This is a genomic window from Devosia ureilytica (assembly GCF_024273195.1).
In the GTDB taxonomy this organism is placed as follows: domain Bacteria; phylum Pseudomonadota; class Alphaproteobacteria; order Rhizobiales; family Devosiaceae; genus Devosia; species Devosia ureilytica.
Genome location: NZ_JAMZCU010000003.1, coordinates 167,049 through 223,343 on the forward strand (window position 1 = coordinate 167,049; position 56,295 = coordinate 223,343).

Below are 56,295 nucleotides of genomic sequence, written 5' to 3' on the forward strand. Positions count from 1 at the left end.
TCGATCAGGTTGAAATGGACATTGAGGCCATGGGCGAAGGCCAGTGCGGCGCCGTCGCGGATATTGGGCTCAATGTGGTCCCTGTAGATGTCGGCCTGAAGCTCATCGGGGGTGAGCAGCATGATGACGTCGGCCCAGGCGGAAGCCTCGGCAACGCTCATGACCTTGAGGCCTTCACCCTCGGCCTTCTTGGCCGACGGCGAACCCGGGCGCAGGCCAACGGCGACATCGGTAATGCCGCTATCGCGCAAGTTCAGCACATGGGCATGGCCCTGCGAGCCATAGCCGATGATGGCCACTTTCCGCGACTTGATGATGTTCAGATCGGCATCACGATCATAATAAACGCGCATTGGGGTTCTCCCTGAAGATTTTGCGATTTTTGTTTCAGCTACTTGCCTTGGCCCCGTAGAGGGCCAGGAACTGGTCCGCCGCAGCCTTCACATCGGCTTCGATGTTGGCCTCGACATTGGATTGGGTCAGGGCCTTGTCACCGAGCAGCAGACGAATCTGCACGTCGCGCACGACAAGGCCAAAAAAGGTGCGATAGGCCTCTTCGCTGGAGGGGAAGCGCAGCAAGCGTGCATCCCGTGCCGCTTCCAGAATCGGCTTCAGGCGCCGGCGAATGGCCATCGGCCCGTTTTCCAGCACGATATTGCCCAGATCATCCTTTTCCTGCGCGGCATGGGTAATGGCCGTGCGATTCAGCGTGATCGAGACTTCCCCGATAATGGTGGTCAGCAGGTCGCGCGCGAACTGTTCGAGGCTGGCGCGCAGCGCCTTGACGCTGAGATGGCTGCGGTCGACGAAGGGCATGCGCACCTTGGCCGCCTGCCATTGCACAGTGGCGGTCAGCAGGCCGTCCCGATCACCAAACCACTTGTAAAGCGTTTCCTTGGAGCACGAGGCGCGCCGCGCCACTGCCGTCATGGTGAGCCCGTCGCCATTCTCGACGAGCAAATCCAGCGCCGCCGTCAGCACTGCCTGCTGCCGGGGGGTGAAAGTCTCTTCGTTGACCTTGATGGCCAGGGCCACGGGAACCTCATCGCTTCAAAGGACGGCAAATGTCGCGCTGCCTTCCCTAACAAGGGCGTACCGTACGGTACGGTTCGTGGCAAGCGGAATTTTGCGGCTTAACCAAGGGGCAACAGCCTTGTAGGAGTCCGCCATAATCTGGATTCCAGAACGCCTACTTGAAAGAAAAGTCCGCCATAATATGGATTCCGGGCTTTTGCCCTGTATATAGGGACAAGACGGGCCTCGTCTGCCCCTTGGCGCTCGTCGTCGCCCGCCGCACCCTTCTTAGGGGTGAGGTGAACTTGGAAGAGACGGGTGTCTGCACCCCCCTGACTTCCATTTAAGGTCAGCTGGTACTGCATGATCTGCAAGGATTGCGGGACGACAGCGGAGCGAACCGCGCCGGGTTTGCCGGAGGTGTAATGTAACGGCCCATATAAGTTGGTCCCACACACCCGCATCCTGCCTCAATGGACCCAACAGTCCGCCTCAGGGTGAAGCAATCACTCAAAGGCCCCGAAATCGGGGCCTTTTTCTTTTCTGCAGATTTCATAGGAGTACGCATACCCCCTGCTCCAACTGCTAAAGCTGCGGGACCACCACTGGCTTCCTCGCCAGACTGAAACGCGATTTTTCGCTGCCCTGTAGCTCGTCCACTCCAGTGTTGCTCAGGTCCGGTGGTCGCCACATAGGTTTAAAGGATACCCAATCAGCGCACCAATACCGGCACGAGGTGCCGCACCGATTCAATCGGCCGATATCACAGCCGATATCACACAGGTCGCAGGTGATTGATTTGAATGTCGCCTGCGGTGTGGGAAATGGTCTTCCCGCTTTCAGAGGGTCTTCGTGGACAGAGGATGTGTCGTCTAGGAAAGTTGGGGCCGCTTCCAGTCTGTCCGGTGTTGACCGGCGATTAGCGACAAGCAGCCATTCATCGTAGGCAACCCATCGAGACGATTGGCGGTCGAACCGAGTCCTAAATTTCCCGTGCTAAGCCACAAACTCAACCGCGGTCACGTGTCGGGCGATGTACAGAAAAATCCATAAGAGCACATAGTAAAAACAGCTGAAATTCGCGATCAAAATATTTTCTTAAAATATCGATTCATGTCTTTAACAAATCTCGAGCGCGGGGAAGATTCAAATGGGATCATTGCTCGATTTACGGCATCTTCATGTAAGGCGCTATCACGCTCGGATGTATAAAACTGTTGCATATCGAGAAGTCTTGCAACGTCGCCTCGCGAAATGGTATTGCCGAACAACTTAAAACGCGTCTTGTTGGCAAGTAATGATATACCGGTTTTGCCACGAACCGCCTCAAGGTAACGCAACAATTGTTTGGCGTGCCGGAGGCCCACGACATTGGTCTCAAATACGATGAGGAGGTCGTCGCTATGGCGTACAACATCGTCGAACCATGGGGTGCGCAAATTGGGCAAATCGATGATCACCTGACCATGACGGGCCGTAAGTTGGTCCAGTAGCCGCAGGGTAAAGCGTTTGGCGGATGCGGCAAAAAAGAGGTCTGGTCTCTCGAAGGAATAGATATCAAAGTCTTGTTTATACGTGACCTTGATCAAGTCGAGCAATTCGGCGTCCAACCGATCTGGATTGGCGATGACATCATCCAGGGCAAAAGCGTTTTCCGCGTTTATATAGGCTGCGCAGCTTCCGGTCTGAAAATCGAGGTCAACCAGGGCCACAGGGCCTGAATGAGACAGATAACGCCCCGCCATGAGCGCTACCGTAGTGGCCCCCACCCCGCCCGATGCGCCGATGACTGTCGTTACACGTGCCAGCGCACCACCGCCCGCGATCTGCAACAGAGCCGCACTGATATCCTGATCCTGCAAGGGTCTTTGCAGCCAGTCGACAGCGCGCAGTTTGATGACCTGCCGCACCTTGTCGGCTTCGAGCGCCTCGGAAACCACAACAAGCGCTGCCCCAGCCAGCTTTTCGCCAAGCACCTTGAAGCGAGGATCCGTTAGTAAAGCGCCATTGCCAATGTCGAGGATGATCACCGCGTGACAGGACGGGTCGGTCGCACCGGAGAGCAGTTTTTCGGGCGTGGACTGGATCGCCGTTCGACTATCGGAAGCGGACAGACGCTTGGAAAAACTGGCCGCCAGGTTGGCATCTTCCGTATAGATGCCAAGGGTGGATCTGGTCGGGCGAGGCCTGTTGGGGGGCATGGGCACCACTCTTTTGTACAACTGCATGGTTGAGACTTGGCCACCACGATCTGCTCAGGAATCCTGGCATTCCGGAGGGCTACGAGATCGGTCGTTTCCACACGTCCAGAGGTCTTCGCCCGTCCGTGTGCTTTGCATATTGGGCATGGTTATCTGGTTCTGCATGCCATCAAAACCGGGGAGGTCCGGCAGGAAGAAGAAGTCAAAAGGCTGGCCCTCGATGCTGACTGAAATGCTCGGAACCGCGCCGCCGGGGCGGGTCCAATACCCCAGCCCGGTGGCCTCGTAGATGACCTGCACATTGTCGTCTTCCAATTGCGGAAACCGATCCTGCATCTTCGTCACCAGCTCAGCATAGGTGGCTGCATCAAACCCGGCATTTGGCCCGCAGCCCGCGCTGTTGCAGACAAAGCGGAAGCTGCCACTTGGCATGGTCTCGCCGATCAGGGCGGGGTCGTTTGTGGCGGCGTTGGTCAGAATGCTGGCCTGCGCAATGGGCGCCGACACTGCGGCATAACGCGTGCCCAATTGCACGGCCGCGTTGGCGGCATTCCATTGATAGAAGGCATTGGCGAAATCCACAAAGCCCAGGACCAGTACAAGCAATAGCGAAATCACCAAGGTCATTTCGACCATGGTGGCGCCGGCCTGATCCTTGATGAATCGCCAGATCACCACCCGATCACGCGCTCCTCGTGCTCCATGGACAGAGTGAAATCATCCAGGCCGATATAGGCGGCAAGTCCAGAGCCGATGTAGGGATAGTCGGTGCTGACCCGCACGACGTGTACCGAACCAGAATTGGAGCGGTAATTCTGAAGGCCGTCTTCGTCGATGGTGATGGGCGTCGTCTCATAGGCGACCTGGACGAGGTCAGTCGTCCAGTCGCTCACCCGGGGCGTGAGGGCAAGGCCATTGACGGCAATGCTCCTACCCGCACTTTCGCAGGCGGTTGCGGGATCTGAACGGTAGCAGCGGGCGATGTATCGTGCGCCATCGCGCAAGCCCGCTTCGATCATGAGCTTTGTATGCATAATTCCGGAAAACTCGAAAACGCCCGCCGCAATCAGCAACATGAAGGGCGTGATGAGCGTCATTTCGACCAGAGCTGCGCCCTGCTCCTCCCTCCAAAACCGCCCTGTCGCCCTCACCCGCTGCACGATGGAACTCATCGGTACAACTGCACTTGATCACGTGAGAAATTTTCCATCGTACCACGCCCGGCGATACCGTCGATGTCGACTATCTCGGCGCGAATATCGCCGCCGGTACGGGCCTGACTCACCGGTTCAGTCAAGAAAAAGCTGGCATAGCCGACCGCCGGCACAGACTCGCCACTCGCACCATTGAGCTGATCGGCCTGTTCCAGGCAATTGACCAGCGCGCCATAGATCAGGCGCCGATCCGAATCGACGGCCGGAGCGGCGCTGCAAGCCGGCGCTCCGGTTTCGCCGCCCAGCGAGGCGCGCGACACCAGATTGTTTTCAATTTCGTAGATGTAGAGATCGTATCGCGAAGGCGGATTGGCATTCGAATAGGCCGCCCCATCCGCATCGACAAAGGCGGCCATGTCGGCGGCAGAAAAATTGTTCGCCGCGAGGTACCCCTCATAGTCCCAGAGACCGTTGCCGAGCTTGCCTCCGAGATCGGGGTAAGCGGTGTCCGGCGTGAAATGCCTATAGAGGCTTAGGTCCGTTGCCTCCTCAGTGTTGCATGCGGCGTTAGCCCCGCCGCCATTGCCCGCTTGATAGCCTTTTCGAACGTTCGGGGCCGGTGGAATGGTCACATCATCAGACTTAAAAGACCCTCCATAAATATCAAAGCGCACATTAATTGCGTCGCGCACGGCAGGCTGAGGACCGCCCGTCCGGAAATACAGCCCTCTGGACGACACGCACTCGCGCAGGTGCGATCGTGCGATATCGGAAGCCAGATCCTGGGCGCCGTAGCCATGTTCTTCCTGGGGGCGCAGAAAACCAAAATTGCCGGGCCCCCACGCCCCCCCCGAACCGCCATCATTGGAGACCAGCCGCAGGCCACGCCCGAAAAAATTCTCGTCATTGACGATCTCGTGGAAAGACACGTCCATGCCTTCGAACGGATTGCAGATGAAGAGGGGCGTCATCTCGCAGACAACGGTGCCGGTAAAGCCGGCAACGGCTTCCGGCGACAGGGTCAACGTATTACTGCTGCCCAGGAAACTGGCGGGAAAGATCGAGGTGAAATCTGTGTCGTTGACCACGACACGTACATAAGTGGCCGTATCTGGCCCAGCTTGCCCCCAGCCATCCATGGAATCACTGTCATCGACGGGGATGCTGGCATGGAATGTCGCCGCAACGTCATCTTCAGTGAGAGTGACAGTTCCCGAATCGGAAAACCGGCTCTGGTTTTCAAGCAGATTGGCTATCGCGTCATTGGCGCGGGCGATGGAATCTTCTCGCCCATCCAGTTCTGCGGCAGCAGCCAAGGCGAAAGCGTCGGCGGCCTTTTGCAAGTCATTATGCAGATTGTAGGCCCGCGCCATATCGACGGCGAGCAGCGCAAAGCCGACGATGACGGGCAGAAGGATGGTGACGAAAACCAGCGCTACGCCGTCTTCGTCCTGGCTAAACCGGTCGAGTGTGCTCCTCAATGGGTTCATTACACACTCCTGCCACTTTCACGCGAGCGCCAGCGGCGCGCTAACCCGGGCCTTCGGATCTAGGGTGCGGCCGGACCTCATGGCGTGCCCTCGCCCGTCTCATCGGGAATGACCACGCCGTCCTTGCCCAACCCGCCTATGGCAAACATGGAGGGCTTGGACGGATTGGCGGTCTCGCGCTCGATATTGGCCCGCACGGCATTGCCGCCGGCGAAGGTGATGCGGTCGGAGCGATTGAGCTGGTCATAGGTACAGGCGGCAAGGGTGACCGTCAGGCTTGCCAAGACAATCACCTTGCCGAGCACTCTCCAGTTGAAGGCTTGCGCGTGTCTCATCGGCTCACTCCGTATCCACGATGTGGCCGAATGGGCCGATAATGCCGTCGCCATTCTCGAATTTCTGAACCAGTTCGCGTGTCACCTCGACCTGACCGAGAAGGAAAAACTCGGCATCATTGCTGGACTGTGCACTGTCGAGCGGCGAGACCGCGACCTGCCCTGGCACGCTTGGGCGGACCAGTCGGGGTGTGACGATTACCACCAATTCGGTTTCGCGCTTCTGATAGCTCGACGACCGGAAAAGCGTGCCCAGGATGGGGATATCCCCAATCCAGGGAACCTGGTCTTGCTCGCGCACATTGTTGCTCTGCAGAAGGCCGGCAACGGCAAAGCTCTGGCCGTCCCGCAATTCGATGGTGGAATCCAGATTGCGAGTGCTGAAAATGGGGTCGCCATTGGCGGTCAGGCCCGCCAGCTCACTGACTTCGGGAGCCAGACGGATCTGGATACGGTCCCCACTCAGCACAACCGGAAGGAACTTCAGCTGAACACCGAAATCCTTATACTCAATCGTGCCAAGACCGTCGGCGTCTAGCAGTCGGACCGGCACTTCACCGCCGGCGAGGAAGCTTGCCTCTTGCCCAGAGAGGGTTGTGAGATTGGGCTCGGCAAGCGTGCGCACCGCGCCCTTGCTTTCCAGTGCATTGATGATCAGGTCGAGATTGACCGTGCCAGAAATAATATTGGTGATGAACGTCGCAAAGGTATTCCCGGTCCCCGCGGCCGTAGAGCCGGGGGCACCATTGCGAATGACACCTATATTGTCGCCAGCAAACACATTTTGGCCAGTCATTGCGGCCGTATTGCCGGGACCTCCATTGACACCGATAACCTCGTTAGGATTGTCGGGATTGAGCGCAATTGGCCCCATGCGCCAGTTGATGCCCAGTTCCTTACCTGCAGTCCGGGTCGCTTCGAGGATGCGCACTTCCAGATTGACCTGCTGACCGCCCTTGATGGCCACGGCATTGATGATGCTATCCGAGCCATATTGCGAGGCTACGGCGATGACCTGGGCCAGGGTCTCGGCGTCGGGCACTTCACCCGTCAGGCGCACACGGCCATTGACGGTCCCAACCTGAACATTGGACGTCGGCACGACGCTACGGATGGATCTGGCGATATCGTCCGTATCGACGCCGACCTCGACCTCGATCAAGCCCACGGGTCGACGATCGGCATTGAACAGGCTGACTGTCGTCCGCCCCAGATTTTTGCCCACTAGGTAGAGCGATTGGTCGGTAATCGGTTGCGCATCGGCAATTTCGGGATTGGCGACTACCAGTTCGCCCACTGCGTCGCTTACCGTGACCGTAACCGACTGCGATTGCGGAAGATTTATCCGCAGAACTGAAGTAGTTGTCAGGTCATAGACCACAACCTGGGCCTGCGCTGTCGCTACTGAGCTGATCAGCGCAAACACGGTTACAGCAAATCCGAGAATGGACTTTGCAAAGCCTGGTACCGAAATTCTGCAGTCTCGCATACGTCGTCCCCCAGTCGGGACAAAGTTGCCCCGAATTGCCCCTAGCGACTGAAAATCGGGACATCGTAAGTATCCCGCACAACACCCCTTGTCACGCCAACCGACACAACTGACGGAAGCGCAGACGCCATGCTGGGCACAACTTCCTTAACATTCGCTTCGACTTCGGTAAGCTCTTCTTCAACTAACAGAGTCTCGACGGGCTCACCAGCGGGTTCGCCATTGAGATCTGTTAGCGAGATGCGTCGTGTGGTTTCCTGGTCACCATTGGCGGCTTCACGCAGCGCCAGCGACAATTGACCAATGCCAGCGGCCAGCACCAGTTTCTGCGCTTCGACCGTCGCGACTTCGAGCGTCACGGTCTTGACCACGGTCGGATTCTCCTCGCGATCATTAGCGCTTTGATCGATGGCGAGAACTTTGACACCCTGCAACAACACATCGACAAAGGATTCGTCGTTCTGCTCGCGCGTCAACATGATGTCGACGCGGTCTCCGGGCAACACGAAACCGGCAACGCCGAGCACGTCGTTGACGCGAATGGAGATGGCGCGCATGCCGTCCGCCAAAACAGCGGACAGGGTGGCGCGTTGACCAGCGCCAGTGATCTTCCAATTGAGAATGGGTTCATTGGCCTCAATGGCGGTGAGCACCTGGCGCTCGCCTTCCTCGGCCTCTGTCAATTCCGTGCGGCTACGGAAACTGCCGGCGGGCAGCACCGAGGCCGTCCAGGGAATTTCCCGGACATTTTCTTCGGTCAGGCGATCGCCAAAGCGCAAAGGCACGGCTGCCACAACAATTGTGTCCTCAGCCTCCACATCGGTCGCGACCGCTGCAGCGATGGGCTGGCGGTTCTGCAGTATAATGCTGGAGAGAAAGACTGCGCCCACACCGAACGCCACGGCAAGCGTGAGCATCAAGATTGTTCCGATACGCATGAATCGATCTCCAATCAGATACTGAACAGGAGGCGGCGAGCTTTCACTCGCCGCCAGCGTTTGTTAGCCGGGAAGATTGGTATCCAGGGTAGTCCACTGAGTGGTGACCCAGCCACCAACTGCGATGATCATCGTGATTGCGGCAACCGTGACGATGCCGATCAGCACCGAGTATTCGATCATTGCGGCGCCTTCATCTTCCGACCGGAAGCGACGAGCCATTTCTGCGATTTTAGTCATGTTCCAAACTCCCTAATTGAGCGATTCCGGGGGAAGGGCACCGCGCCCTTTCCTGCCCCCTGAGGTAAATTAACGCTCTGTTAAGGATTGCCGTCAATCGGCCTGAAGCACCAGGAAAGCACTCATGGTCCCAACGACTTCCCGCCTGTCGGTGACAACTTGTTGGAATCATGAATGATTCAGCCCTTTAACTATGCGCGCAATTGTCAATCACAAATGCAGGTAAACACACAAGACAATGGAGAGTCTTCGTCGAGCATGCATACCAGGATACGCACTTGCAGGATTTGACACCTGTGTTCAGCGACAATTTCTGTGCAATAGAGGCGGCCGTGATCCCAAGACCCGGCCATCGTTTTCCTGGCGGACATTAGCGATGTTGACACGTTTGGCATGCAAACTTGCTCACGAACTACGTTGGTGCAATGATCTTGCGCGGCTAGGTGTGGAGGGACGGATTGGCAATGTGGGGGCGCTTCTCAGGCGAAAGCCGTCCTGCCGATGATCCGCAGGTGCAGGCCGATGCTCCGACGAACGTTGATGTCATCGCGCCCGCGACGATGTCCACGGCCGAGCAAATGCGCCATAGCGACAATTATCTGTCACTCAAGCTCGACCTGCACGCGTTCCTCATTGAAAAATACAATCTTGCCGCGCTCGATTCGATCGACGTGGAAGGACTGCTGGGCGAAATTCGTCCGATTGTTCGCGACTATGTGCGTGACCAGGGCATTGCGATGAATGCCGCCGAAATTGACGCTCTGGCGGCCGATACTGCCGACGAAATGCTGGGCCTCGGCCCAATCGAGCCGCTGCTCAAGGACGACAGTATTGCCGACATCCTTATCAATACGCATCGCCAAGTCTATATTGAACGGGGCGGGCAGTTGGAAAGCACGCCCGTACGCTTCAGCGACGAGGCCCATCTGCTGCGCATCGTCAACAAGATTGTTGCCGGGGTTGGTCGGCGCGTCGATGAATCCTCGCCGCTCGTGGATGCGCGCCTAGCCGATGGCTCCCGCGTCAACGTAGCTGTGCGACCCATATCCATAGACGGGCCGCTGGTGTCCATCCGCAAATTCTCGCGCCGGCCCTATACGCTGGAGCGCCTGGCGGCGTTCAACTCCATCTGCCAACCCATGATCGATTTCCTGCGCATTGCGGTCAAGACGCGAAAGTCGATCCTGGTTTCAGGCGGAACGGGCAGCGGCAAGACAACCCTGCTCAATGCATTGTCCAACTACATTTCGGATCGCGAGCGCCTGATTACGATTGAGGACGCCGCCGAACTGCAATTGCAGCAACCCCATGTTGGCCGCCTGGAAACCCGTCCGCCCAATATCGAAGGACGGGGCGAGATCCGTCAGCGCGAACTGGTCAAAAATGCGCTGCGCATGCGCCCCGACCGCATCATCGTGGGCGAAGTGCGCGGCGAAGAGGCCTTTGACATGCTGCAGGCCATGAATACCGGCCACGAAGGATCAATGACCACGATCCATGCCAACACACCTCGCGATGCGCTCTCGCGCTTGGAACAGATGATCGGCATGGCCGGCATGCCCATGTCTCAAGAAAGTATCCGCGGTCAGATCGCTTCCGCCATAGACATCATCGTGCAGACCCAGCGCCTGTCCGACGGTGGACGCCGCGTCACCAGCATTGCCGAGATCACCGGCATGGAAGGTACGGTGGTGCAGATGCAGGAAATCTATCTGTATTCGCGAACCGGTACCGGCGAAGGGGGGGCGGTTCTGGGACATTTCCAGGCCACAGGCGTGCGACCCAGATTTGCGCCTGAAGCCGAAGCCATGAACCTTACGTTCGAGGCCGACGCGTTCAATCCCAGGACGACATACTGACATGGCCACCGAACAGCTCGTACTTTATGTCATCTACGCTTTGGCCGCGGCCGCCGCGGCCATGATGGTCATAGCGCTGGGGCGTCTGTTTGAGGATCGGGGTGCGCATAGGGCTATCAACCGGCGTCTGAAGCGCCTGGCGGCAGATGAACACCCGCAAGAGACACTGGCCGCCCTTCTGACGGAGCGCGGCCTGTCGGTGTCAGGCGACTATCTTATGAATATAGTCTGGCTCAATCGACTGTATGTGCAGTCGGGTCGAACAGGCCGGCCGCTCACCTATTTCGTGACCTATGCATTGGTGGGCACCGGGTTGGCCCTCGCCCTAACCTTTTTACGGTTGCCGCTGCCGGTCGCATTGTTAGTCGGGCTTGTGGTCGCCATCATACTGCCTCTTGTCATGCTGCGCCGCGCCCGTAGCGCCCGAATCCGCAAGTTCGAAAAGCAACTACCCGACGCACTTGATATGATCGTGCGCAGCCTGCGAGCCGGCCATCCCACTTCCGTTGCCGTGGGCCTGGTTGCGCGCGAGATGCCTGATCCGATCGGGACAGAGTTTGGCATTGTCTTTGACGAGGTGAGCTTCGGTTCGCAATTGGAGACTGCCATCCGAAAGCTGGCTGAGCGCGTCGGATTTGAAGGGTTGCAACTTCTCAGTGTAGGGGTGGGCATTCAGGCAAAAACCGGAGGGAACCTAGCCGAAATTCTCGGCAATCTGAGCGCAACACTGCGGGAGCGTCACACACTAAGACTTAAAGTCCGGTCCCTGGCCTCAGAAGGGAAGATGTCGGCAATCATGATGTCGCTTTTCCCCCTGGTCATGTTTGGCATCCTGCTTTTGATCGCACCGAGCTATTATGGCGCCGTCTGGGATGATCCGCTAGTTATGCCTGTCTTTACTGTCTTCGGGGTGTGGGCCCTATTTGGCGATTTCATAATGTATCGCATGGTCAATTTCGATTTTTGACATGGCGGTAATTGATTTCATCAACGCAATCGTAGCGGGTGGCAATGCCGAAATCTATGTGATGGCGCTGGTCTTTCTGGCCGCTGTCACTATTTTTCTTGCCATGGCACTCTTGCTCCGGCCCGTTTTCCAAACCCAATCACATCTCAAGCGAGCGCTGGAAGAGGAAGGCCTTGGCGATCGGAGATCACTAGGAGCCCAGGCGCATCTGCGCCGCCTACAGGTGCAGAAGCCCATCGAAGCGTACTTCCGGGCCATTGAGCGGAGCAATGGACGGACTGACGCTCTTGAGCAGCAATTGTTCCGCGCGGGCTTCTACGGTCGCGCCGCACCCTTTCTGTTCCAGCTTTCACGTATTCTTCTGGTGGCCGGCGCTTTCTTCGTTACCTTCTCCACCGCCATGGCCTTGCTACCCGCAGCAATTCCAACGCCACTCATTTTCGGCGTCTGCCTCGTGTTCTCGTTGGGCTTCATGGTGATCCCGGCCATTGCGCTCGATGTCTACGCCAATGGCATCAAGGAAGAACATCGGCGCGGTTTCCCCGACTTCATGGATATGATGATCACCTGCGCGGACGCTGGAATGAGCCTGGAGGCGGCGGTTGGCCGCGTCAGCACTGAGTTCGCGTCAACACATAAGCACCTCGGCGTGCAACTCAATATTCTCATGCTGCAACTGCGCGCGGGTAAACCTCTGCGCGATGCGTTGCACGACCTTGCCGATCGTGTCGGGCTGGATGAAGCCAAGGCGCTTGCCGTTCTGTTCCGCCAATCCGAGGAACTTGGAACAAGCCTGGTCGACGCCCTGCGGGTTTACAGCACCGAGATGCGCCGCCAGCGCATCCTCAATGCGGAAGAGAAGGCGAACTCCCTGCCGGTCCGCATGGTTTTGCCACTTGGTCTTTGTGTATTTCCGGTAGTATTGATGATCATCATGTTACCGGTCATTATCCGCATGCGCGGCGTATTCTTCTAGCGAGTGAGACTCGACAGGAATGGCTCAGGAGCACCACCATATGCCGATCAACATTCGCACTACCGACCTTCAGCGCGTGCTGGCTTTTGTGCTCGTCGCGGCGATCTTGGCCGGCTGCAGCACCATGGGTGCTTCATTCGGGGGACGCGCGGGCGATCTTGTGGATGTCCCGGGCGTCGAATTCTACGCTTCTGATCAAGCGATCTCGGAAGCCAAGGCACATTTTCGACGCGGAAACTACGGTCACTCCGCGACGCTTTACAAGCGCGCGTTCGAACTCAATGCCAAGGACGCCGAAGCGCTCAACGGGCTGGCAGCATCATATGATCGGCTGCGCCGCTTCGATCTAGCAGACCGGGCATACGAGCAGCTTTACAAGCTCAGCGGTGGGACCGCGGCCTATTACAACAATGTGGGGTATTCCTACTTGCTTCGGGGCAATCTGATCGCGGCACGCACTAACTTTCTCAAGGCATACGAACTCGACCCTGACAATGCGACTGTCGCCAACAATCTCCAGTTGCTGGGGTCGAGCCATAGCGTAGCGCAGCGGTAGCTAGCCAGGGGGCGGATGTGCTGGTTGGCGTGACTTGGATCATTCTAATGGCGGCCAGCGTTTTTGTGCTCGGTCGTATTGTCATTACGGACTTTCAAATCCAAAAAATCCGCAATGAACAGGTGCTTCAACTGCTTGCCCTTGGCGTATCGCTCCGCGCTCTGGAGTATATGCAAGGCCTTCAAGCCGCTTCTCTGTGGCAGCCTGGACTCATCACGGCCGTCTTATTCCTGCTGCTAATTGGGTTCTGGATGACAGGAAAGCTGGGCGCGGGCGATGTAAAACTCTTATCGGTTATCCCGATCCTGGTTGGCGTAAAGGGATTGCTGCCCTTTGCTGTCATTTTCCTGGTGCTTGCCAACGCCATCAGTTTCTTCATGAGACGGCCCGACCTGGTGCCGCATTTGCCGTCGCGGGCGCATTTGCAGACGCTGGCCCTAAATAATCGGGTGCCACTTGGCGTGCCGATTGGTCTGGCTGGCATTGCTGCGCTGGCATATTCTCAAGTCTAGCTTAGCGCCGACCGCGCCTTGAATTGGGTGAAGAGTGTTAGCTTCGACAGCTACCGGCGCGTCTTGTTAAGCTTGACCCGGATGCATAGTGCTCGACCTAACCGCGGCAAGCGGCAGTGGTTCAAACAGCGTATAGCGATCACAGCGTCCATGAACGCCATTGTCACGTCGACCCGCCCCCCATTGTTCTGGCAATTGTCAGAGCGAAGGGGACGTCTGACGCTACCCGATGAGATGGCAAATGCCATGACAATTGCCGATCTGGAAGAGAAGCGGGAATTGCCAAGTATTCTCCGCCCTGGCCTTCGCAGTTATTATCGCGAGGCAACGTGGGCGGCGCCTGTATCTGACGGGCGATAGAAGCATGTGGCAGGCCAAATGGGGTCAGCTGACGGAAGTTCACCAGTTTTGCCTCGATTTAGTAGGCAGGCCGGCAACTTTCGGGAAATTGCAATTGCAACCTGGATGACCGTTTCGGGGCGCGCTCCGGTCCGGCAGATGCCGACCCCGTTTCGGTCATTCGCGAGCCGGCTCATGGTTCTCGAAAGCTGCCATTCGCAATGGCAGCGCGGCCTCGTCCAAGCTATCCGCCTGCGTGTTCACCCCCACCGTGCGCGGCCATGAACATTGCGATTGCCGACCGGCAATAGGATTGGATTTCGTTGTCGTCATCTGCTCTCGCCTCATCGAAGCGCGCGATAATCAGGAGGTCGCATCCTTTGAACAACGCGGCGAACAGGCGGGCGGACCGGAGAGGATCGGGCACGTTCAGACCCCCCTTCGCGTGCAACTGACGCAACAGAGCTTCGATTTGGGCGATGATGTGTGCCGGGCCGGCTTCGTAATGGAGCTTGCTCAACGACTTTTGATTCGCCGTGTCGGCCATGACCATAGCTTCGACACTGCGGACTTCCGGGCTCAACAGCGTGCGAAGCAGGGATGATCCCACCGCCCTGAGCTGATCTTCGGCCGAACCATCGACGCCTTCAAAAAGGACCTGTGGTAGAGACTGGTGGCAGCGGGCCGCAAAGGCCGCGCCGAACAGCGCCTCCTTGTTCTCGAAGTGCCTATAGATGCTGAGCTTGGATATCTTCGCTCGCTGCGCGACCTTGTCCAATGTCGTCGCTTGAAAACCCAGTTCCGCAAAGAGTTCGCCCGCGGTGTCGACGATCGTTTGGCGAAGCGCCTCGTTGGCGGGCCGGCCGCGCCGGCCTTGGCTGTTTTCGGTCACGATAATTCAAGTCCTTGACAGTATCGTAATTCATGCATTACGATACCATGTAGTTTCCCAAACGCAATGGGCAGGTTCAACCGGGCCCAACTCCTCATCCACAATACGGAGCCCGTCACCATGGATGACGTCATCATTATCGGCGGCAGCTTTGCCGGTCTCGCCGCCGCCCTCCAGCTCGGCCGCGCCCGCCGCAAGGTCACCGTTCTCGATACCGGCCTGCCGCGCAACCGCTTCGCAGGCCACTCGCATGGCCTGCTCGGCCACGATCACAAGCCACCGCTGGACATCCTGGCCGAGGCGCGGCAGCAGCTGGCGCGCTATCCCACGATCAAGCTGGTCAATGCCCGGGCCGACAGCATCTGTGGCGCCATCGACGACTTCTCCGTCCTCACCGGCGATGGCGAAAGCCTTGCGGCGCGCCGGCTGATCCTGAGCTATGGCGTCGCCGACCAGATGCCTGCTGTTCCGGGCTTTGCCGAAAGCTGGGGCACGTCCATTGTGCCCTGTCCCTATTGCGACGGCTTTGAAGTTGCCGGCCAGCATTGGGGCCTCGTCTGGTCCGGCCCGCAATCGCACAATCAGGTCAGGCTGTTCCACGACTGGACCGACGCGCTGACAGTCTTCGCCGATGGTCACGACATCGCATCCGATATCCGGGCCGATCTGGCGCGCCGCAACATACCTATCGTTGATGGCCGGATCACCGAGATCGCCCGTCAAGGAGGCCACAACGCCATCGTCAAGCTCGATACCGGCCCCAATGTCGCAGTCGATATCCTGTTCGCGCACCCGCGCAACAGGCCGTCCGCAACCCTGCATGAATCACTGGGCCTCGTCACGGTCACCACGCCCCTTGGCATCGCCCTCAAGGTCGACGAGCGCCGCGAAACCAGCATGCCCGGCATTTACGCCGCCGGCGACCTCGCCAACCCAACCATGGCCTCGGTCACCACGGCCATTTCGCAGGGCGCGACGGCGGGTATCTCCGCCCAGCAGTCGATGCTGGCTTGAGAGCAAGGATTCCCCTCTCCGGCACGGGCTCCCATACGGCGTCGCCACCGTCGGCCGCCCAATAATACCGACCGGGTCTGTTGCCAGCCCCGATAGAGCCGTCGGCACGCCCGCCAGAAGCTGACGCACTGCTATCCCGCGCCAAGTTTGCCAATCGTCGGGCGTCTGCTTTTCTTGTCCACTGAGCCATAAACAGACAGTCCGTTTTCCACCCCTGAGACGCCAACCTTCGCAAAGCGGACCAGCAGCTTTCGGGACCTCGCTAAGGCGCGCTGAATGTCTCAAATGGGGCGCATTGCAGCCGACATTTGACTACCTTGAATTCCTCGTCTCAGGCCGCCTCCCACACCCGGTTGAGGATTTTGGCAGCGATAGCAGCCTTATCCTGGGGTAGAAAGCGCCCGTAGTGTTTGGCCACCATGTCGGGCGTATCTTGGATTGCGTAGCTGGCCTGCTCATATGAGCCTGTCTGCTTGAGGATATGAGTTGCCAGTACATCTCGGACGTTGTGCGGGCCGTGCGGCAGCAAGCCACGGATCACGCCCCGGCCGGTGTATGGATTGTAGATCCCGTAGCGCTGAATGGTCAGGCGCCAAGCTTCGTAAAAGGTGTTCTGGTTGTACGATGCGTCGGCACTGGTCCGCTTGACCGACTTCACGAAAAAGGTGCCAGGGTCCGTTGCGTCGCCGATCAGCCGAGCGCGGTGCCGGTCGAGGTAAGCATCGATCATGTTGTAGAGCCCGGCCAGGTCCGGCAGCACCAGCCGGAAAGGCTTCGACCCAAAGAACGATGAAGTCGAGTTCTTGAAGGCGACTGCCGGGATCAGGACTTCCCAGCCCTGTTCGCGATCGCTCCAGCGTAGTTCCCCCCTTTTCCTGTCCTCGAGGTGCCGCTCCGATGTCGGCATCCGCCCCCGCGGGCATACCAGGAGCTCGCGCAGGTTTCGCTGCCGCAGCCCGAGGTGCATACCTAGGCGCAGTAGCAGGAACGATCTGACTGCCTCGGCGGCGGCGCGCGGATACCGGCGCTCATCCGGCATCAGGCGAACGATCTCCTCGGTGATCTTGCGGTATTCGCCAACGGGGCTATCGGACTCTAGTACCGGCAGGATGGGCTTAAACGGATCGCGGTGTACGCGGGCGACGCGCTGGATCTCCTTGATCCGATGCCGGGCATGCCTGTGGAAGGTCTCGCAGGCAGCGTCCCAGTCCTTCTTGGCCACCTCGACGTCGTGGTCGGAGATGAGGCCGGAAATTGGTCGAAGTCGATCGGCCAACTCTGGCGTCTGCCGTATCCAACCGGTGTCGGCACGGGTCATGCCTAGGACAACGCTCAGCATGTCGACTTCCCATTTCGTGTAGAACCCGCGCCGACGCTCCCGCCATTGCAGGTACCAGTCCCATACGGCAGGAAAGACCAGCATGGCGAAGCAAAGACTATCGAGCTGTACGCCGCAGCCCTTGACCGTGCTCCGGGGATCTGACGCCAAGGAGCCGAACATGAGGCTGAGATGCTCGACCTTCTGCGATGCGGTCTCCTCGTTCCAGACGCCGTTGCGCTGGAAACCAAACGCGGTCAGCGTCGCCGTCTTGAAGCGGAGGAGTTCGTTCATCTCCCGATCCAACGCCGCCGGCGCATCGACCACGGCCGACTGCAGTTCTGCATTTAGGTCATCGAGGTCGACATCCGGATTGTCATTGGCGGTGACCGGCTTCCGTTTGCGTCCCAGGAAGGCGGTGAAGCGCACGGCATATTTCTGCTTCATGGCCTCGGCCTGATAGCGGCGGTAGTCGGTCGATCCGGTTATGATGACGCGGCGCACCCAAGTCAGGATCTCGTCCTGCTCAGCTTTCGACCGGCTGAGGAAGTCGTCGGGCAGATGCCAGGCCAGGCGCCGACGCTCATGGGCTGAGATACCCTCGAGGCCGTGTCCGTAAGTTGCCCGCCCGCGGTTCGGTATCTTCAACTTGAAGTAGCCCTCGGGCAGGCGATACCGGCGCTCTACCTTCGCCAGGACGGCCAGGCTCTGCACCGTACGCGGAAATAGCTGGCCGGTGCACCACTTCATCAGGGTACGCTGGTCATTGGCATTGCCGTTGCTATTCAGTGCCAGATACAGATGCCGGACCGTGTCGCCATGGCGCCGCATGTGCAAGTTCAGGGCCTCGGAGAGGGTCTCGGGTTCCGCCCATTCGGTCCACAGCGGTTCAGGAAACTCGACGATGGCCTTAGGCTTCGGGCCTCGCTTTCGCGGGGCCGGCTTATCTGCGGCCGCTGACGCTCCGGAGCGGGACCGCGATCGGGTCTTTGGGAGCTTGGCGGTCAGAATATCTTCCGATGGCGTCCGAAGGGAAGGCGCCACATCCTGCATGGCGACGGCACGCGATACGGCATCGAAGACAGGCTGGAGCTGATGCCGGGCGGACTGCAGTCGTTCTTTCTCGATGCCGGCGGCGACGCCCACCATTGCCCAGTCGATCCAACGACCTCGATATGGCGGGAAGGCTAGTAGCTCAAGGAGATCCGTCAGGTATTTGCACACCGCGGACCGCTCGCTTTCCTCTAGGACTTTCGCCAGGCGCAGCCGGCAGAAATCGGAGATCATTCGCGAGGTCAGGGCGGCCTTAGGCATCGGCGTAACGCGTCCAGGGTTTCGGGCGCGCACGCAAATGACCGAGTCGATTTAACGAAAGCTTTGCGGATGGAGATCAGGTTCCTGACACTCTCCAACTGAGAGCCGCAACGACTTGGCCCCAACAACGTGTCTGTCCTCACGTTCGCTCTTGGGAGCTGCAATCTGATCGCTAGCGACCACATAGGTGGGGGCTGAGTCGCCTCGAGCTCTAGCGGTCGACTGTCGGCGTCGAGGACTTAGCAGTCATGCCCTGCACCAAAGAGGTGGGGACCACAGCTTGGTTCTCAATGCGTAGGGGTCCACATTCATGGCAGATGTCCAGGCTCACCCGGTTGGATGGCCTAGGCGCCACTGACGGACGCCTTATGGCTGTCCAGTAACACTCAGCGACTCTGCAGGTGCCAGCTCTGGCTCCTTGTGCTACGGTAGTTGCACTTGCGTTTCCGGTGCCAGTTCGGCTTGTGGAGTTTCGGGCGTCACATCTGGCGCCGCGTGTATAACGACGGGGGCAGCCTCGGGCATCGCATTTTTATCAGGGGATGATGCCAACGGAACAAGCGCGACCCAAGCTGCTACCGCAAAGGTCGCAGCAACGGTGATACCGCCGATCCAAGACACCTTCGTCAGTATCTTTTCCGCATCCAAGCTCGGCTGTATAACCAGTTTCTGGTACTCGTCCTGCGACAAGAAGCGATAGATCTGACTGCGCCACATGTCCCGCAGACCCCGCTGCAGCGCCGCAAACTTGTGGCCTGAATAGATGACTACAAAGATGTAGGCTGCGACGACTACCATCACCGCGAGAACCAAAGGGCCCGGAGCATTGGCGGCCACACGGGCTGCAATAAGGCCAATCCCAATCGCCAAGGCTGAGGCAATTGCCCCAACGACCTGTCGAACTGCGTCGGCGATCTTGCCTGTCTCGTCCGTGACAGCCTTCCGAAGGTCGGCCAGGGCCTTCAGGTTGTCGGCACTGACCTTGGCAACGGACATGGCGTGAGCGATTTTGGCCCCCTCGAGGGCATGACCGATGTTCTCCCGAAGGCATTCGAGCGTATTGGCGCCTGCACTCCCCGTTCGCGCGAACTCAGTGGCAAACAGCGCTCGACGCCCACCTGCCGACCGAGATCCGCATGCACCCGCGCCGCCGGTGTCCCCAGCGTGTGGTCGATGACAAGGTCTACGCCGCATTCAAATCCAGGTATGTCAGCCTGCGGGACCTGTCGCGAGATGCGGGTGTGAACCCCAAACGGCACCTGGTCGAACTGCGCGCGCGAGGACTTTGGCCGGAACCGGGTTTCCCGAAAGGCGCATTCCTCTACCTGCGAGAAAGCATCGGATAGACATCGACCTTTCATCGAGTGAAGCCCAGCCCGGCCTTGGTGCCGGGCTTTTTTCATGCCCGTCATCTCGGCATGGACTCCAACTTATGGCGGACTTTTCTCACAACTTATGGCGGACATTTTTTACAGACTATGGCGGCTAAAGAATCCAACTGTACCGCGCGTTCTTGAGAAAACCCCGGAAATCCAGGCTTTCTTACGTCACCAGAATCCAGATTATGACGGACTCTTACAAGCCTTGCCCGCCCGGGAACGAGCGGCTGCGCCGGACCGCCAAACGGCCTCCGGTTGTGATGTGGACGTGTCCGGAGGCGCGTGGGTCTCAGTTAATTTGACTACATAGAGACGTCGCCGCCTCTGGGACACCGGTCTGCACCAGACGCCCCGCCCTACCGTCCTACCGTCGCCCTAACACCCGATCCGCGATCTGGCTGGGCATAGCTGCGGTCTGCGGACGTTGGCTCTGCTTGCGTCCTGTGTGAGTTGGAGGCATGAGGGACGTTGTTCAAATCTTACGCCCAGATGCCTCCTGTTCCCAGGTGACACAATCTGAGCTCGCCCGCGCCCTAGACCGCAATATTCAGAACAACAGAGCCTTTACATGCCAACAGACCCCTCAAGCCTCATCGTGCTCGGCGTCGGCGCCGTCATCCTGGCCTGGTTGATCTTTTCGGTGATCAAGAAGCTGTTCAGCGTGGCGCTGGTCGCGGCCCTGGCCTTTGGCGGCTACATGCTCTGGACCAACCCAGACCTGTTGCGCCGCGCCATGGAAATGGTTGGCTTCGCCTAACCCAGATGCCGCCTGAAGAAGGCAAAGACCGCGGCGCGCATGCTCGGGGTCTCCTGATGACCAACACCGGGCTCGCTGACATATTCGAGCATGCCTGGCGCTCCAGCGTAAGCGGGCCGCAATTCCTCCATGGCTCGGTCCACTGCCTCAGGCGGGCTGAGGTGATCCGCCTCGCCCACGCAGATCAATTGCGGTCGCGGCGCGATCAGCGCGGCGATGGACCCGCCATCAGCTTCCTTCAGCAGACCCGGCACAGTGAGATAAATGCCGTGACCATCATGGGCGCCAAGGGCGATCATGGTGCGGAAATCGGCAAAGCAGCACAGATGCGCCACCGCCGAAATCCGTTTGTCCAAGGCGGCCAGCCAATAGCTGAGGACACACCCCATGGAGAGGCCGAAGGCCCCCACGCGGGACGCATCGACGTCTTCGCGCCCACAAAGATAGGTCAGCGCCGCGGCGTGATCGCACAGCATCTGCCCGAATAGCGACTTGCCGTGCCAGAGCAGCGCCTTGGCGGCAAAACTCTCGGTCACAGTGGCGCGTTCACCAAAGACCGGCATGTCGATGCAGAACGTCACATAGCCGGCGCGTGCGAATACCGGCCCCAGCGGGCCGACAAGATACTCGCGTCCGTCAAGCAGTTCGCGTGCGCCAATGGCGTAACCGCCGCCGTGCGAATGGCCGTAGAGGATGGCAGGTAAAGGCCCTTCCGCTTCCGCTGGACGTGTGAGAATGCCCCGCACCTCTTCATCGCCAATACGCAGGCGAAGGTGCTCAATGACATAGTCGCCCATCGGCTCGACCTGTCTTGAAACCAGGGTGACGCCCCGATCCTCGAAGCCGAGCAGTTCGCGAAAACGGACGGCGGTGACAGACATTTGCGACTCCGGCACAGGAAAATCTTCACCGCCAAGCCTAGCCACGGATATGCACAAGCCGCAACACAGCGTTCAATCATCGGCACTTGCCGATGAAGGACAAATGGCCCATGTAGGGCGCAGTCGACCCAGCCAATTCTCCGGCCAAGGAAATTTCATGTCCAAGCTGTTCTCGCCCATCGCCCTGCGCGGTCTTACCTTGCGCAATCGCGCTGTTGTGGCGCCGATGTGCCAGTATTCTGCCATTGATGGCGTCGCCAACGATTGGCATTTCGTGCATTTGGGGCGCTTTGCACTGGGCGGGTTTGGCTTGGTCATGGTCGAGGCCACGGGCGTCGTCGCCGAGGGCCGCATCTCCTATGGCGACCTAGGCCTTTGGAAAGACGAGCAAATTGCGCCGCTGGCGCGCATCGTCGACTTCCTGCACAGCCAGGAAACGGCGGTTGGCATTCAGCTGGCCCATGCCGGGCGCAAGGCATCGACGCCAGTGTCCTGGCATAGCGCCGAGGACCTCGCGACCCAGGAGGGGCGCCAGGCTGTGGGTTATGAACGCTGGCAACCCGTCGCGCCGAGCGCGGAATCCCATGATGAACAGAATGCCGATTTCCAGGTGCCGACCGCGCTCGACGCCGCGGGCATTGCCCATGTGGTGAACGGTTTTGTTGCCGCCGCCCGGCGCGCCGAAAAGGCCGGATTCGACACTGTCGAAATTCATGCCGCCCACGGGTACCTGCTCAACCAGTTTCTCTCGCCGCTCTCCAATCACCGCACGGATGAATATGGCGGGAGCCTCGAAAACCGCATGCGTTTGGTGCTTGAAGTCGCTGAGGCCGTCCGCGCCGCATGGCCGCAAGACAAGCCGCTGCTGGCCCGTATCTCAGTCAGCGACAATGCGCCGGGCGGCTGGACGCCGGAAGACAGCGTCGTGCTGGCCCGCGAACTCAAGGCGCGCGGCGTCGATGCCGTGGACTGCTCCAGCGGCGGCTTCGCCCAAGGCCGCATCGCCTCGACCGCCGCCTATCAGGTACCGTTCTCCAAGGCCGTGAAACAGGGTGCCGACATCCCTACCATGGCCGTTGGCCTGCTCGGCGATGTCGCCGCAGCTGAGGCAATTCTGGAAAACGGCGAGGCCGACTTCATCGCCCTGGCCCGCGGCGCGCTGGACGATCCGAATTGGGCCGTCCATGCCGCCCGCTTGCTCGATGGTGAATACAGCCTGTGGCCGGTGCAGGCGCGCCGCGTTGACGGCCGGGACAAGGCGTTGGGCATTCGCGCCTGATGCCTCCACAAGATCACGGCGGCAACCAAATTTCGCCGCGATCGGACCTTCACTCTTGCAGCCTGCTTCGCCCATGACCAAGTGAGGCAGGAGCCCGGGAGAACGACATGGATACCAAAGCCGCCATTTTCGCGCTGATGACCGTCTGGGGCGTTGGCGCCTGTGCGGCAGTACCGTCGCTCGCCCAGGAAGCAGAACCGGCCGCCGAGGAAGGCGAAGTCCGCGACGATAACCCACTGCTCAACCGCGTCTGGGTCAAGCAGGACGAAGCCTCCGCCCTGCCCGGCGTCATGCATATCTTTTTAGCGGACGGCACCATGGTGTCGGATTCGTGCTGGGAAACCTATCGCCTGTCCAAGTGGCAGCAGGTATCCGAGACCGAGATTTCCTGGGAAGAAGATGGCATGACCATCAGCGCCGACATTTCGGGGCTGAATGCGGATGAACTCGTGCTCAATCTCAAGCTCGTCGGCGGCGCCGAGGAGCAGCGCTTTGCACCAGCCATGGTGCCCTATGTCTGCCCCGACATGGAAAAGTGAGGCCACGGCCACACTGATCCAATTTCTCAGGGCTAGATAATCACCTGCGTGCCGATTTCGACCACGCGCCCGGTCGGGATGTGGAAGTATTCGGTGGCGTCGCTGGCATTGCGCGCCAAGCGGATAAACAGCCGATCCTGCCAGAAGCGCAGCGGGCCGGACTTCTGGCCCAGCTTCAATGAACGCCGTGACAGGAAGAACGAGGTCGACATGATGTCGAACTTCCAGCCCAGCTTGCGACCAAGGGCGAGTGCCTTGGGGATATTGGGTGTTTCCATGAAGCCGAAGGTCACGACGACGCGCGAGAACAACTCGTTATAGGCGTCGATGGTCACCTTCTCATCGTCGGGCACGCGCGGCGAAGTGGATGTGCGAACGGTCAGGATGACGTTCTGCTCATGCAGCACCTTGTAGTGCTTGAGGCTATGCAACAGCGCGGTTGGGGCGCCTTCGACATCGCTGGTGAGGAACACAGCCGTCCCCGGGACCGTTGTCGGCTTCTTCTTGGCGAGGTTTTCGACCAGGAACTCGAGCGGCACCTCATCGCGACGGGTCTTTTCGGCAAGTCGCCGGCGCCCCGTCATCCAGGTGACCATGATGATGACCAGCATCGTGGCGACAACCGCAGGCACCCAACCGCCCTGGAAGAACTTCGCCAGGTTGGCGACGAAGAAGCCCAGGTCGATAAGACCCAGGGGCACCACCACCGCGAGCGCCGAAAGGAGCTTCCAGCCCCAGATGCCGCGCATGATGATGAACAGCAGGATGGCGGTGACGAGCATTTCCCCGGTGACCGCAATGCCATAGGCCGCAGACAGTGCGCTCGAACTCTGGAAGCCGATGACCAGCACCATCACCGCAATGAACAGCATGGTGTTGATCTGCGGCATGTAGATTTGGCCACTTTGCGTTTCTGACGTATGCAGCACGTTCAGGCGCGGAAAGAGGTTGAGGTTAGTGGCCTGCCGCGCCAACGAATAGGCGCCGGAAATCACGGCCTGGCTGGCGATCACGGTCGCCATGGTGGCAAGGATCACGATGGGGATACGCGCCCACTCGGGCTGCATCAGAAAGAACGGATTTTCCGCCGCATGCGGATGGGCCAATACGTAAGCGCCCTGGCCGAAATAATTCAGCAGCAGGCAGGGAAACACGATCAGCAGCCAACCAAGGACAATCGGCTTGCGCCCGAAATGGCCCAGATCGACGTAAAGCGCTTCCGCACCCGTCACGGCCAGGAAGACGGCACCCAGCACCACCAGCGATATTCCGAGATGGTTGATGACAAAGGTCAGGCCGTAGAACGGGTTGATCGCAAAGAGCACCTGCGGCGCTTCGATGATATGCACCGTGCCGGAGACGCCCAGGGAGAGAAACCAGATGGCGGTGACCGGGCCGAAGACGGCGGCCACCTTGCCGGTCCCGAAGCGCTGCACCATGAACAATGCACAGATGATCAGCAGGGTGATCGGCACGATCCATCGGGTCAGCCGCGGCTCGACAACCTGCAGACCCTCAACGGCCGAGAGCACCGAAATGGCCGGAGTGATGATGGCATCACCGAAAAACAGCGCTGCGCCGACAAGGCCAAGCGCCAGGACAACGCCGCGATTGGATTTGACGGCACGACGGGCCAAGGACATCAGCGACAGGGTGCCGCCTTCGCCATTGTTATCGGCGCGCAGCACGAAGCCGACATATTTCACGGTCACGATCAGGGTCAGCGCCCAGACGATGAGCGAGAGCAGCCCCAGCACTTCGTCATAGCCCGCCACAGTTTGCCCGCCGTGCGTGGTGGCGTGCAATGCCTCGCGAAACGCGTAAAGCGGACTGGTTCCGATATCGCCGAAAACAACGCCCAGGGCGCCGAGTACGAGGATTGGCAGGCTGGACTTTACGTGGCCGGCCTGGTTGGTCGCTACGTCACCGGCTGGTTGGCCGGCAGTTTCCGTATGCGTCATGAGCTTGGGGGCTCTCGCTGTTTCAGGGCGGGCGCCGCTATACACCCGACACCGGTCACACACAACACCCACTGTACCGAATAGTTCAAAACGCAAACAGGGGCCGCCCCTTTCGGAGCAGCCCCTGCCTGGCAAACGAGGACTTGGAGGTCTTCGAATTATTCGGCGGCTTCGGCGGTCTCGAGCGCTTCCTCGTCGCGAGCAGCCTTGGCGGCAGTGCCCCACCAGACCAGCTGGTCGAGCATGTCCTTGGCGGAATTGCCGATCGAGCCTTCGATCTCGGCAAGGGTCTTGGTGCCACCAAAGCCGGGGTGCACGGACATGAAGTCGGCGCCGGCAATGTGGACGGCCGAACGGGTCGAAACCATCTGCAGTTCCACGCCAATGGTACGCAGGTTCTCAATGGCGCGGGCAGCACCAACGGTGCCATAGCCCACGGCGCCGAATGCCTTCTTGTTCCAGTTCACATAGGCCTGATCGAGGGCATTCTTGAGCGCACCGGTGATGGCGCGGTTATATTCGGCCACCACGAAGATGAAGCCGTCGAATTCGGAAATCTTGTTCTGCCATTTCACGGCATTGGCGTTCTGCGACGGCATCCAGGCATTGGAGGCCATTTCGTCAAAGAACGGCAGGTCGAAATCGCGCAGGTCGACGATCTCGGCAGCGATCTCGGGGCGCTCATTGGCCTTCTCGAGAATCCACTTTGCCGGGGTTTCACCGAAGCGGGTGGGACGAGTGGACGAGATGATGACGCCGATCTTGAGCTTGGACATTGCGATGCCCTCCTTAGTAACAAAACGTAACTGAGGCGATATATGTGCCTGCACCGAATAAGCTCAAGAAGGCACGTCTTTGTCAGCCGGGGACACAAAGCTGCCCCAGGCACACCGATGTAAGTATAAGAAATGTCAGCATTTTCGAATGAAATGGCAGAGTGGCTGCCCAAAATGGGCATTTTGCCGGGCTGAGGCCTGACACACTGTTCGTCAGGCCGAAACAGTAGGGACTGCCGCAGCGCGCCAACGCAGGTATCGGTCAGAATCAAGGGTGCCGCGAGGCCGCGAATTTACCAGAATCAAACAAAAGCGGAGCCGCCAAAGTAATGGCTCTTGCCTTTATTTTTGGCGCGATCAATATATCAGAACTTTCATGGGGGATTGGGAGAGAATTAATGAAGTTCGACATAGCCGCACTGGCCTTTGCTGTCGCGCTTGCCAGCACGACAAGTGCAAATGCGCTTGATCGTCGCGTGCGCATCAACAATTACACGTCATACGACATCATTGAATTCTATGCATCCAACAAAGATGCCACCACCTGGCAAGAAGACATTCTTGGTCGAAATATCCTGCCATCAGGGAACAGTGTCGTGATCAATATCGATGATGGCACGGGATATTGCATGTATGATTTTCGCGCCGTCTTTGAAGATGGCGACGATCTCGTGAAATACGGCAACAATGTCTGCGAAATGAGCGAGTTCAACTACCGAGACTGACCGGCAACACGACGCGGCGCTGTTACCCGGCCAAGACCGCCACATAGCGCCGTGTCGCCTCGGCAAAACCCATCAACAGGGCGTCGGCGGTGATCCCATGGCCGATGGATACCTCGGCAGCGCCGGGCACTGCGGCCTGAAAGGCCGGCAGGTTTTCGAGCGTCAGGTCATGCCCCGCATTGACATCCAGGCCGGCAGCCAGTGCGGCCCGGCTGGTATCGGCAAGCGCGGCCAGTTCTCGCTCCGCCTGCGCGACATCGTCAAAGCAGGCGCCATAGGGTCCGGTGAACAATTCCACCCGATCTGCACCTGTCGCCTTGGCGGCGGCGATGCCATTTGCCCCGGCATCGGGATCGCAGAAAAGCGAAATGCGCCGGTCGGGGCGCTTCATCCGCTGCACAATCGAAGTCAGGTAATTGCCCTTGCCGGCGAAATCCCAGCCGTGGTCGGAGGTTGCCTGCGCCGGATCGTCAGGCACCAGCGTCACCTGCTGCGGGTTCACCTGCTCGACAAGCTCAAGAAAGTCTTCGCTCGGATAGCCCTCGATATTGAACTCGGCCTTTGGATAGTCTGAGCGCAAAAGTGCGGCGAGCTCGAACACGTCGGTGCGCCGGATATGGCGTTCGTCCGGGCGTGGATGCACGGTGATGCCACTGGCGCCGGCGTCGAGCACGATCCGAGCAATGCCGGTAACACTCGGCCACGGGAGATCGCGGCGATTGCGCAACTGCGCGACGGCATTGAGATTGACGGAAAGCAGTGTCATGGCGGGCATCCGATAGAACCGGAGCCTGCCATACACCAGACTGGGCGCCCCGCCCAATCGAACCTTGTGATAAGTGCGATCAGCGTTACCTGATCACATGCCTTCCGGCCCGCGCGAAATCGCGGCCAGGCCCGTGCGAACCACTTCGATCAGGCCAAGCGGCTGCATCAGGGTAATGAAGCTGTCGATCTTGCTGGGCTTGCCGGTCACTTCAAACACGAAGCTCTCCACCGTCGCATCGACAATCTGGGCACGGAAAGCGTCGGCCAGCCGCAGCGTCTCGGCGCGCTGGTCGCCCGTACCATTGACCTTGATCAGCGCCAGCTCGCGTTCGAGATAAGCGCCCTCGGCCGTCAGGTCATGCACCTTGTGCACCGGCACGAGGCGTTCGAGCTGCAGCTTGATCTGCACCAGGGTCTTGGGCGTGGCGATGACGACAACAGTGATGCGGCTAAGTCGCTTGTCGTGTTCGGTCTCGCTGACGGTCAGACTTTCGATATTGTAGCCTCGGGCCGAAAACAGGCCGACGACGCGGGCGAGAATGCCCGGCTCATTGTCGACCAGGACCGACAGGGTATGGCGTTCCGACTGCTGGGTTTCCTGGGTCAGGAAATAGGCCGAGCCGGTGGGCTGCAAATGTGCGTTCATGGCGTTTCTCCTTGCAGCGCCCTAGACGAGCTGCCGTCCCTTCTCGTCGATGATGTCCCCGATATTGGCGGTGTCGGGCAGGATGATTTCATTGTGCGGCTTGCCCGACGGGATCATCGGCAGACAGTTTTCGTCCTTTTCGACGATGACGTCGAACAGCACCGGGCCATCGTAATCGAGCATTTCGGCGATGGCGGCATCTAGCTCAGCCGGGTTCTCGCAACGGATACCCTTGCCGCCATAAGCTTCTGCCAGCTTGACGAAGTCGGGCAGCGATTCCGAATAGGAATGGGCGTAGCGCGAACCGTGCAGCAGATCCTGCCACTGGCGCACCATGCCCATGCGCTCATTGTTGAGAATGAAGATCTTGATCGGCAGCCGATACTGCACTGCCGTCGAAATCTCCTGCATGGTCATCTGCACCGAAGCCTCGCCGGCAATATCGATCACCAGCGCATCGGGATGGGCGACCTGGACGCCAACAGCTGCCGGCAGGCCGTAGCCCATCGTCCCGAGACCGCCCGAGGTCATCCAGCGGTTTGGCTTGTCGAAGTGGAAATGCTGGGCGGCCCACATCTGGTGCTGGCCGACTTCGGTGGTGATGAACACCTCCTTGCCCTGCTTCTTCGTCGCCTCGTAAAGCCGCTCGATGGCATATTGCGGCTTGATGGTGGTGTCCGAGTTCTTGTAGCCGAGCGAATTCACCGCCCGCCATTTTTCGATCTGCGCCCACCACGGCGCGATGGCCTCGGTGCGCGGCTGATTGGTCTTCGACCGCCAGACGCGAACCATTTCGGCCAGCACCCGCTCGCAATCGCCAATGATCGGCACATCCACGCGCACGACCTTGTTGATCGAAGAGGGATCGATATCGACATGGATCTTGCGGCTATTGGGCGAGAAGGCATCGATGCGGCCCGTGATACGGTCATCGAACCGGGCGCCAATGTTGATCATGACGTCGCAGTCATGCATGGCCAGGTTCGCCTCGTAGGTGCCGTGCATGCCCAGCATGCCCATCCACTGCGGATTGGACGCCGGGAAGGCGCCAAGGCCCATGAGCGTCGACGTCACCGGGAAACCGGTCAGCTCGGCAAGCTCGCGCAGATGCTCGGACGCCTGCGGACCGGCATTGATGACGCCGCCGCCGGTGTAGAAGATCGGCCGCTCGGCCTTAAGCATCAGATCGACCGCCGCCTCGATGGCCGCCGCATCGCCATCCATCTGCGGATGGTAGCTCTGGTGGCGCAGCGTATCGAGGTCGGGCTTATAATACTCGCCCAGCGCAAACTGCACGTCCTTGGGAATATCGACCACGACCGGACCGGGCCGGCCTGTGGTGGCGATGAGGAAGGCTTCGTGCATGACGCGCGGCAGGTCTTCCACGCGCTTCACGAGATAATTGTACTTGGTGCAGGAGCGGGTAATGCCGACCGTGTCGCATTCCTGGAACGCATCCGAGCCAATCAGCGTGGTCGGCACCTGCGCGGTGATGCAGACCATCGGGATCGAATCCATCAGCGCGTCGGTGAGGCCTGTGACCGCATTGGTGGCGCCGGGGCCGGAGGTGACCAGAACCACGCCCGGCTTGCCGGTGGAGCGGGCATAGCCTTCGGCCATGTGGGTCGCGCCCTGCTCGTGCCGCACCAGGATGTGCTGGACGAAATCCTGCTGGAACATGGCGTCGTAGATGGGCAATGCGGCGCCGCCGGGGTAGCCGAAAATATGTTCGACACCCTGATCGGTCAGCGCCTGGATCACCATTTCAGCGCCAGTCATTTTCTCGGCCATGTCTTAGCCCTTCCCTATTCTTTGCCCCGCTGGGGCCTGTCCCTGGCTGCCGCCTCTCCCGCGCAGCGGAAAAATAGGCAATAAAAAAGGCCCCGTTTGGGACCTGTTTTCGGCGCATCAGCTATCGCGCGGGGTTTTACCCCACGTTGCCGATGCGCCTACCTACTACGAGAATGAGTGCCCGCACGGGACCTCTCCATAAAATCTGGTGCGCATTGATAAAAGCACTGCCCGACTGAAGTCAAGCCGCCATAGAGCCGTCCTAGTATGGCAGCATGCGGAATCTCGTGCATTGCGCGCTCGCAGCCGACAAATGGGGCTGGCAGACACGCCATGAGATGCTAAGGGCGGAGCCAATGCCAATTATGACAGTCCGGTGACATGAGCAAAAGCGCGCTCGACAAGGATCTGCAGCGGGTTTCGGGCCTCGAAACCGCCACCCATGACCTCAGTCGCTCGCTGGCGGCGCCGGGCATCGCCCTGGTGTTCCTGCTGGTGGCCGGCGTCTGGGCCAGTTTTGCGGTCGGCCAGGGCCCCGGCACCTATGTCGTGGTCATAGCCGCGCTGATCGCCGGGTATATGGCGCTCAATGTCGGCGCCAATGACGTGGCCAACAATATGGGCCCAGCAGTCGGCTCGCGAGCGCTGACCATGGTGGGCGCCCTTATCATTGCAGCTATTTTTGAGGCTGCCGGCGCCCTCCTGGCCGGCGGCGACGTCGTCAATACCGTCGCCCGGGACTTGCTCATCTCTCCCGAAATGGATGCACGCACCTTTGTCGTGGTGATGATGTCGGCCCTCCTCGCCTCCGCGCTATGGGTCAACCTCGCGACCTATGTCGGCGCGCCGGTGTCGACCACTCACGCGGTGGTGGGCGGTGTCTTGGGCGCAGGCATTGCCTCGGCCGGCTTTGCAGTCGTCAACTGGCCAACAATCGGCGCGGTCGCCATGAGCTGGGTCATCTCCCCGGTCATGGGGGGGCTGCTGGCGGCCGTTTTCCTCGTGATCATCCGCGCCACCATCACCACCCGCCTCGACAAGATCACCTCGGCCCGTGTCTGGGTGCCGGTCTTTGTGGCGGTGATGGCCGGCGTCTTCGCCATGTATCTTGCCACCAAGGGCCTGAGCCGCGTCTGGAAACCGGGCTGGGGCATCGCTTTCCTGCTCGGCATCGTATTTGGCTGCCTGGGCTGGGTCGCCGCCATGCCCTGGGTGCGGCACCAGTCTCGCCACATGGAGAACCGCAAGAAGCATGTGGCCAATCTGTTCCGGCTGCCGCTGATCGTTTCGGCGGCCCTGCTCTCGTTTGCCCACGGCGCCAATGACGTGGCCAACGCCATCGGCCCGTTTGCAGCCATCGTCACCACCATTCAGACTGGCCATGGCGAAGTGGCCGGCATCGCCTTGCCCTTCTGGGTATTGGCGATCGGCGCCATCGGCATCTCGCTTGGGCTGGCTCTGTTCGGCCCCCGCCTCATTCGCACAGTCGGCGAGCAGATCACCAAGCTCAATGAAATCCGTGCCTTCTGCGCCGCACTGTCCGCAGCCGTGACGGTGCTGATCGCATCGGCGCTCGGCATGCCGGTCTCATCGACCCATATCGCTGTCGGCGCGGTGTTCGGCGTTGGCTTCCTGCGTGAGTACATCTCGCGGCGCGACATGGAAGGCACCGCCGTGCCGGTCAACGCGCGCCTGGTCGATGTCGACCAGCTCAATGCCACGCCCGAGGAGGCCCTGGCCAATGCCCGGCAGGTGGAGACGCGCCTCCTGGTGCGGCGCCAGCATGTCTATTCGATTGCCGCCGCCTGGGTCATCACAGTACCCGCCGCCGCCGCAGTTTCGGCAGCGCTGTACTTCGGACTAAGCCTCATCCTGGGGTAAGGCGCAGGCGGCTCGTCGGGATCTTTAGCCCTAGATCATTTCACGTTTATCTGAACTCGCGGCTCTTTTGTCTCCCTCCCCCTTGTGGGGAGGGCAGCGACGCCAGGCCGACAGGCCAAAGCAGAGCTGGAGCGGGGGTGACGCGAACTCAGAAGACGCCGAGCCAAAGGACATGCCGACACCCCACCCTCGGTCCCTCCCCTTGTGCGGAGGGAGGCGCTGGAACCGCGTCCGCCTGAGTATGAAGCGCTCTAGCTGGGGATATGCTGAGCGTGGAGACGCATGGCCAGACGCCCCAGGACCGGATCGGCCAGGAGCCGCTTGGCCTCGGATAGCGTCGCCCAATGTCGCATGCGCTGTCCCTTTTCCTTGTAGATGTCGAGCTGCTGGGTGACCCGCAGGGGATAGAGATCGACGTCGAGCAACACACTGCCGTCCGCCCCGGCGCTGGCACGATAGCTGCCAACCACGGACTGGGAGACTTCGCCGGTCACACCCGCTTCTTCCAGCGCCTCGTGCGCCGCGCTTTCCCACGGGGTCATCCCCGGCTCGATGGCGCCCTTTGGAAATATCCACTTGCCGCTCCGCCGAGACGTAATCAGCAGGAACGCCATGCGTCCCTCGACGATGGAATAGGGCAAGGCACCCGCCTGGCGCAGCGCCGGAGCGGTGTCGACCTGGGGGCTCCAGTGTTTAAGAAAATCACGCATATCAGTCAGCATCAATCTGAGTCGGTCATTGTCTACAGCCGGACAGATGCTGCACACGATTGCAAGTAAAAGGGCCCCGCAGGGCCCTTTCATATGTGCGTAATTGGCTCGATGCGAGCAATTAGCTCAGCAGGGTCAGCTCGGAAGCCGAGATCTTGCCGTCGCGGCCGGTCTGCAGCTCGAAGCTGACCTTGTCGCCTTCGTACAGGCCCTGCAGGCCCGAACGCTGAACAGCAGAAATGTGGACGAATGCGTCCTTCTCGCCATTGTCAGGCGAGATGAAGCCGTAGCCCTTGGTGGTGTTGAAGAATTTCACGGTACCGGTGATGGCGGCCATCTGGATGGTCCTCTTGGTCTGTTGTGCCGCAGATGCGGCGGAAGGGTTTATCCGGGGTGTGCATTTCCCAGACTTACGGTTCACGAGATCAGGAGGTAGCCAAGTTTCCGGGCAGGCCGGTCGTTCAGATAGCGCAAGACAAGTGGCACGTATGAAACGAATTATCTCTGTTTACAGCGACATTTTCAAGGCCGCTGTCACCGCGCCACGGAATACCCCCTTTGCTCAAGAGAACACCCGGCTGGGGGGCCAACCGGGTGTCTGGCGCCTGGGGGCGCTTAACCGCAGGGGGCGCTGCGGTTTTTCGGGTATGCTTTAGCCGCGCGGGCAGGCCGCAATATAGCGGTCGCCATCGGGCTCTTCGTAGACGCAACGATCACGGCTGGTGCCATAATAGCCCAGCAATTCGCCAGCTGCTGCGCCTGCGACAGCGCCGATGCCGGCACCAACTGCCGTGCCAACGACATTCCCGCCAGTGGCGCTGGCGCCGATGATGCCGCCACCAATGGCACCCACCGTCGCACCCTGTTGGGTGGTGGTGCAGGCGGCAAGGGACAGTGTGGTTGCGGCGATGATCAGGATCTTGTGCATGTAGTCCTCCAACGAAATTGCTCGCACGAAAGAATGCACGGCGCCGTGAATGGTTCCGACGCAGTTTTAACCTTTGTTAATTCAAGGGCGCGATTTGCCCGCCACCCCGGCAATGGCTACACCCAGCCAGCCAAGGATCATGGCCCCACCACCAAGCGGCGCCGCGCCAGGAAAGAGGCCGTGACCAGCCCATTCGCGCAGAGCCAGGTCGCCGCCAAACACCATGGCACCCAGGGCGAGGACCAGCGACGCCACCGACAGCACCCTGCCCTTGCCGAGCATGGCCAACGCCAGCAGCGCCGGTGCATGCGCCAGGAAAATGGTGGCAATCGCCGAGAGATTGCGGCTTTCGCCATGGGAGGCGCCCGCGGCGGCAGCAACACCGGCAGCGCCCAGCAGCCCCGCGAAGATCATCAGCGTTCGACTTAACATGTTCATCAACAGCCCCATGCAGATTTGGCCCCGGCTTTCGCGCGGGGGCGGATTGGACTACAGCATGGGGCGCGAGTGAGAGAATAAACAATGAGCGACAACGTCGCGTCGGCCATGCCGGCGCCGCCGGCGCCTCCATCCCTGCGGGGCTGGGGCGCGGAATTCCGTTCTACCTTTGCACTGGCGTGGCCCCTGGTCATCGCCCAGATCGCGCAGAACGCCTTGCAGGCAACCGACGTCATCATGATGGGCTGGCTGGGCCCTGAGGCACTTGCGGCTGGGACGCTGGCGTCGAGCTTTATCATGCCGCTGTTTCTGTTCGGCGTCGGTGTTGTTGGTGCCGTGGCCCCGCTGACGGCGCAGGCGCGCGGCGCCCGCGACATCAAGGCCATCCGCCGTGTGGTTCGCCAGGGCTTCTGGGCGGCTATCCTGCTGACGCTGCTGCTGGCTCCGATCATCCTGCAGATCCGCACCGTCTATGGCTGGCTCGGCCAGGATGCGGTGCTGGTGGCCCGCGCCGAGGAGTATGTGCAGCTTGCCGTGCTGATGCTGGCGCCCGCCATGGGCGTCATTGTGCTGCGCTCGCTGCTCTCGACCTTTGACAGCACGCGCGTGATCCTGGTGATCACCGTCGGCGGGGTGATCGTCAACGCAGTTGCCAACTATTTGCTGATGTTCGGTCATTTTGGCCTGCCGCGGCTGGAACTGCGCGGAGCGGCCATCGCGACCGTGCTGACCAATCTGTTCATGCTGGCCGTCATGCTGGCCTATGTGCTGCGGCATCGCCGTTTCAAGCGCTTCAACATTCTCATCCGTTTCTGGAAGCCCGACTGGCCGCGGTTCCGCGAGATATTCCGCATCGGCACGCCCATCGGGCTGACGGTTCTGGCCGAAGTCGGCCTGTTCGCCGCCGCCGCAATCCTCATGGGCCGCCTGGGCACCGACGAGCTGGCTGCCCATGCCGTGGCGCTGCAATGTGCGTCCCTCGCCTTCATGGTGCCGCTGGGCCTGGGCATCGCGGCCACTGTGCGTGTCGGCATCGCCTATGGACGCCGGGACGCCGAAGGCATTCGCAAGGCGGGATGGACAAATTTCGTGCTGGGCATGGCCTTCATGAGCATTTCGGCGCTGTCGTTCGTGCTCTTCGGTCCGGCAATCGTATCGGTCTTTCTTGACCCCAAACTGCCCGAAAACCAGAGCGCGCTGGTGCTCGCGGCGACTTACCTGGCCATTGCCGGATTGTTCCAGCTCGTCGATGGCGCCCAGGTCTGGGCGGCGCACTCGCTACGTGGCTTGAGCGACACCAAGGTGCCCATGATCATGGCCATTTTCGGCTATTGGTGCGTCGGCCTTCCCGTTGCCTGGCTGATGGGCTTTGTGCTCAACCTGCGCGGCGTCGGCATCTGGCTGGGACTTGCCGCGGGCCTTGCCTTCGTGGCGGTGCTGCTGGTTGGCCGCTTCGCCATGCGCGAACGGCTCGGTTTGCTCCAGCGCATCGCCCAGGACCCTTCGACATTCAACTGATGCCGCCCTGGGCTGACTGGTGATTGATCCTAGAGCGGCGCGCCTCCGAGGCCCAGTCGCGGCCAGTCGCCCATGCGGTTGCGGAACCAGGTGCGCTGGCGCTTGGCATATTGCTGGGTGGCGATGGTGGCGAGCGTGATCGCGTCTTCGCGGCTATGCACGCCGTCGAGCCAATCGGAAATCTCGCGCACGCCGATGGCCTTCATCGCGGGGAGCGCCGGGTCCAGGTTTTGCGCGCGGATTGCCTCGACCTCCGCGACGGCGCCATTCTCGAACATCGCGGAAAACCGGCGCGCAATCCGCTCACGCAAGACGTCGCGGTCGGGCGAAAGTACCATGCGCTCAAGCGCCCAATTCTCCAGCAGACCAGGCTGCTGGCTATCCTGAAAGCTCGACAGGGCCCGGCCGGTCGCACGCTTGACCGCAATGGCGCGGGTAACCCGCTGCGGATCGGCAACCTTGAGGCGCTGCGCTGTTGCGGGGTCCTCGGCCAGAAGCAGTGCCATGCGTTCCGGCTCGTCCAGCGCCTGAATCTCTTGTTGAACTTCAAAGGTCAACGCCGCTGAAATCTCCGGCACATCGGCGAATCCATGTATCAGCGCATCGAAGTAAAGCCCTGTGCCACCAACAAAAATCAGTTCGCGTGACGGATCGAGGCTGGCGATGAGTGTCTCAACCGAGCGCACCCATTGCCCGGTGGAAAACCGCTCGCCTGCGGGCACAGCGCCATAGAGCCGGTGGTCGGCCAGCGCCTCATCCTCCGGGCTGGGGCGGGCCGTAACCACCCGCAGAGTGTCGTAAACCTGCATGGCATCGGCGTTGATGATGACCCCGCCACCGGAACGCGCCCGCTCAAGCGCCAGCGCCGACTTGCCGCTGGCAGTCGGACCCGCTATCAGCACAGCGCGCCTTTGGCTCGTCACCGAACTCTCCCGAAAGTAGCTGTCGCCATGCCGGTTCTGTCCCTCATCACCAATCCTGCCGACCCCGAACTGGACGCGGCCCTTGCCCAAGCTGTGGTGGCCCAAACCGGGGGAGAACTCAACTGGCTAAACCACGGTATTGCCTGCGATATTATCGAGCCCAAGGCGCCGGATGCGGTGCAGGTGGCGCGTGACATTATCGGCAAAAGGGCCGTCGATGCCAATCTGGTGCCGACCGAGGGGCGCCGCAAGCAATTGCTGGTGGCCGACATGGACTCCACCATGATCGAACAGGAGTGCATCGACGAGCTTGCCGTAGCCCTCGATCTCAAACCCCAAGTGGCTGAAATCACCGACCGGGCGATGCGTGGCGAGCTCGATTTTGCCGAGGCGCTGGACACCCGCGTAGCCCTGCTCAAGGGGCTAAAGCGTTCTGTCATCGAAGAAATTCGCCGCGAGGCAATTACGTTGGCGCCAGGCGGGCGGGCGCTGGTGCAGACCATGAAGGCCTATGGCGCCTATACCTCCCTGGTGTCTGGCGGCTTTACCTTTTTTGCCGACTATTTTGCCCGGCGCATCGGCTTTGATGAAGCGATTGCCAATGTGCTCGAGTTCGATGGTGATGCCCTGACCGGGACGGTCACCAAGCCCATCGTCGACAAGAACACCAAACGGGACCGGCTCCTGGCTTTGGCAAATGAACGCGGTCTGAACCCAATCCAGACCCTGGCCGTGGGTGACGGCGCCAATGACCTCGACATGATCGGCGTTGCCGGGTTTGGTGTGGCCCTCCATGCCAAGCCGGCCGTGGCCGCCGCCGCCGGCATTCGCATCGATCATGGCGACCTGACCGCCCTGCTCTACCTTCAGGGGTACTACGACGACGAGTTCGTGCGCTGATCGGACACCCAAGCACCGAAAAGCAAAGGGCCGGCGCAGGTGACTGCGCCGGCCCTTATGTTTGATCGCGACGCGCCTTACTGCGCTGGCGCAGCCGCGGGCTCTTCGACCACGGGCGGCGCTTCCGTGCCGACCGTAGGCTGGAGTTCCGAACCATCGTCCAGCGTCAGGCTGGGCGTAACGGACTCTTCAATGCCCAGGCCATCAAGAGCCGGCTCGCTCGGCGCCGAGGTGGCGGCAGCGGGTGCGGATTGCTGTGGCAGTGGCGTTGCGAAGCTCGTGCTGGCTGCCGGCAGTTCGCCATCCGAACCGAAGTAACGGAAGAAGGCGCTGTCTGGCGACAGGATCATCGTGGTTCCGCTCGTGCCAAGGGCAGTCCGGTAGGATTCCATCGAGCGGTAAAACTCGAAGAACTCTGCGTCCTGGCTATAGGCCGAGGCGAAGATGCGGTTGCGATCAGCGTCGCCCGTACCACGGATGATTTCCGCGTCACGGGTGGCAGCCGCCACAATTTCCACGGCCTGACGTTCGGCAATGGCGCGCAGGCTCTGTGCCTGTTCCTGACCACGGGCACGCAGCAGCGCGGCTTCGGCCAGACGTTCGGCACGCATGCGCTCAAAAGTCCGCTCCGAGACTTCGCTGGCAAGGTCCGTGCGCAGAATACGCACATCGACGACCTCGATGCCCAGCTGGGCCATTTCCGGGCGGATGAGATCACGAGCCTCGGTCATCATCTGCGGGCGCTGCTCGGAAAGAGCGGCGTTGAATTCACGCAGACCATAGACCTGACGCAGGGCAGCGTCGAACCGCGTCGCAATACGGTCCTGTGCCACCGAAAGCTGGCCCAGAGCCCGCTGACGGAACAGCACGGGATCAACGATCTTGTAGGTGAGGAAGGCGTCCACTTCGTAGAACGCGCCGCCCGAGACCTGCACGGTCATGTCGGCAATGTCCTGGCGCAGCAGGCGATCCTCGATGATCTGCACGCTATCCACGATATCGGTCGGGATCTTGAAATAAAGACCCGGCTCGGCGCGGACATCGGTGATCTGGCCGAAACGCATGACAATGGCCTGCTCGCGCTCGTTGACCACATAGATCGACGAGAACAGGACATAAAGGGCCGCTACGATGACGGCGCCGATGATGAAAAGACGATTGTTCATGGTTTACTGCCCCGTGCTCGTGTTTGCGCGGGAGCGAAGCTCCGGCAGCGGCAGATAGGGCACGACGCCCGAGCCGCCGGCTCCGTTTTCCACCAGCACCTTTTCGGAGGCACCCAGAACCTGTTCCATGGTCTCAAGGAACAGACGCTTGCGGGTCACTTCGGGCGCATTGACGTATTCAGCATACACGGCGTTGAAGCGCTCGGCCTCACCGGTTGCTTCCTGCACCACGCGGTTGGAATAGGCAGCCGCCTCTTCGCGCAAGGCTGCGGCCTGACCGCGAGCATCACCCAGAAGGGTATTGGCGTAGGAGCGGGCTTCTTCCTGCAGGCGGTCTTCATCCTGCTCGGCACGCTGCACTTCATTGAAGGCATCGGCCACTTCCGCCGGCGGCGCCGCGTTCTCGATGGAGATCTGCTGGATGGAAACGCCCATTGCGTAGGAATCCAGGATGTCCTGAGTGATCTGCTGCACCTCGATGGCAATGCCAGCGCGGTCATCACGGAAAATATCCTGAGCCGGACGACGGCCCACGACTTCGCGCATGGCGCTTTCCGCAGCGTTGCGAACCATTTCCTCGGGATCGCGGACATTGATCAGGTATTCGACCGGGTTGCCCACCGACCACAGCACTGCAAAGCGCACGTCGACGATGTTCTGGTCACCCGAAAGCATCAACCCATCATCAGCATTGGAGCGCGAGCCGGAGCCCGAAGCCGTGCCGATGGAAGTCTGGTTCTGTGAAGTATTGACCTTCTCGACCGTCTCGATCGGCCAGAGGTGGAAATGCAGACCCGCTGTGGACAGCTCCTGCTTGGGCGCACCCAGGCGGAACTCGACGCCGACTTCCGCTTCGTTGACGGTGTAGATGGAGTTGAGCACCCAGAAGGCACCCAGGACCAATGCGCCGCCGACAATCAGCCAGCGACCGCCCGGCAAACCACCGCCGAGTTGAGCGCGACCTCTGTTCAGGATGTCTTCGAGATTGGGAGTGTTTCCGCCCGGACGGCGTGGACCGCCGCCGCCTCCACCCGGCGCCTGGCCCCACGGACCGCCATTATTGCGGCCGCCTCCGCCACCATTGTTCTCCCAAGGCATCGCATTCCTTTCGGTGTCTGAGAAAAATCGTTGATGCCATATATAGGCAAGGCGCGCGGCCAATCAATGCGCGGAGGCGTGAACGCGCTCGTAAACCCTTATCTCGTAAGCGGCGTCATCCTTGTCCGAGCGCGGCACGTCCGGCGTGGCCACAACCCGCCATTGCGCCGGGTCAATAGTGGGAAACCGGACATCACCCTCGGGCGCCAGATCGACGTGGCTGATGTAGAGCCGGTCGGCCAGCGGCAGGGCCTGCGCGTATATGTCGCCACCGCCAATGACCATGATTTCATCACCGAGACTGGCTTCGGCCAGCCGCCGCGCCGCCGCCAGTGCCTCGGGCAGATTGTGGCGCACCAGGACGCCCTCGGGCGCATAGTCATGCTGACGGGTCACCACGATATGCGGACGCCCAGCCAATGGCTTGGGAAAGGTCTCGAACTGCTTGCGCCCCATGACCATGGGCTTGGCCATGGTGGTTTGCTTGAACCAGGCAAAATCGGACGGAATGCGCCAGGGAATGGTCTGGCCGGCCCCAATGACATTGTTACGCGCGACTGCGGCGATGAGGGAAATGATGGTCATGGGGAAGAATTAGCGGGAAAGGCGGAGGAAGGTAAGGGGAGGATTGGGCCATTCCAACGAGGCTGATGATGTTCGCCGCCTGGTGGCCGTGAACATCGCCAAGTGAAGCCCCCTCAGGTCAGGCCCGAGGGTGAGGCCTGGTGGGGGTCGGACGAGCCGGGTTGCAGCGCGACGCTGCAGCGCCGCGATGCCCTGACCATCAGCGTCACCATGCGGTCCGGCTGCTACGGCCCGTCGGGCGCGCGGCGAACGTCGAATTAATTTCGGATGCGTCGCAGGAATGGCGCGTCGATATTTTGCTTGAGTGTGGTCGACTTCTGACCGCTGCCCTGATTGGAGCACGCTGCTGTAGCGGCCACGTAGGTTTGCATGGCCTGAACGATGCACGGCGTCCTGATTTCGAGCGGCAGGGCACCGCATTTGGCGTTATCAAGAGTGTGCTGCAAAGCGGCCTTGGAAAAGCAATCCTGAGATGGCGAAACGTCGCCAATTGGCGCGGCCATGGAAGCCGTCGTGAGGGCAAAGCCCGCCAAAAAGCAAAGTCCCCTTAGAGATGTCCGTATGGTCTGGCTCATGACCGTGTCCTCCGCACCCTTGCCCAAGCTGGAGACACATTAGAACAACCTGCCTGAACCCAGCCTGAATGACTGCGATGTTCGCGCGGCATTTGGCGCGTGACGGGGCGCCGCAGAGCGGACACGCTGGCAGCGGCCAGAATGCGCCCTCCAAGGTCGGACCTTAGTCCTGACGCCCCAGCTTCCTCAGCGCCTCGCCATCCACGCGCACCTTGGTCCATTCGTCCTGCATCACTCCACCCTGGCTCTTGTAGAAGTTGATGCTTGGCTCGTTCCAGTCGAGCACCCACCACTCGAACCGTCCCAGCTCTTCGGCAACGCAGCGCTGGGCCAGATGTACCAGTAGCGACTTGCCGATGCTTTTGCCGCGCATCGCCGGATTGACATAGAGATCTTCAAGCCAGATGCCGTGGCGGCCCTGGAAGGTGGAATAGGTGTAGAACCAGAGCGCAAAGCCGACGGGCTTGCCCGCCCATTCGGCAATCTCGCAGAACACCTTGGGATCGGCGCCGAACAGGTCGCGCGCAATATCGGCCTCGGTCGCCTGGGCCTCGTGCTCAAGTTTTTCGTAGATCGCCAGGGCACGAATGAACTCGACGATGGTGGTCGCGTCAGAAGCGATGGCGGGGCGGATGGTGAGGGCTTGGGGCAAAGGCGGATTCCTGGCTGCGCTACCGACCTCAGGCATGATCGAGGACGGGTCCAAGCGATCACCTCGTTTATACCGGCCCTCGGGTCAAGCCCGAGGGCGGAACGGTGGGTGGGAGGACATCAGTCCAACCCCTCACCCTTCACTCCAGCGCGTAGCGCTCGAGAATGAGGATTTCCAGCTCGTCCTGCGGCCAGAAGTCCTGCTTGACCATTTCGAAGGTGGTCGGGCCGATCTTGGTGACGCCCTCGCCGCAGAATGAGACCAGATTCTCGGTGCTGCCCTTGTCGATCACCAGCCGGAAATTTTCGATACCGCCGCCCGCCCAATTGCCGCCGGTGCTCAGGATGTAGGAAATCCAGCTTTCGGTGAACGGCGCGCCCCAGGGTTCATCTGGATTCGGCAGAGTCTTGCGCACGGCGGCAACGAAGGCGTCGTCGGTGCAATATTTGCGCCGGTATTCGGCGGCCGGATCGTAATCCTCATAGGGCTCGGAGAGGAAGGCCACGCCCACCGTTCCACCAACGCTGGGCTTGTAGCGATGCTCGACCACCACGCGTTCGCGCGCGGGGAAGGTCGCCTCCCAGGTGTAGGTCGCCCGATAGGTCCAGTTTGGCCAATGGTGGGTTTGCAGGCCCTCCCCGGCGTCATATTCGTCCGGCACGGCCAGGCCCAGGTGCAGCAGTTGAGCGGTGGTATCATCATCCAGCGCCTCGACAGCGTCGATGGCCTCCTGGCTGATCGGCACGATGGGAATGTCGAGCTTTTGCAAGATCTTGGTACGGTCAACGCCGGCCGCATAGGCATATTCGTGCAGCGTCGCCGCAATCGGCTCGCCGTTGAAGGTGGTCTCGAACTCGAACAGGTTGTCCGCGGGCCCCATCGGAAAAGCCACCGGCGACCAGTGATTGGGGACAATGTCCGGCATGGGAAAGGCCACCAGCAGGTCATGGTCGGTGTCGCTGTCATTGCGGAACCTATAGACGACGCGGATTTCATCTTTCGAGATGAACAACTCCTCGCGCTCCATGGCGATCTCGCCATGGGAGACGAACTCCAGCCCACCTGTGGTCAGCACCGCCGATGTATCATTGGCCATGGCGGGCGCCGCGAACGCGAGAAGACCACACGCAATTGCAGATAGACGCATAGACCCTACTCCCTCTGGATCGCGCCTAGTTCTAGCTGGTTTTAGGGATGGGATGCGAGGGGGTAAACATGATTGCATCCCGGCAAAGACCGGCCCTCGGGTCGCGCCCGAGGGCGGCTCCGTGGCTGTGGAGAGCGTAAATCCAAACCGACAGAAACCGGGCCCTACACCGCGATCGGAGCCTTGATACCGGGATGCGGGTCGTAGCCCTGGAACTCGAAATCTTCGAACACGAAGTCTTCGATCCGCTTGCGGTCTGGGTTCATGATGAGCCGGGGCAGCGGGCGCGGTTCGCGCGAGAGTTGCAGGCGGGTCTGGTCGAAGTGGTTGGAATAGATATGGGCATCGCCCAGCGTGTGGACGAAATCGCCAACCTCGAGGTCGCAGACCTGCGCCACCATATGGGTCAGCAGCGCATAGGAAGCGATGTTGAACGGCACGCCGAGGAAGCCGTCGGCGGAGCGCTGGTAGAGCTGGCAGCTGAGCTTGCCGTTGGCGACATAGAACTGGAACAGCGCATGACACGGCGGCAGCGCCATATTGTCGACTTCGGCAGGGTTCCAGGCCGAAACGATATGGCGGCGGCTGTCGGGCTTGGCCTTGATCTGGTCGATCACGCCCTGCAACTGGTCAATATGGCGGCCATCGGGCGCCGGCCAGGAGCGCCATTGCGAGCCATAGACGGGACCAAGATCGCCGTTTTCGTCGGCCCATTCGTCCCAGATGGTGACGCCCCGCTCCTGCAGCCAGCGCACATTGGTCTCGCCGCGGATAAACCAGAGCAGTTCATAGATGATCGATTTGAGATGCAGCTTCTTGGTGGTCACCAGCGGGAAGCCCTTCGAGAGATCGAAGCGCATCTGGTAACCGAACAGGCTACGCGTGCCGGTGCCGGTGCGATCCGACTTGTCGGTGCCGGTTTCGAGAATATCGGAGAGAAGTTTCAGGTAGGGCTGCATGGCCCAAATCTAGCGCGATTCGGTGTCGGCGGCTCGGCGCGGATTGACCGTTTTCAACTGACACGTCTTGTAATGGCGTCTGCTAAGAAAGCAGCCGGCTGTACGCAGGAGGCGCCGATGGGACGATCCAAGACCGATATTGACCACAACCTTCTGGGCTCGCCCATACCCAACAAGCTGTTCCGGCCCATCCAGCCCATGCCCGACTTCGTGCGGGATAGCCTGGCGGAGCGCGGCCTGCGCGAAAAATATGACGCGCGGCCCGACTACCAGCGCAACGACTACATGATGTGGATCAACAAGGCCAAGCGTGACGAGACCAAGCAGAAGCGGCTCACCCAGATGCTGGAGGAGCTTGAAGCGGGCGGGGTCTATATGCGGATGAAGTGGAACGGCTAGGCCAGATCCGTGTGCAGGACCACGCCATCCGGCTCCCAGGTGTGATCCTGATCGATATGGGCCAGCGACCAGGCGAAGATCTTGTGCATTTCACGCAAGTCGCGGGCCGCGACCGCCTCTTCGAGCAATTCGTTCATCCGCATCTTGGCGGGCAGATAGCCCGGCGGGCCAAGCCGCTCGAACTCGACGCCAATGCCCGCTTCCACCCAGCTGCCGACCATGCCGGCAAAATCCTCGGACACGAGGAATGCCGTAAGGTGGAGGACCAGGAGGGTGATCGTATCCTGCGAGAAATATTCGGAGCGGATGACGACGCCGCTGTGATTGGGATGCCATTCGGGACCCAGTTCAGGCAGGAAGAACCAGCCGCAGAAAAAGCCCTGGCAGACCGCCGGGCGGGCCGCATAGACCCCGCAGCCCTGCCCTATGGTGCAATGAGGGCACAGGGTGTTCGCCGGCTTTTGCAGCACCTCCGTGCGAATGGGCGGGAAGGAACAGCAGGCCGTGCAGCCATCGCATGCCCTGCCGCTTATCGGCGTCAGCGCCATAATCGGTCTCCTCGTGTGGCGGCCAACCCTATCGCCCCCCGCTGGTCGAGCGAAGCGGAAAGAGGCTCGGGAGGTGTCCTGCCCTAAATTGATCGCAGCCGGTTTGCATCCGCCGATCGGGTCACCTATATAGGGAATGCCCGCAAGGGCTATGGCGATAAATGGTCATTGTAATAAACCCATCGGACCCGGGGGCAGTACCCGGCGTCTCCACCATCTCCTCCTCTCCGGGGAAGAGCCAATGGGGACGAAACAGGATCGACGAGGGCGTAAAGAGTGTGCTTTTGCTCGGTGAGGTACCACCGTTATCGGTCCGAAACTTATAGTTGCAAATGACAACCATAAGGCTCCGGTCGCTCTCGCCGCGTAAGCGGTGCTAGCACTGGGAATTAAGTCCTCCGCTCCTAGCCGGGCGACAGGCGGGGTTCGCAGGCACCTGGCAACAGAAGCCTGCACTCAATCCCCTTTGCCAGCCGTTCCACGCGCCTTTGTCCTTGAAATCTCTCGGAACGTAGGGCTGATATGGGCCGTCGGGATTCTATCCGGCACGACTGGATCACTTCACTGTTTCGCGGAAACCACGAAATGATCTAAGTCTTTGTTTTATCGCGTTTCCGAACCGCAAAACCGAAGCCACTTTTGCTGGAAGCGCTCTAGGAGAACAGGCACCATGGCCGAAGACCACATGCGATACGACATTCTCGCCCAGGAAGCCCTGCGCGGCGTCGTGCGCAAGGTGTTGGCCGAAGTGTCACGGACCGGCCTGCCCGGCGAGCACCATTTCTTTATCTCCTTCGCCACGCGTGCGCCCGGCGTGCGCATCAGCGAAGAGCTGCTCAAGCAGTACGACAAGGAAATGACCATCGTGCTGCAAAACCAGTATTGGGACCTCAAGGTCACCGAAAGCAGCTTCGAGGTCGGCCTGAGCTTCAATGGCCAGCCCGAAATGCTGCATATCCCCTTCGCGGCCATCAAGGGGTTCTTCGATCCCTCGGTGCAGTTTGGCCTGCAGTTCGATCCGGCCACCGCCCCCGATGAGCGGGACGCCGAAGAGGCGGAAGCCGACGCACAGACTGAAGAGGCAGCCGACGGCGCAGCGCCCGCAGAGGCCAGCGGCGAAAAGGTCATCAGCCTCGACGCCTTCCGCAAGAAGCCCTGATCCGCACAGGATCAAGGCATGGAAAAGCGCTCTTTCTCCATTGCTGGACACCGCACATCCATCGCGCTTGAGCCCGAGTTCTGGCGCGGGCTTGAGGCCATGGCGAACACGCGTCAGCTCAGCCTTGCCGGCCTCATTCGCGAAATCGACGAAAATCGTCAGACCACCAATTTGTCATCGGCGGTCCGGCTTGCCGTGCTGGCCTGGTATCGCGATCCGCGCTGATCTGCGCCGGAAAACGCTCTATTGCTCCGGGATGAGCTGGATCGGCTGATTGACGCCATTGCCGATGGGCTGGTTCACGCCCGGCTGGAAACCGAGGTCCAGCGGCTGCCCGACGGGCGCTTCGGGGTCAGCCGCATCACCCTGCTCTTCCAGCAGGCGCTCTTCCTCAAGCCGACGCGCTTCTTCCTCGGCCGCCAGCCGCGCTGCTTCTTCCGCAGCCGCTCGACGGCGTTGTTCCTCGATCAACCGATTGCGCTCCTGAGCCGCTGCGCGCTGCCGCGCTTCGTCTTCGAGCCGCAAGGTTTCAAGGCGATCCACCTCAAGCTCATTGGCTCGCACCTGGATGGCGGCAACCATTTCGGTGAGGTCGAGCGTGACCACGGGGTCGATGATCGTACCGCCCAGCCGGGTGAGGATGCGGGCACTGTCAGTTTCAACAAGGCCACTGGGATCGACATAATCGCGCGGGGTCAGCACGAAAGTGCCGTCGAGGCCCAGGCGCTCAAGCATGACATTGAGATTGCCGGCCAGCCGCCCGCCCACGCCCTCAACAATGAAATTGGCCAGGCGCACGGTGCCGCCGGCAATGGTGAACGCTCCCTGTGCCTCGCTGGCGAGGAATTCGCCTTGCGACAAGGCAAGACCGATCAGGGTTTCGAGCGCATCGGCGTCGGTATTGAGCACATCCTCGATGCTCGCGATGGCCGGATAAACCGCAGGCGCCAGACCTTCGACGGTGAAATCGGCAATGGAGAAATTACCCTCGCCGGTCAGGCTGCGCAGCGTATCGGCCAAGCTCGCGCCGGTCCCCTCGAATTGCAACCCGGCGTCAACTCGACCAGATAGGCCGCGACCAACGGCCTCGGGGGCCAGCGCGTCGAGATCGACGCCCGCCAAAGTCACCTGCCCGGAAACGCTCCGTTCAGCCAGAGACCCGGCACAGCATTGATCGAGCGACAGACCCAAGGTGCCGCCCCCCACCTCGGCGATGAGCGCCTTGATGGCCACGGATTGCGGGCTCCACGAATAGGTGAAATCGGTCTGGTCCAGCAGCGGGTTGCCATTGGCGGTTATGGCCGTCGTGGTGACGGCGATATCGCCGCGCGAGGGGCGCTCGACAGCATTTGCGGCCAGCGGACCTTCCGGCCACACGCCGTCTCCAGCGCCGATCAAGGCATCGCTTCCGAAGACAGCGGCGGCCAGCCCGGATGCGTCCAGCCTGTCGATGGCGAGTTCGCCCGAAAAGCTGGGCAATTGCCCCAGGCGCTGCATGGAAATGTCGCCGCCGAACCCGGCGTCGCCGGCCACCCCGGAAATATTGCTCAATGCAAGATTGCGTAGTCCCTCAAAGCGAACGCCGGCGCTGGCCTCCATTGCCGGCAAACTTGCGCCCCGCGCGCCGACCAGCGCTGCCAGCCCGCTGGCATTGTCGAGCAGCACATCCATGGTGCCCTCGCCGCTAATCTCACCGGATGGGGCCAGCCGCAGGCCACCAAAATAGCTCATCGACTGTCCGCCCTGACTAAGAGCAACCCGGCCATCGAACCCGTCAGCAGCGTTACCTTCGGCAAAAAGGCTGGCGATCAGCGCCCCCTCCCCGGAAAAGAGCGGCACGGCCTCCAACCCGAATTGCGCCAGCGCAGCCTCGCTGTCGCCGGATTCCAGCGACACGACCAGCCGCAACTCATCCTGGCCCAATCGGGGGAGACCTCCGGCCATTTCGGCACGCAGGTCAAGCGCAGTCGATCCGAGATCACCACCCAGCGTCAGCACCTGACCCGCCCCCGTTTCGGCGTCGGCCAGGAGGAATTGCAGGTCACCCGGCCAGGCGCCTTCCAGCGCCTGCTGCCAGCCAAAGGGCATGCCGACCATCTCATAGGCCGCGGCGAGACCCGGCGCGTCGGCAGAGGTCACGCCCAGCTGGCCGGAGCCGGTGATGCGCGGCTCGGCCAAGGCGCCCGAAAGGCGCACTGTTGAGCTGAGCGCAAGGCCCCCCCAATCGTCAGCAGAGAGCTGGGAAAAACGTATGGCAGCGGGCGACCATTGCGCCTCGGCCACCAGATTTTCGGCAGGCAGCCCCAGCACATCGACCGTAGCGGCGTTGATGGAAAAGCTGCCATCGGGGAAGCTGATGGCAAAATTGCCATTGCCGACGACATCGGGCACCAGCGCCAGAAGGGCCTGGGTTTCACCGGCACCAAGCTGACCCAATTGCAGCACGGTATCGAGCCGTGGTTCGGCACCAAAGCCAAGACGCAATTCGAACCCGTGCTCCTCGCCGTCCAGCGTCAACCGGCCATTGCTCAGCCCGAAGGCGTCGCCCGCCAGCATCAGGCGACCTTGGAGCCCCCCCGGCATGTTGAACAGCGGATTGTCCTCGCTGGGTCGCTTCCAGAGTTGCGCCAGGGCTTCAAGGCGCGCGGCCACGACGCTGACATCACCTTTGAACCCAACCATGTTGTCTTCATTGCTGACCGAACCGGAAAACCGGAGTTCGGTTTCCCCCGGCAGACGAGCCACGGCCTGTTCGACCGTCCAGATATCGCCGTCGGTCGTTGCGTCGAGCCGCAGTTCCCGGAGCGCAAACCCGCGAAGGCCCACCTCGGCCAGGTCGATCCCCAACCGACCCGGCATGGGCGGCAGGGGCGGCGCCGGAATTTCGGACAGCAGACGCACGAATTCATAGGGCAACTCGCTGACGATCTCGGTGGCATCGCGCGGCGGCAGGGAAAAGACGCCGCCCGAAATCACCGCATCGAAACTGCGCCGCGTGCCCAGCTGAATGCTGGCAGCGCCCGTGAGACGCATGCCGGCCCGGTTTTCATCGGGGTGGAGGGTATAACCGCTGAGCACAACGCGGTCGGTGGAAACCGTCATGGCGCTTTCCAGCACCAGGTCGCCGCGAATGTCATCGGCTTGTTCGGCCATGGGCGGCGCCTGCCGATAGGTCAGGTCGCCCTCGAATTTCGGCGCGGCGCCCGCAGTGAGAACACCTTCCACGGTCAGGGAAAAGGCGCCAAGCGCCTCGCGCACAAAGCTCGAAATGCGCGCCGCCCCGTCGCTGTCGGCACTGCCTGAATTGACCCGCAGGTCGTAGTGCGCATCGCCATAATCGGCTCGGCCCTGAAACTGGAACGGCCCCACAAAGCTGGCCAGTTGCAGGTCGCCATCGATGCGCTCAAGCGTGAAGGTCTCGGCCGAACGCAGATCTTCCAGACGAATGCTGCCATTGGAGATGCGCGCATGCCCAAGCGCCACGCCGCTGCCAGCGCCGCTCAGGTCGACGCCGCTGCCGAACAGGCCGTTCTCGTCCACGGTGAGATGGACCACCGGCGCTTCGAGGCTGAGGGCCGTGACATTGTAGATATCGCGCAGGAAATCCATGAGGACGAATTCGGCTTCGACCGCACCAACGGTCGCCGCCGGCGCTTCGGCATCGCCCACCACGACATCAGCAAAGGCGAGACGCGGGCTGGGCAGCAGCGAAAACGAGATATCGCCGCGAATCGTCACATCGGCGCCCAGCACCCCGCTCGCCAGCACCTCCATGCGGTCGCGATAATCGCCCCACTGGATGAAGCGCGGCGCAATGAAGGCGCCGGCCAGCACCACAATGGCGAAAATGCCGACCACGATATAGATGCGATTGAGCACTGTGCCTGATCTGCCCCGGCTGGAAACGGACGCGAGTGTAGGCACTTGGCCAGCAGGCGCAAGGCCGATGAGGCGGAATTGAGTGGGGGACAGGGGCGCGTCACCCCACCCGGTAAAAGCAAGCGGCCGGGCTATTGCCCGGCCGCCCGTCGAGGTCAAGGGAGGTGACCTTTAGAGGTTGAACGACCAGAACATGGTCTCGCCCGATGAATCGTCGACGCCGTCATTGTCGGTGACCGCGAAGCCGGTGCCGGCCGCATCGATGGCGAAGCCTTCGACCTTGTCCAGCACATAGCCGCCGGTGGCAGTAAGGTCCGGGATGAAATCGCGCACCAGGGTCTTGGTGACGGTGGGCAATTCGCCGCCCAGCGCGCCGGGGACCAACTCGGAGACCGGCACGCTGTAAAGGGCCTTGAGCTGGGCCTTTTCGCCGATCTGATTGTCGCGCTCGACGATATAGACCAGGTCGCCATGAGCGGTGATTTCGGAGAGGCCAACCCAGGCGCCTTCTGCCGGGGCTTCGAGCGGGTAGTTCACCGCACCCCATTCGCCCGTGGCAGGCTTGTAGGACACGAGCTTGACCATGCCCTTGGCGTCGTTCTGCCACTCGCGCTGCATGGCGATCCAGAGCGTGGCGTCCTCGCCTTCCCCGACCATGGTGATGCCTTCGGCACCAAAGCGGATTTCCTCGGCGAGCAATTCGGCCGGGAACGGCACTTCCTTGGCGATCTTGCCGTCGGCCTTCACGCGATAGAGCGCATGCGGGATCAGGCGGTCGGTGCGGCCTTCCGAGGCCAGCCAGAACCCACCTTCGCCATCAAGCGCAATGCCCTCGAGGTCGAGCTTCTGGGCCGGGTCGCCATTGCGGGTCACGATGGTCTTGGTCGTGATGCGCGCCGGCTGGGCGGTGGCATCGATGGTGTAGATGGAAGGCTGGTTGCCCAGGAAGCTGTCGGACACCCCATAGAGCATGCCGGGTTTGTCGGCATCGGCGGCCAGACCCGACAGGGCAACCCAGCCCAACGGACGGCCATCGGCATCGAGATCGGAGATGATATGCGGGTAGGCCGGAGCCTCGGCATCGGCCAGCTCGAAAATCGATACATGGGACCGGGCAGCGCCATCGGCGCCCAGATCGGTCTCGTTGGCGGTGACCAGGAGATTGCGCGACGGGATCGCCACGGCACCCTCGGGGCCAATGCCCGAGGGCAGCGCCTGGACAAATTCCGCCTCCGCGCCGGTGTCCTTATAGACCGCAACGAGCGAAGCGCGCTCGAGGCCGATCAGCAGATAGGTGTCCTCACCGAAGGTGGCGACATCGACGCCTTCGGGCTCGACGCCCTTGGCATCGGAGCGCTTGTCGGGATAGTGGCCGAACTGTGCGGCCAGATGATCGAGCGCGGCGCCGCTGTCGTAAAGCATTTCGCCCGACTTGCTGAAGATCGAGAAGCTGCGCGAACCGCCGTTGTAATCGCCTTCATTGGCAACGACGAAACGCTCGTCATCGATCCACTTGACCGCATCGGGTTCGCGCAGGCGCTCGGACTGCGAGCCGGTAAAATCGAGCGAACCATTGTCCTCGGTATCGATGCCTTCGAGATCGACCGAACCAGCGGAGAAATGCGCGGTCACTTCGCCCTTCTCACCGTCCACGATGACGAAATGGTTGTTTTCCTGGAGGGAAACCACGACCTCGTGCTGGCTGTTGATCGAGACATATTCCGGCTCTGGATCGTCACCGGCGATTTCGGCAAGCCCGGTCAGATCGACCAGCTTGAGGCTGTCGCAATCGACCACGCCGTCGGTGACATTCAGCAGCGCCAGAGCGCCAGCCGGCATCTGCGGAATTTCGCCGTCATTGAGGTCTTCGTCGCGCTCATTCTCGATGGCCACGGCGATCAGCGCGCCGTCGGCACTGCGGGCCACCGAATCCGGCTGGCCGCCGAGATCGCAGGAGGCTTCCACGGCCTGGCTCGCAAGATCAATCATGGAAAGATTGCCCGAGGGCGCCGTGAAGCTTTCCGAGGTGTTGACGCCGGCAAACACCTTGCCGCCATCCACCACAACGGTTGTCGGCTCGCCTTCGAGCGCCAGGAAGCCCTTGGCCTTGGGCAGTGTGGGGTCGGTGATGTCGACAAAGCCGATGCCGCCGGCCGGGCTGTCGGAATAGATCAGGGTCATGCCGTCTTCCGAGACGGTGATGATTTCCGCAGAGGTTTCCTCGGCGTCGGGCGTGTTGAGCGCGACCGGGAAATTGGCAATGCGGTTGAAATAGGGAGCGGCTTGAACGCCGGCCGTGGACAGGAGCAGGGCCGCGCTGAGCACGGCAAGACGCTTGTGAGCAGTCATGATTTGGGTCCCCCAGAATGATGCGAGGCACCGCTTAGGCCTGGGGGAAAACAGATCGATGACAGCGCCATGACAATGGCGTGACAAGCCGGACTTCTATACAGGCGCCGCCGCAATCCCTATATTGCCCAAAGAGAACAAAATAAGATTCGTCAAGGCTCGGCCGTGCAGCTGCCCCGGTTGCGCGGACCTTGGAACAAGAAGCGCGCATGGCCGACAATGCCCCCCTGCCCCGCCCCCAAGCCGGGCCGATTACCAGCCAGCTGGGCCGGCGCGAGCCGGATTATCTGAACGGACTGAACCCCGAGCAGCGCGACGCCGTGCTGACAATTGACGGCCCCTTGCTGGTACTGGCCGGTGCGGGCACCGGCAAGACGCGGGTGCTGACAACACGGATTGCGCATATCCTGACGACCAAGCGCGCCTGGCCCTCGGAAATCCTGTCGGTGACGTTCACCAACAAGGCCGCCCGCGAGATGAAGGACCGCATCGCCCGGTTCGTCGGCGCCTCGGTGGAGGGCATGCCCTGGCTGGGGACGTTCCACTCTATCTCTGCCCGCATCCTGCGCCGTCATGCCGAACTGGTGGACTTGAAGTCCACCTTCACCATTCTCGATACCGACGACCAGATCCGGCTGATCAAGCAATTGCTGGCCGCCGAGAATATCGACGAGAAGCGCTGGCCGGCGCGTCAGTTTGCGGGGATGCTCGACGCCTGGAAAAACCGCGGGCTGCTGCCCAAGGACGTACCCGCCTCCGACAGCGGCTATTATGCCAATGGCAAGGGCGGCAAACTCTATCACGATTATCAGGCCCGGCTGAAAACGCTCAACGCCGCCGACTTCGGCGACCTGCTGCTCGAATGCATCCGCCTGTTCCGTGAAAACCCGGAGGTGCTGGCCGAGTATCACGCCAAGTTCAAATATATGCTGGTGGACGAATACCAGGACAGCAACACCGCCCAATATCTGTGGCTGCGGCTGCTGGCGCAGGGCAAACCCGCCTCGGAAGCCAATATCTGCGTGGTGGGCGACGACGACCAGTCGATCTATGGCTGGCGCGGCGCCGAGGTGGACAATATCCTGCGCTTCGAGACCGACTTCCCCGGCGCCAAGGTGATCAAACTCGAGCGCAATTACCGCTCGACCGCCAATATCCTCAAGGCCGCCTCGACCATCATTGCCAATAACGAGGGACGGCTGGGCAAGACGCTGTTCACCGACATTGCCGAGGCGGGCGAGCCGATCTCGTTCACGCAGGTCTATGACAGCGAGGAAGAAGCCCGCACCGTGGGCGAGGAAATCGAGCAATACCAGCGCCAGGGCGAGGCGCTGAACTCGATGGCCATCCTGGTGCGCGCCTCGTTCCAGATGCGCGAATTCGAAGAGCGTTTCATCACGCTGGGGGTCAATTATCGCGTCGTCGGCGGCCCGCGGTTTTATGAGCGCAAGGAAATCCGCGACGCCCTGGCCTATCTGCGGCTGGTCGCCCAGCCGGCCGACGACCTGGCGTTTGAGCGCATCATCAATGTGCCCAAGCGGGGCCTGGGCGACAGCACGGTCAAGATGCTGATGGAAACGGCGCGCCACCAGCGGGTGCCACTGCTGCAGGCCGTGCGCATGATGGTGGAAACCGAAGACCTCAAGCCCAAGCAGCGCACGACGCTACGCTCGCTGGTCGCCCAGTTCGACGATTGGGCCTGGCGCAGCGAGAGCCTTCCGCCCTACCAGCTGGTCGAACACATGCTTGAAGAAAGCGGCTATATGGACATGCTGGCCGCCGACAAATCGGTGGAATCCGAAGGTCGCAAGGAAAACCTCAAGGAACTCAGCCGCTCCATGGAGGAGTTCGAGACGCTTGGGGGCTTCCTGGAGCACATTTCGCTGGTGATGGACCGCGACAGCGCCGATGCCAGCGACGCCGTCACCATCATGACCCTGCATTCGGCCAAGGGACTGGAATATAACACGGTTTTCCTTCCCGGCTGGGAGGATGGCACCTTCCCCAGCCAACGCTCGATGGACGAAACCGGCCGCGCCGGCCTCGAAGAGGAACGGCGCCTCGCCTATGTCGGCATCACCCGTGGCCGCAAGCGCGTGCGCATTTCGGCGGCGCAGAACCGGCGTATCCACGGCCTCTGGCAGTCGGCCATACCCTCACGCTTCATCGACGAACTGCCGCCCGACGCGGTTGAAGTCACCGACCGCGGCTCGGCCTATGGCGGCTATGGCTATGGCGGCGGGGCGACCAGCCGGTTCAACAAGGCCGACCCGTTTGAAAGCGTCTATGAAACACCCGGCTGGCAGCGCGCCCGCGCCAACCAGTCCAACCGCAAGGGCGGCGGTCCGCTGACCATCGACGGCGACCTTGTCGCCCGCTCAGTCGACCTCGGTGGCCAATCGAGCGGCTACGCTTTGGGCGAGCGCGTGTTCCATCTCAAGTTCGGCTATGGCGAAGTCATCCAGATCGAAGGCAACAAGCTGACTATCGATTTCGAGAAGGCGGGCACCAAGAAGGTGCTGGAGAGCTTTATCAAGAAGGGGTGAGGCGGTGTGCTCACCCAATCTCGGTGCCGTCCTCGGGCTTGATCCGGGGACCAATGACAGCGCGCCCGATGTGGCCAGTGGCCCTCGGGTCAGGCCCGAGGGCGGCGCGGTGGGTCATAGAGAGACCGAGCCTTTCAAGGGCGGTCGGGCATCCTCTTGCGCGCAAGATAGAAAGCACCACATCCTCCCATTATCAGGAGGACATCATGATCATCTCGACCACCCCCACTCTCGAAGGCCGCCCGGTTCGAGAGTATCTGGGCATTGTTACCGGCGAGGTGATTGTCGGCGCCAATATCTTAAAGGACCTGTTTGCCGGTATCCGCGATATCGTTGGCGGACGGGCCGGTGCCTATGAGGGCGCGCTGCGCGACGCACGGCGGCAGGCCTATGATGAATTGCGCTACGAGGCCGAGCGCATGGGCGCCGATGCCGTCGTCGGTGTCGATCTCGACTATGAAGTGGTCGGCCAGGGTGGATCAATGTTGATGGTGTCGATTTCGGGCACAGCGGTGAAGCTGTAGGGTCTTCAGTAGACCCCCACCCTTGGTCCCTCCCCACAAGGGGGAGGGAGACGATGAACACCAACGTCGCAGTCTCGCGCCTCCCTGCCCTTGATGGGCTTCGATCCGTCCCGAAGGGCAAATCTCTCCGGCGGAGAGACTTGAGGGAGGACTGAGGGCGGGGTGCCATGGCCACAAAGCTCTGCCATCCTTGACTTGGCCCCACTCCTCCCCCAAGGGAGAGCACCCCAATTCCCGAGGCCCATCATGTCCGTTGACCAACTGTCCGTTTCGCTCACCAAGGACCAGGCCTATGCGCTGGTGGATGCGGTATCTGAGCGCGACGAGCTGGCGCTGACGGCCTCGGCCCATGAGAATGAAGACACCGGGGAGTGGATCTTTGAGGCCACCTGCGACAGCCCCCCGGACGTCGCGGCCTTTGCCGAACTGGCGCGGCAAGTGCTGGGCGGCGAAGTCGAATTCTCGGTGGCGCCCATCGACCCTGAGGTCAATTGGGTGGCCAAGTCTCTCGAAGGGCTCGCGCCGGTAATTGCCGGGGGATTTTACGTCTATGGCAGCCACGAAACCGGGCCCATTCCCGAGGGACTGACGCCGATGAAGATCGACGCCGCCCAGGCCTTTGGCACCGGCCACCACCAGACCACCACCGGGTGCCTTGAGGCCATAGAGGCCTTGCTGGAACAGCGCACGCCCGCCCGCATGATCGATATCGGCACCGGCACCGGCGTGCTGGCCATTGCACTGGCCAAGCGGCTCGAAGCGGTGATCCTTGCCACCGACATCGACCCGATTGCCGTGACCACCACCGTCGAGAACGCGATTGAAAATGGCGTTGGGGACCAGATCGACGCCGTAGAAGCCACCGGCCTCGACCATCCCGAAATCACCGCGCGCGCGCCCTATGATCTGGTGGTCGCCAATATTCTTGCCGGTCCGCTGACCGAACTGGCGCCAGGGATCGGCTCCATTACACAGGCCGGCGGTACGGCCGTTCTTTCGGGCATTCTCAATACCCAGGCCGATGGCGTCATCGCAGCCTATGAGGCCGCCGGCTTTGCGCTGCAGGACCATCTGAAGCGCAAGGAGTGGACGACGCTGGTGCTGGAGAAGAACTGAGGCGCCGGATGGGGGATGGTGCCGCGCTCTCAGCGTGGTGGAGAATCCCCCTCACCGACTCGGCTTCGCCGCGCCACCTCTCCCCGACGGGGAGAGGAATAAGGGGCGCTCCTGCTCTACACAGCCGCGGAGCCGCCCTGGGGTCAGGCCAGAGGACGGCGCGGTGGGTGGTTAGGCAGCCTGGC

At 61.1% G+C, this 56,295-nt stretch carries 53 protein-coding genes and 1 other RNA gene (1 of these 54 cut by a window edge); 20 read left to right on the plus strand and 34 right to left on the minus strand.

Going from position 1 to position 56,295, the window contains the following annotated elements; genetic code table 11:
* The 10 genes from ilvC to NIM87_RS08745 form a co-directional block, all read right to left on the minus strand.
* Positions 1-353 carry the 5' end (the start) of a ketol-acid reductoisomerase gene (gene ilvC, locus NIM87_RS08700; RefSeq protein ID WP_254674263.1) on the minus strand. It extends 667 nt beyond the left edge of the window, so only the first 353 of its 1,020 coding nucleotides appear in the window; its start codon is at positions 351-353; its stop codon lies off the left edge, out of view.
* Positions 354-387: 34 nt separating this feature from the next.
* Complete coding sequence (locus tag NIM87_RS08705) at positions 388-1,035, minus strand: TetR/AcrR family transcriptional regulator C-terminal domain-containing protein (RefSeq protein WP_254674264.1); 648 nt, start codon at positions 1,033-1,035, stop codon at positions 388-390.
* Positions 1,036-2,099: 1,064 nt separating this feature from the next.
* A complete protein-coding gene (locus NIM87_RS08710) occupies positions 2,100-3,215 on the minus strand; it encodes an AAA family ATPase (protein ID WP_254674265.1) in 1,116 nt (371 codons plus the stop codon).
* 54 nt (positions 3,216-3,269) lie between these two features.
* Positions 3,270-3,890 (minus strand): TadE/TadG family type IV pilus assembly protein, encoded by a 621-nt coding sequence (locus NIM87_RS08715; RefSeq protein WP_254674266.1) that lies wholly within the window; start codon positions 3,888-3,890, stop codon positions 3,270-3,272.
* Positions 3,887-4,387, minus strand: a complete 501-nt coding sequence (locus NIM87_RS08720; protein ID WP_254674267.1) for a TadE/TadG family type IV pilus assembly protein — start codon at positions 4,385-4,387, stop codon at positions 3,887-3,889. The genes NIM87_RS08715 and NIM87_RS08720 overlap by 4 nt, the downstream gene beginning before the upstream one ends.
* Entirely contained in the window at positions 4,384-5,859 is a 1,476-nt protein-coding gene (locus NIM87_RS08725) for a pilus assembly protein TadG-related protein (protein ID WP_254674268.1), read from the minus strand. Before NIM87_RS08725 ends, NIM87_RS08720 begins: the two co-directional genes overlap by 4 nt.
* Before the next feature lie 77 nt (positions 5,860-5,936).
* Positions 5,937-6,194: a hypothetical protein gene (locus tag NIM87_RS08730; RefSeq protein ID WP_254674269.1), complete on the minus strand. Its 258-nt coding sequence runs from the start codon at positions 6,192-6,194 to the stop codon at positions 5,937-5,939.
* 4 nt (positions 6,195-6,198) lie between these two features.
* On the minus strand, positions 6,199-7,683 hold the full coding sequence (locus NIM87_RS08735; protein ID WP_254674270.1) for a type II and III secretion system protein family protein: 1,485 nt from the start codon (positions 7,681-7,683) through the stop codon (positions 6,199-6,201).
* A gap of 41 nt (positions 7,684-7,724) precedes the next feature.
* The gene (gene cpaB, locus NIM87_RS08740) at positions 7,725-8,621 is read right to left on the minus strand and encodes a Flp pilus assembly protein CpaB (protein WP_254674271.1); all 897 of its coding nucleotides are present in this window, start codon (positions 8,619-8,621) and stop codon (positions 7,725-7,727) included.
* A 63-nt stretch (positions 8,622-8,684) separates the two neighbouring features.
* Positions 8,685-8,861 (minus strand): Flp family type IVb pilin, encoded by a 177-nt coding sequence (locus NIM87_RS08745; protein ID WP_254674272.1) that lies wholly within the window; start codon positions 8,859-8,861, stop codon positions 8,685-8,687.
* A 464-nt stretch (positions 8,862-9,325) separates the two neighbouring features.
* Between NIM87_RS08745 and NIM87_RS08750 the strand changes: the two genes are divergently transcribed.
* The 5 genes from NIM87_RS08750 to NIM87_RS08770 are packed head-to-tail and all read left to right on the plus strand — an operon-like array spanning position 9,326 to position 13,731.
* Entirely contained in the window at positions 9,326-10,720 is a 1,395-nt protein-coding gene (locus NIM87_RS08750) for a CpaF family protein (RefSeq protein ID WP_254674793.1), read from the plus strand.
* Between the two features lies 1 nt (position 10,721).
* Positions 10,722-11,687, plus strand: a complete 966-nt coding sequence (locus tag NIM87_RS08755) for a type II secretion system F family protein (protein ID WP_254674273.1) — start codon at positions 10,722-10,724, stop codon at positions 11,685-11,687.
* Between the two features lies 1 nt (position 11,688).
* On the plus strand, positions 11,689-12,663 hold the full coding sequence (locus NIM87_RS08760) for a type II secretion system F family protein (RefSeq protein ID WP_254674274.1): 975 nt from the start codon (positions 11,689-11,691) through the stop codon (positions 12,661-12,663).
* Between the two features lie 40 nt (positions 12,664-12,703).
* On the plus strand, positions 12,704-13,219 hold the full coding sequence (locus NIM87_RS08765) for a tetratricopeptide repeat protein (RefSeq protein ID WP_254674275.1): 516 nt from the start codon (positions 12,704-12,706) through the stop codon (positions 13,217-13,219).
* A 47-nt stretch (positions 13,220-13,266) separates the two neighbouring features.
* Positions 13,267-13,731: a prepilin peptidase gene (locus tag NIM87_RS08770; protein ID WP_254674276.1), complete on the plus strand. Its 465-nt coding sequence runs from the start codon at positions 13,267-13,269 to the stop codon at positions 13,729-13,731.
* Between the two features lie 583 nt (positions 13,732-14,314).
* Here NIM87_RS08770 and NIM87_RS08775 read toward each other — a convergent pair.
* Complete coding sequence (locus NIM87_RS08775) at positions 14,315-14,962, minus strand: TetR/AcrR family transcriptional regulator (RefSeq protein WP_254674277.1); 648 nt, start codon at positions 14,960-14,962, stop codon at positions 14,315-14,317.
* Between the two features lie 120 nt (positions 14,963-15,082).
* Between NIM87_RS08775 and NIM87_RS08780 the strand changes: the two genes are divergently transcribed.
* A complete protein-coding gene (locus NIM87_RS08780; protein WP_254674278.1) occupies positions 15,083-15,976 on the plus strand; it encodes an NAD(P)/FAD-dependent oxidoreductase in 894 nt (297 codons plus the stop codon).
* Between the two features lie 331 nt (positions 15,977-16,307).
* Here the strand turns inward: NIM87_RS08780 and NIM87_RS08785 are convergent, their stop codons facing one another.
* Together NIM87_RS08785 and NIM87_RS08790 are read right to left on the minus strand one after the other, a co-directional pair.
* Positions 16,308-18,581, minus strand: coding sequence for a hypothetical protein (locus tag NIM87_RS08785; protein WP_408640061.1), 2,274 nt, complete (start codon positions 18,579-18,581; stop codon positions 16,308-16,310).
* Between the two features lie 450 nt (positions 18,582-19,031).
* Positions 19,032-19,604 (minus strand): hypothetical protein, encoded by a 573-nt coding sequence (locus tag NIM87_RS08790; RefSeq protein WP_254674280.1) that lies wholly within the window; start codon positions 19,602-19,604, stop codon positions 19,032-19,034.
* Between the two features lie 951 nt (positions 19,605-20,555).
* Here NIM87_RS08790 and NIM87_RS08795 point away from each other — a divergent pair.
* Positions 20,556-20,744, plus strand: a complete 189-nt coding sequence (locus tag NIM87_RS08795; RefSeq protein ID WP_254674281.1) for a hypothetical protein — start codon at positions 20,556-20,558, stop codon at positions 20,742-20,744.
* On the opposite strand, the gene NIM87_RS08800 is transcribed toward NIM87_RS08795, so the two are convergent.
* The gene (locus tag NIM87_RS08800; protein WP_254674282.1) at positions 20,741-21,625 is read right to left on the minus strand and encodes an alpha/beta hydrolase family protein; all 885 of its coding nucleotides are present in this window, start codon (positions 21,623-21,625) and stop codon (positions 20,741-20,743) included. The genes NIM87_RS08795 and NIM87_RS08800 overlap by 4 nt on opposite strands.
* A 157-nt stretch (positions 21,626-21,782) precedes the next feature.
* Between NIM87_RS08800 and NIM87_RS08805 the strand changes: the two genes are divergently transcribed.
* Together NIM87_RS08805 and NIM87_RS08810 are read left to right on the plus strand one after the other, a co-directional pair.
* Positions 21,783-22,904 carry an NADH:flavin oxidoreductase/NADH oxidase gene (locus tag NIM87_RS08805; RefSeq protein WP_254674283.1) on the plus strand — a complete coding sequence of 374 codons (1,122 nt, stop codon included), beginning with the start codon at positions 21,783-21,785 and terminating at the stop codon, positions 22,902-22,904.
* A gap of 107 nt (positions 22,905-23,011) precedes the next feature.
* Complete coding sequence (locus tag NIM87_RS08810) at positions 23,012-23,443, plus strand: hypothetical protein (RefSeq protein WP_254674284.1); 432 nt, start codon at positions 23,012-23,014, stop codon at positions 23,441-23,443.
* Positions 23,444-23,475: 32 nt separating this feature from the next.
* Here the strand turns inward: NIM87_RS08810 and NIM87_RS08815 are convergent, their stop codons facing one another.
* The gene (locus tag NIM87_RS08815; protein ID WP_254674285.1) at positions 23,476-25,404 is read right to left on the minus strand and encodes a potassium transporter Kup; all 1,929 of its coding nucleotides are present in this window, start codon (positions 25,402-25,404) and stop codon (positions 23,476-23,478) included.
* Between the two features lie 158 nt (positions 25,405-25,562).
* Entirely contained in the window at positions 25,563-26,180 is a 618-nt protein-coding gene (locus NIM87_RS08820; RefSeq protein ID WP_254674286.1) for an NADPH-dependent FMN reductase, read from the minus strand.
* A 329-nt stretch (positions 26,181-26,509) separates the two neighbouring features.
* On the opposite strand from NIM87_RS08820, the gene NIM87_RS08825 reads away from it, so the two are divergent.
* Complete coding sequence (locus NIM87_RS08825) at positions 26,510-26,905, plus strand: hypothetical protein (RefSeq protein WP_254674287.1); 396 nt, start codon at positions 26,510-26,512, stop codon at positions 26,903-26,905.
* A 22-nt stretch (positions 26,906-26,927) separates the two neighbouring features.
* Here the strand turns inward: NIM87_RS08825 and NIM87_RS08830 are convergent, their stop codons facing one another.
* From NIM87_RS08830 to NIM87_RS08840, 3 genes are all read right to left on the minus strand, one after another.
* On the minus strand, positions 26,928-27,680 hold the full coding sequence (locus NIM87_RS08830) for a pyridoxine 5'-phosphate synthase (RefSeq protein ID WP_254674288.1): 753 nt from the start codon (positions 27,678-27,680) through the stop codon (positions 26,928-26,930).
* Between the two features lie 84 nt (positions 27,681-27,764).
* Positions 27,765-28,319, minus strand: a complete 555-nt coding sequence (gene ilvN / locus NIM87_RS08835; protein WP_254674289.1) for an acetolactate synthase small subunit — start codon at positions 28,317-28,319, stop codon at positions 27,765-27,767.
* A 21-nt stretch (positions 28,320-28,340) separates the two neighbouring features.
* Positions 28,341-30,110, minus strand: a complete 1,770-nt coding sequence (locus NIM87_RS08840) for an acetolactate synthase 3 large subunit (RefSeq protein WP_254674290.1) — start codon at positions 30,108-30,110, stop codon at positions 28,341-28,343.
* Positions 30,111-30,491: 381 nt separating this feature from the next.
* On the opposite strand from NIM87_RS08840, the gene NIM87_RS08845 reads away from it, so the two are divergent.
* Positions 30,492-31,991: an inorganic phosphate transporter gene (locus NIM87_RS08845; protein WP_254674291.1), complete on the plus strand. Its 1,500-nt coding sequence runs from the start codon at positions 30,492-30,494 to the stop codon at positions 31,989-31,991.
* A gap of 251 nt (positions 31,992-32,242) precedes the next feature.
* Here the strand turns inward: NIM87_RS08845 and NIM87_RS08850 are convergent, their stop codons facing one another.
* From NIM87_RS08850 to NIM87_RS08865, 4 genes are all read right to left on the minus strand, one after another.
* The gene (locus NIM87_RS08850; protein WP_254674292.1) at positions 32,243-32,701 is read right to left on the minus strand and encodes an NUDIX hydrolase; all 459 of its coding nucleotides are present in this window, start codon (positions 32,699-32,701) and stop codon (positions 32,243-32,245) included.
* Between the two features lie 121 nt (positions 32,702-32,822).
* The gene (locus tag NIM87_RS08855; protein ID WP_254674293.1) at positions 32,823-33,038 is read right to left on the minus strand and encodes a cold-shock protein; all 216 of its coding nucleotides are present in this window, start codon (positions 33,036-33,038) and stop codon (positions 32,823-32,825) included.
* A gap of 315 nt (positions 33,039-33,353) precedes the next feature.
* Positions 33,354-33,629, minus strand: a complete 276-nt coding sequence (locus tag NIM87_RS08860) for a hypothetical protein (RefSeq protein ID WP_254674294.1) — start codon at positions 33,627-33,629, stop codon at positions 33,354-33,356.
* Between the two features lie 81 nt (positions 33,630-33,710).
* Positions 33,711-34,067, minus strand: coding sequence for a DUF423 domain-containing protein (locus tag NIM87_RS08865; protein ID WP_408640062.1), 357 nt, complete (start codon positions 34,065-34,067; stop codon positions 33,711-33,713).
* 84 nt (positions 34,068-34,151) lie between these two features.
* Here NIM87_RS08865 and NIM87_RS08870 point away from each other — a divergent pair, with 84 nt between their 5' ends.
* The gene (locus NIM87_RS08870) at positions 34,152-35,585 is read left to right on the plus strand and encodes an MATE family efflux transporter (protein WP_254674295.1); all 1,434 of its coding nucleotides are present in this window, start codon (positions 34,152-34,154) and stop codon (positions 35,583-35,585) included.
* Between the two features lie 29 nt (positions 35,586-35,614).
* Here the strand turns inward: NIM87_RS08870 and miaA are convergent, their stop codons facing one another.
* Positions 35,615-36,508, minus strand: coding sequence for a tRNA (adenosine(37)-N6)-dimethylallyltransferase MiaA (gene miaA / locus NIM87_RS08875; protein ID WP_254674297.1), 894 nt, complete (start codon positions 36,506-36,508; stop codon positions 35,615-35,617).
* A 27-nt stretch (positions 36,509-36,535) separates the two neighbouring features.
* On the opposite strand from miaA, the gene serB reads away from it, so the two are divergent.
* Entirely contained in the window at positions 36,536-37,408 is an 873-nt protein-coding gene (serB, locus tag NIM87_RS08880) for a phosphoserine phosphatase SerB (protein ID WP_254674299.1), read from the plus strand.
* Between the two features lie 77 nt (positions 37,409-37,485).
* On the opposite strand, the gene hflC is transcribed toward serB, so the two are convergent.
* The 7 genes from hflC to NIM87_RS08915 all read right to left on the minus strand — a co-directional run bounded on the left by hflC (position 37,486) and on the right by NIM87_RS08915 (position 43,590).
* Positions 37,486-38,574: a protease modulator HflC gene (hflC, locus tag NIM87_RS08885; RefSeq protein ID WP_332017514.1), complete on the minus strand. Its 1,089-nt coding sequence runs from the start codon at positions 38,572-38,574 to the stop codon at positions 37,486-37,488.
* 3 nt (positions 38,575-38,577) lie between these two features.
* Positions 38,578-39,672: an FtsH protease activity modulator HflK gene (gene hflK / locus NIM87_RS08890; protein ID WP_254674300.1), complete on the minus strand. Its 1,095-nt coding sequence runs from the start codon at positions 39,670-39,672 to the stop codon at positions 38,578-38,580.
* A gap of 63 nt (positions 39,673-39,735) precedes the next feature.
* Entirely contained in the window at positions 39,736-40,257 is a 522-nt protein-coding gene (locus tag NIM87_RS08895) for a dihydrofolate reductase (protein ID WP_254674301.1), read from the minus strand.
* Positions 40,258-40,514: 257 nt separating this feature from the next.
* Positions 40,515-40,832: a hypothetical protein gene (locus NIM87_RS08900; protein WP_254674302.1), complete on the minus strand. Its 318-nt coding sequence runs from the start codon at positions 40,830-40,832 to the stop codon at positions 40,515-40,517.
* Between the two features lie 163 nt (positions 40,833-40,995).
* The gene (locus NIM87_RS08905; protein ID WP_254674303.1) at positions 40,996-41,484 is read right to left on the minus strand and encodes a GNAT family N-acetyltransferase; all 489 of its coding nucleotides are present in this window, start codon (positions 41,482-41,484) and stop codon (positions 40,996-40,998) included.
* Positions 41,485-41,623: 139 nt separating this feature from the next.
* Positions 41,624-42,580 (minus strand): DUF4424 domain-containing protein, encoded by a 957-nt coding sequence (locus tag NIM87_RS08910; RefSeq protein ID WP_254674304.1) that lies wholly within the window; start codon positions 42,578-42,580, stop codon positions 41,624-41,626.
* Positions 42,581-42,795: 215 nt separating this feature from the next.
* Positions 42,796-43,590, minus strand: a complete 795-nt coding sequence (locus tag NIM87_RS08915; RefSeq protein ID WP_254674305.1) for a thymidylate synthase — start codon at positions 43,588-43,590, stop codon at positions 42,796-42,798.
* Between the two features lie 117 nt (positions 43,591-43,707).
* On the opposite strand from NIM87_RS08915, the gene NIM87_RS08920 reads away from it, so the two are divergent.
* Positions 43,708-43,989: a YdeI/OmpD-associated family protein gene (locus tag NIM87_RS08920; RefSeq protein ID WP_254674306.1), complete on the plus strand. Its 282-nt coding sequence runs from the start codon at positions 43,708-43,710 to the stop codon at positions 43,987-43,989.
* Here NIM87_RS08920 and NIM87_RS08925 read toward each other — a convergent pair.
* Entirely contained in the window at positions 43,986-44,537 is a 552-nt protein-coding gene (locus NIM87_RS08925; protein ID WP_254674307.1) for a hypothetical protein, read from the minus strand. The genes NIM87_RS08920 and NIM87_RS08925 overlap by 4 nt on opposite strands.
* A 99-nt stretch (positions 44,538-44,636) precedes the next feature.
* Between NIM87_RS08925 and ssrA the strand changes: the two genes are divergently transcribed.
* The 3 genes from ssrA (at position 44,637) to NIM87_RS08940 (ending at position 45,921) form a co-directional block, all read left to right on the plus strand.
* Positions 44,637-44,994, plus strand: a transfer-messenger RNA (tmRNA) gene (gene ssrA / locus NIM87_RS08930).
* A gap of 213 nt (positions 44,995-45,207) precedes the next feature.
* Positions 45,208-45,696 (plus strand): SspB family protein, encoded by a 489-nt coding sequence (locus tag NIM87_RS08935; RefSeq protein ID WP_254674308.1) that lies wholly within the window; start codon positions 45,208-45,210, stop codon positions 45,694-45,696.
* Between the two features lie 18 nt (positions 45,697-45,714).
* Positions 45,715-45,921, plus strand: a complete 207-nt coding sequence (locus NIM87_RS08940; protein ID WP_254674309.1) for a ribbon-helix-helix domain-containing protein — start codon at positions 45,715-45,717, stop codon at positions 45,919-45,921.
* Between the two features lie 18 nt (positions 45,922-45,939).
* Here the strand turns inward: NIM87_RS08940 and NIM87_RS08945 are convergent, their stop codons facing one another.
* Together NIM87_RS08945 and NIM87_RS08950 are read right to left on the minus strand one after the other, a co-directional pair.
* Positions 45,940-49,575: an AsmA family protein gene (locus NIM87_RS08945; RefSeq protein ID WP_254674311.1), complete on the minus strand. Its 3,636-nt coding sequence runs from the start codon at positions 49,573-49,575 to the stop codon at positions 45,940-45,942.
* Positions 49,576-49,746: 171 nt separating this feature from the next.
* Positions 49,747-51,924 (minus strand): esterase-like activity of phytase family protein, encoded by a 2,178-nt coding sequence (locus NIM87_RS08950; RefSeq protein ID WP_254674312.1) that lies wholly within the window; start codon positions 51,922-51,924, stop codon positions 49,747-49,749.
* 209 nt (positions 51,925-52,133) lie between these two features.
* On the opposite strand from NIM87_RS08950, the gene NIM87_RS08955 reads away from it, so the two are divergent.
* From NIM87_RS08955 to NIM87_RS08965, 3 genes are all read left to right on the plus strand, one after another.
* Complete coding sequence (locus tag NIM87_RS08955; protein WP_254674313.1) at positions 52,134-54,470, plus strand: ATP-dependent helicase; 2,337 nt, start codon at positions 52,134-52,136, stop codon at positions 54,468-54,470.
* Between the two features lie 206 nt (positions 54,471-54,676).
* The gene (locus NIM87_RS08960) at positions 54,677-54,994 is read left to right on the plus strand and encodes a heavy metal-binding domain-containing protein (RefSeq protein ID WP_254674314.1); all 318 of its coding nucleotides are present in this window, start codon (positions 54,677-54,679) and stop codon (positions 54,992-54,994) included.
* A 246-nt stretch (positions 54,995-55,240) separates the two neighbouring features.
* Positions 55,241-56,110, plus strand: coding sequence for a 50S ribosomal protein L11 methyltransferase (locus tag NIM87_RS08965; RefSeq protein ID WP_254674315.1), 870 nt, complete (start codon positions 55,241-55,243; stop codon positions 56,108-56,110).
* Positions 56,111-56,295 lie beyond the last annotated feature (185 nt).

What these genes read in the sequence shown, in the direction of transcription:
- NIM87_RS08710 (WP_254674265.1), bottom strand. Translation starts at nt 3,215, where the DNA reads ATGCCCCCCAACAGGCCTCGCCCGACCAGATCCACCCTTGGCATCTAT.
- NIM87_RS08720 (WP_254674267.1), bottom strand. Translation starts at nt 4,387, where the DNA reads ATGAGTTCCATCGTGCAGCGGGTGAGGGCGACAGGGCGGTTTTGGAGG.
- NIM87_RS08725 (WP_254674268.1), bottom strand. Translation starts at nt 5,859, where the DNA reads ATGAACCCATTGAGGAGCACACTCGACCGGTTTAGCCAGGACGAAGAC.
- NIM87_RS08730 (WP_254674269.1), bottom strand. Translation starts at nt 6,194, where the DNA reads ATGAGACACGCGCAAGCCTTCAACTGGAGAGTGCTCGGCAAGGTGATT.
- NIM87_RS08735 (WP_254674270.1), bottom strand. Translation starts at nt 7,683, where the DNA reads ATGCGAGACTGCAGAATTTCGGTACCAGGCTTTGCAAAGTCCATTCTC.
- cpaB (WP_254674271.1), bottom strand. Translation starts at nt 8,621, where the DNA reads ATGCGTATCGGAACAATCTTGATGCTCACGCTTGCCGTGGCGTTCGGT.
- NIM87_RS08745 (WP_254674272.1), bottom strand. Translation starts at nt 8,861, where the DNA reads ATGACTAAAATCGCAGAAATGGCTCGTCGCTTCCGGTCGGAAGATGAA.
- NIM87_RS08750 (WP_254674793.1), top strand. Translation starts at nt 9,326, where the DNA reads ATGTGGGGGCGCTTCTCAGGCGAAAGCCGTCCTGCCGATGATCCGCAG.
- NIM87_RS08755 (WP_254674273.1), top strand. Translation starts at nt 10,722, where the DNA reads ATGGCCACCGAACAGCTCGTACTTTATGTCATCTACGCTTTGGCCGCG.
- NIM87_RS08760 (WP_254674274.1), top strand. Translation starts at nt 11,689, where the DNA reads ATGGCGGTAATTGATTTCATCAACGCAATCGTAGCGGGTGGCAATGCC.
- NIM87_RS08765 (WP_254674275.1), top strand. Translation starts at nt 12,704, where the DNA reads ATGCCGATCAACATTCGCACTACCGACCTTCAGCGCGTGCTGGCTTTT.
- NIM87_RS08770 (WP_254674276.1), top strand. Translation starts at nt 13,267, where the DNA reads ATGGCGGCCAGCGTTTTTGTGCTCGGTCGTATTGTCATTACGGACTTT.
- NIM87_RS08780 (WP_254674278.1), top strand. Translation starts at nt 15,083, where the DNA reads ATGGATGACGTCATCATTATCGGCGGCAGCTTTGCCGGTCTCGCCGCC.
- NIM87_RS08785 (WP_408640061.1), bottom strand. Translation starts at nt 18,581, where the DNA reads ATGATCTCCGATTTCTGCCGGCTGCGCCTGGCGAAAGTCCTAGAGGAA.
- NIM87_RS08790 (WP_254674280.1), bottom strand. Translation starts at nt 19,604, where the DNA reads ATGTCCGTTGCCAAGGTCAGTGCCGACAACCTGAAGGCCCTGGCCGAC.
- NIM87_RS08795 (WP_254674281.1), top strand. Translation starts at nt 20,556, where the DNA reads ATGCCAACAGACCCCTCAAGCCTCATCGTGCTCGGCGTCGGCGCCGTC.
- NIM87_RS08800 (WP_254674282.1), bottom strand. Translation starts at nt 21,625, where the DNA reads ATGTCTGTCACCGCCGTCCGTTTTCGCGAACTGCTCGGCTTCGAGGAT.
- NIM87_RS08805 (WP_254674283.1), top strand. Translation starts at nt 21,783, where the DNA reads ATGTCCAAGCTGTTCTCGCCCATCGCCCTGCGCGGTCTTACCTTGCGC.
- NIM87_RS08810 (WP_254674284.1), top strand. Translation starts at nt 23,012, where the DNA reads ATGGATACCAAAGCCGCCATTTTCGCGCTGATGACCGTCTGGGGCGTT.
- NIM87_RS08815 (WP_254674285.1), bottom strand. Translation starts at nt 25,404, where the DNA reads ATGACGCATACGGAAACTGCCGGCCAACCAGCCGGTGACGTAGCGACC.
- NIM87_RS08820 (WP_254674286.1), bottom strand. Translation starts at nt 26,180, where the DNA reads ATGTCCAAGCTCAAGATCGGCGTCATCATCTCGTCCACTCGTCCCACC.
- NIM87_RS08825 (WP_254674287.1), top strand. Translation starts at nt 26,510, where the DNA reads ATGGCTCTTGCCTTTATTTTTGGCGCGATCAATATATCAGAACTTTCA.
- NIM87_RS08830 (WP_254674288.1), bottom strand. Translation starts at nt 27,680, where the DNA reads ATGCCCGCCATGACACTGCTTTCCGTCAATCTCAATGCCGTCGCGCAG.
- ilvN (WP_254674289.1), bottom strand. Translation starts at nt 28,319, where the DNA reads ATGAACGCACATTTGCAGCCCACCGGCTCGGCCTATTTCCTGACCCAG.
- NIM87_RS08840 (WP_254674290.1), bottom strand. Translation starts at nt 30,110, where the DNA reads ATGGCCGAGAAAATGACTGGCGCTGAAATGGTGATCCAGGCGCTGACC.
- NIM87_RS08845 (WP_254674291.1), top strand. Translation starts at nt 30,492, where the DNA reads ATGAGCAAAAGCGCGCTCGACAAGGATCTGCAGCGGGTTTCGGGCCTC.
- NIM87_RS08850 (WP_254674292.1), bottom strand. Translation starts at nt 32,701, where the DNA reads ATGCGTGATTTTCTTAAACACTGGAGCCCCCAGGTCGACACCGCTCCG.
- NIM87_RS08855 (WP_254674293.1), bottom strand. Translation starts at nt 33,038, where the DNA reads ATGGCCGCCATCACCGGTACCGTGAAATTCTTCAACACCACCAAGGGC.
- NIM87_RS08860 (WP_254674294.1), bottom strand. Translation starts at nt 33,629, where the DNA reads ATGCACAAGATCCTGATCATCGCCGCAACCACACTGTCCCTTGCCGCC.
- NIM87_RS08865 (WP_408640062.1), bottom strand. Translation starts at nt 34,067, where the DNA reads ATGAACATGTTAAGTCGAACGCTGATGATCTTCGCGGGGCTGCTGGGC.
- NIM87_RS08870 (WP_254674295.1), top strand. Translation starts at nt 34,152, where the DNA reads ATGAGCGACAACGTCGCGTCGGCCATGCCGGCGCCGCCGGCGCCTCCA.
- serB (WP_254674299.1), top strand. Translation starts at nt 36,536, where the DNA reads ATGCCGGTTCTGTCCCTCATCACCAATCCTGCCGACCCCGAACTGGAC.
- hflC (WP_332017514.1), bottom strand. Translation starts at nt 38,574, where the DNA reads ATGAACAATCGTCTTTTCATCATCGGCGCCGTCATCGTAGCGGCCCTT.
- hflK (WP_254674300.1), bottom strand. Translation starts at nt 39,672, where the DNA reads ATGCCTTGGGAGAACAATGGTGGCGGAGGCGGCCGCAATAATGGCGGT.
- NIM87_RS08895 (WP_254674301.1), bottom strand. Translation starts at nt 40,257, where the DNA reads ATGACCATCATTTCCCTCATCGCCGCAGTCGCGCGTAACAATGTCATT.
- NIM87_RS08900 (WP_254674302.1), bottom strand. Translation starts at nt 40,832, where the DNA reads ATGAGCCAGACCATACGGACATCTCTAAGGGGACTTTGCTTTTTGGCG.
- NIM87_RS08910 (WP_254674304.1), bottom strand. Translation starts at nt 42,580, where the DNA reads ATGGCCAATGATACATCGGCGGTGCTGACCACAGGTGGGCTGGAGTTC.
- NIM87_RS08915 (WP_254674305.1), bottom strand. Translation starts at nt 43,590, where the DNA reads ATGCAGCCCTACCTGAAACTTCTCTCCGATATTCTCGAAACCGGCACC.
- NIM87_RS08920 (WP_254674306.1), top strand. Translation starts at nt 43,708, where the DNA reads ATGGGACGATCCAAGACCGATATTGACCACAACCTTCTGGGCTCGCCC.
- NIM87_RS08925 (WP_254674307.1), bottom strand. Translation starts at nt 44,537, where the DNA reads ATGGCGCTGACGCCGATAAGCGGCAGGGCATGCGATGGCTGCACGGCC.
- NIM87_RS08935 (WP_254674308.1), top strand. Translation starts at nt 45,208, where the DNA reads ATGGCCGAAGACCACATGCGATACGACATTCTCGCCCAGGAAGCCCTG.
- NIM87_RS08940 (WP_254674309.1), top strand. Translation starts at nt 45,715, where the DNA reads ATGGAAAAGCGCTCTTTCTCCATTGCTGGACACCGCACATCCATCGCG.
- NIM87_RS08950 (WP_254674312.1), bottom strand. Translation starts at nt 51,924, where the DNA reads ATGACTGCTCACAAGCGTCTTGCCGTGCTCAGCGCGGCCCTGCTCCTG.
- NIM87_RS08955 (WP_254674313.1), top strand. Translation starts at nt 52,134, where the DNA reads ATGGCCGACAATGCCCCCCTGCCCCGCCCCCAAGCCGGGCCGATTACC.
- NIM87_RS08960 (WP_254674314.1), top strand. Translation starts at nt 54,677, where the DNA reads ATGATCATCTCGACCACCCCCACTCTCGAAGGCCGCCCGGTTCGAGAG.
- NIM87_RS08965 (WP_254674315.1), top strand. Translation starts at nt 55,241, where the DNA reads ATGTCCGTTGACCAACTGTCCGTTTCGCTCACCAAGGACCAGGCCTAT.